45 protein-coding genes and 1 riboswitch (1 of these 46 only partly in view) are annotated in these 53,399 nt (G+C 70.5%); of the genes, 25 read left to right on the top strand and 20 right to left on the bottom strand.

Annotation, left to right across the window (positions count from 1 at the left end):
- Positions 1-162: 162 nt before the first annotated feature.
- Positions 163-1,419, bottom strand: coding sequence for an MFS transporter (locus tag E3T22_RS06025; protein ID WP_134480755.1), 1,257 nt, complete (start codon positions 1,417-1,419; stop codon positions 163-165).
- A gap of 204 nt (positions 1,420-1,623) precedes the next feature.
- On the opposite strand from E3T22_RS06025, the gene E3T22_RS06020 reads away from it, so the two are divergent.
- Entirely contained in the window at positions 1,624-2,004 is a 381-nt protein-coding gene (locus E3T22_RS06020; RefSeq protein WP_088457505.1) for a DUF1622 domain-containing protein, read from the top strand.
- Between the two features lie 38 nt (positions 2,005-2,042).
- On the opposite strand, the gene E3T22_RS06015 is transcribed toward E3T22_RS06020, so the two are convergent.
- The 4 genes from E3T22_RS06015 to E3T22_RS06000 form a co-directional block, all read right to left on the bottom strand.
- Positions 2,043-3,215: a class I SAM-dependent methyltransferase gene (locus E3T22_RS06015; protein WP_088457504.1), complete on the bottom strand. Its 1,173-nt coding sequence runs from the start codon at positions 3,213-3,215 to the stop codon at positions 2,043-2,045.
- Between the two features lie 157 nt (positions 3,216-3,372).
- The gene (locus E3T22_RS06010; RefSeq protein WP_134480756.1) at positions 3,373-4,365 is read right to left on the bottom strand and encodes an LLM class F420-dependent oxidoreductase; all 993 of its coding nucleotides are present in this window, start codon (positions 4,363-4,365) and stop codon (positions 3,373-3,375) included.
- 44 nt (positions 4,366-4,409) lie between these two features.
- Positions 4,410-4,814 carry a VOC family protein gene (locus E3T22_RS06005; RefSeq protein WP_088457502.1) on the bottom strand — a complete coding sequence of 135 codons (405 nt, stop codon included), beginning with the start codon at positions 4,812-4,814 and terminating at the stop codon, positions 4,410-4,412.
- A gap of 30 nt (positions 4,815-4,844) precedes the next feature.
- Positions 4,845-5,444 carry a signal peptidase II gene (locus E3T22_RS06000; RefSeq protein ID WP_240632286.1) on the bottom strand — a complete coding sequence of 200 codons (600 nt, stop codon included), beginning with the start codon at positions 5,442-5,444 and terminating at the stop codon, positions 4,845-4,847.
- 161 nt (positions 5,445-5,605) lie between these two features.
- On the opposite strand from E3T22_RS06000, the gene E3T22_RS05995 reads away from it, so the two are divergent.
- The 3 genes from E3T22_RS05995 to E3T22_RS05985 all read left to right on the top strand — a co-directional run bounded on the left by E3T22_RS05995 (position 5,606) and on the right by E3T22_RS05985 (position 8,223).
- A complete protein-coding gene (locus tag E3T22_RS05995) occupies positions 5,606-6,682 on the top strand; it encodes a diacylglycerol kinase family protein (protein ID WP_134480757.1) in 1,077 nt (358 codons plus the stop codon).
- Positions 6,683-6,745: 63 nt separating this feature from the next.
- On the top strand, positions 6,746-7,516 hold the full coding sequence (locus E3T22_RS05990) for an alpha/beta fold hydrolase (RefSeq protein ID WP_166789265.1): 771 nt from the start codon (positions 6,746-6,748) through the stop codon (positions 7,514-7,516).
- Positions 7,513-8,223, top strand: coding sequence for a triacylglycerol lipase (locus E3T22_RS05985; protein ID WP_088457499.1), 711 nt, complete (start codon positions 7,513-7,515; stop codon positions 8,221-8,223). Before E3T22_RS05990 ends, E3T22_RS05985 begins: the two co-directional genes overlap by 4 nt.
- A 44-nt stretch (positions 8,224-8,267) precedes the next feature.
- Here E3T22_RS05985 and acs read toward each other — a convergent pair whose 3' ends face one another.
- The 4 genes from acs to E3T22_RS05965 form a co-directional block, all read right to left on the bottom strand.
- Complete coding sequence (gene acs, locus E3T22_RS05980) at positions 8,268-10,427, bottom strand: acetate--CoA ligase (protein WP_103479875.1); 2,160 nt, start codon at positions 10,425-10,427, stop codon at positions 8,268-8,270.
- Between the two features lie 238 nt (positions 10,428-10,665).
- Complete coding sequence (locus E3T22_RS05975; protein ID WP_088457497.1) at positions 10,666-11,472, bottom strand: ABC transporter permease; 807 nt, start codon at positions 11,470-11,472, stop codon at positions 10,666-10,668.
- Positions 11,473-11,569: 97 nt separating this feature from the next.
- Complete coding sequence (locus E3T22_RS05970) at positions 11,570-12,619, bottom strand: aliphatic sulfonate ABC transporter substrate-binding protein (protein WP_103461232.1); 1,050 nt, start codon at positions 12,617-12,619, stop codon at positions 11,570-11,572.
- 85 nt (positions 12,620-12,704) lie between these two features.
- Positions 12,705-13,673 carry an ABC transporter ATP-binding protein gene (locus tag E3T22_RS05965; protein WP_134480759.1) on the bottom strand — a complete coding sequence of 323 codons (969 nt, stop codon included), beginning with the start codon at positions 13,671-13,673 and terminating at the stop codon, positions 12,705-12,707.
- A gap of 154 nt (positions 13,674-13,827) precedes the next feature.
- Here E3T22_RS05965 and E3T22_RS05960 point away from each other — a divergent pair, with 154 nt between their 5' ends.
- The 8 genes from E3T22_RS05960 to E3T22_RS05925 all read left to right on the top strand — a co-directional run bounded on the left by E3T22_RS05960 (position 13,828) and on the right by E3T22_RS05925 (position 21,619).
- On the top strand, positions 13,828-14,664 hold the full coding sequence (locus E3T22_RS05960; RefSeq protein ID WP_103479873.1) for an SDR family NAD(P)-dependent oxidoreductase: 837 nt from the start codon (positions 13,828-13,830) through the stop codon (positions 14,662-14,664).
- A 151-nt stretch (positions 14,665-14,815) separates the two neighbouring features.
- Entirely contained in the window at positions 14,816-15,853 is a 1,038-nt protein-coding gene (locus E3T22_RS05955) for a LacI family DNA-binding transcriptional regulator (protein WP_088458152.1), read from the top strand.
- Positions 15,850-17,355: a sugar ABC transporter ATP-binding protein gene (locus E3T22_RS05950; protein WP_103461228.1), complete on the top strand. Its 1,506-nt coding sequence runs from the start codon at positions 15,850-15,852 to the stop codon at positions 17,353-17,355. The genes E3T22_RS05955 and E3T22_RS05950 overlap by 4 nt, the downstream gene beginning before the upstream one ends.
- 19 nt (positions 17,356-17,374) lie before the next feature.
- Complete coding sequence (locus tag E3T22_RS05945) at positions 17,375-18,346, top strand: ABC transporter permease (RefSeq protein WP_088457492.1); 972 nt, start codon at positions 17,375-17,377, stop codon at positions 18,344-18,346.
- Positions 18,347-18,396: 50 nt separating this feature from the next.
- On the top strand, positions 18,397-19,341 hold the full coding sequence (locus tag E3T22_RS05940) for a substrate-binding domain-containing protein (RefSeq protein WP_134480760.1): 945 nt from the start codon (positions 18,397-18,399) through the stop codon (positions 19,339-19,341).
- On the top strand, positions 19,338-20,345 hold the full coding sequence (locus E3T22_RS05935; protein WP_241983604.1) for a ribokinase: 1,008 nt from the start codon (positions 19,338-19,340) through the stop codon (positions 20,343-20,345). The genes E3T22_RS05940 and E3T22_RS05935 overlap by 4 nt, the downstream gene beginning before the upstream one ends.
- Positions 20,342-20,725, top strand: coding sequence for a D-ribose pyranase (rbsD, locus tag E3T22_RS05930; RefSeq protein ID WP_088457490.1), 384 nt, complete (start codon positions 20,342-20,344; stop codon positions 20,723-20,725). Before E3T22_RS05935 ends, rbsD begins: the two co-directional genes overlap by 4 nt.
- 126 nt (positions 20,726-20,851) lie before the next feature.
- A complete protein-coding gene (locus E3T22_RS05925) occupies positions 20,852-21,619 on the top strand; it encodes a VIT1/CCC1 transporter family protein (RefSeq protein ID WP_088457489.1) in 768 nt (255 codons plus the stop codon).
- A 101-nt stretch (positions 21,620-21,720) separates the two neighbouring features.
- Here E3T22_RS05925 and E3T22_RS05920 read toward each other — a convergent pair whose 3' ends face one another.
- From E3T22_RS05920 to E3T22_RS05905, 4 genes are all read right to left on the bottom strand, one after another.
- Positions 21,721-22,428, bottom strand: coding sequence for a M50 family metallopeptidase (locus tag E3T22_RS05920; protein ID WP_088457488.1), 708 nt, complete (start codon positions 22,426-22,428; stop codon positions 21,721-21,723).
- 1 nt (position 22,429) lies between these two features.
- Entirely contained in the window at positions 22,430-23,008 is a 579-nt protein-coding gene (locus E3T22_RS05915; protein ID WP_088457487.1) for a GNAT family N-acetyltransferase, read from the bottom strand.
- Between the two features lie 91 nt (positions 23,009-23,099).
- Positions 23,100-24,608, bottom strand: a complete 1,509-nt coding sequence (locus E3T22_RS05910) for a multicopper oxidase family protein (protein ID WP_134480761.1) — start codon at positions 24,606-24,608, stop codon at positions 23,100-23,102.
- Positions 24,608-26,692, bottom strand: a complete 2,085-nt coding sequence (locus tag E3T22_RS05905) for a copper-translocating P-type ATPase (protein WP_370291524.1) — start codon at positions 26,690-26,692, stop codon at positions 24,608-24,610. Before E3T22_RS05905 ends, E3T22_RS05910 begins: the two co-directional genes overlap by 1 nt.
- Before the next feature lie 163 nt (positions 26,693-26,855).
- On the opposite strand from E3T22_RS05905, the gene E3T22_RS05900 reads away from it, so the two are divergent.
- Positions 26,856-27,092 carry an SHOCT domain-containing protein gene (locus tag E3T22_RS05900; RefSeq protein WP_134480763.1) on the top strand — a complete coding sequence of 79 codons (237 nt, stop codon included), beginning with the start codon at positions 26,856-26,858 and terminating at the stop codon, positions 27,090-27,092.
- Between the two features lie 125 nt (positions 27,093-27,217).
- Here the strand turns inward: E3T22_RS05900 and E3T22_RS19000 are convergent, their stop codons facing one another.
- Both E3T22_RS19000 and E3T22_RS05895 read right to left on the bottom strand, forming a co-directional pair.
- The gene (locus E3T22_RS19000) at positions 27,218-27,853 is read right to left on the bottom strand and encodes a GNAT family N-acetyltransferase (protein ID WP_166789264.1); all 636 of its coding nucleotides are present in this window, start codon (positions 27,851-27,853) and stop codon (positions 27,218-27,220) included.
- 107 nt (positions 27,854-27,960) lie between these two features.
- Positions 27,961-34,365, bottom strand: coding sequence for an SCO7613 C-terminal domain-containing membrane protein (locus E3T22_RS05895; RefSeq protein WP_134480764.1), 6,405 nt, complete (start codon positions 34,363-34,365; stop codon positions 27,961-27,963).
- A gap of 144 nt (positions 34,366-34,509) precedes the next feature.
- On the opposite strand from E3T22_RS05895, the gene E3T22_RS05890 reads away from it, so the two are divergent.
- Together E3T22_RS05890 and E3T22_RS05885 are read left to right on the top strand one after the other, a co-directional pair.
- On the top strand, positions 34,510-35,124 hold the full coding sequence (locus tag E3T22_RS05890; RefSeq protein WP_088457480.1) for a TetR/AcrR family transcriptional regulator: 615 nt from the start codon (positions 34,510-34,512) through the stop codon (positions 35,122-35,124).
- A 60-nt stretch (positions 35,125-35,184) separates the two neighbouring features.
- Entirely contained in the window at positions 35,185-36,156 is a 972-nt protein-coding gene (locus tag E3T22_RS05885) for a DUF5692 family protein (protein WP_088457479.1), read from the top strand.
- An 83-nt stretch (positions 36,157-36,239) separates the two neighbouring features.
- Here E3T22_RS05885 and E3T22_RS05880 read toward each other — a convergent pair whose 3' ends face one another.
- A complete protein-coding gene (locus E3T22_RS05880; protein WP_088457478.1) occupies positions 36,240-37,055 on the bottom strand; it encodes an alpha/beta fold hydrolase in 816 nt (271 codons plus the stop codon).
- Positions 37,056-37,147: 92 nt separating this feature from the next.
- Here E3T22_RS05880 and E3T22_RS05875 point away from each other — a divergent pair, with 92 nt between their 5' ends.
- The 3 genes from E3T22_RS05875 to E3T22_RS05865 all read left to right on the top strand — a co-directional run bounded on the left by E3T22_RS05875 (position 37,148) and on the right by E3T22_RS05865 (position 40,433).
- Positions 37,148-37,759, top strand: coding sequence for a TetR/AcrR family transcriptional regulator (locus E3T22_RS05875; protein WP_088458150.1), 612 nt, complete (start codon positions 37,148-37,150; stop codon positions 37,757-37,759).
- A 108-nt stretch (positions 37,760-37,867) separates the two neighbouring features.
- Complete coding sequence (locus tag E3T22_RS05870) at positions 37,868-39,436, top strand: MFS transporter (RefSeq protein WP_134480765.1); 1,569 nt, start codon at positions 37,868-37,870, stop codon at positions 39,434-39,436.
- A gap of 76 nt (positions 39,437-39,512) precedes the next feature.
- Positions 39,513-40,433, top strand: coding sequence for an AEC family transporter (locus E3T22_RS05865; RefSeq protein WP_088457476.1), 921 nt, complete (start codon positions 39,513-39,515; stop codon positions 40,431-40,433).
- A 12-nt stretch (positions 40,434-40,445) separates the two neighbouring features.
- On the opposite strand, the gene E3T22_RS05860 is transcribed toward E3T22_RS05865, so the two are convergent.
- On the bottom strand, positions 40,446-40,934 hold the full coding sequence (locus tag E3T22_RS05860) for an antibiotic biosynthesis monooxygenase (RefSeq protein WP_241983603.1): 489 nt from the start codon (positions 40,932-40,934) through the stop codon (positions 40,446-40,448).
- Between the two features lie 87 nt (positions 40,935-41,021).
- Entirely contained in the window at positions 41,022-41,858 is an 837-nt protein-coding gene (locus E3T22_RS05855; RefSeq protein WP_088457474.1) for an exodeoxyribonuclease III, read from the bottom strand.
- 69 nt (positions 41,859-41,927) lie between these two features.
- Between E3T22_RS05855 and E3T22_RS05850 the strand changes: the two genes are divergently transcribed.
- Genes E3T22_RS05850 through E3T22_RS05835 form a run of 4 tightly spaced genes read left to right on the top strand, consistent with a single transcriptional unit; the run spans position 41,928 to position 45,724 of the window.
- On the top strand, positions 41,928-42,929 hold the full coding sequence (locus E3T22_RS05850; RefSeq protein ID WP_088457473.1) for a TIGR03557 family F420-dependent LLM class oxidoreductase: 1,002 nt from the start codon (positions 41,928-41,930) through the stop codon (positions 42,927-42,929).
- A 2-nt stretch (positions 42,930-42,931) separates the two neighbouring features.
- Entirely contained in the window at positions 42,932-44,125 is a 1,194-nt protein-coding gene (gene cofE, locus E3T22_RS19640) for a coenzyme F420-0:L-glutamate ligase (protein WP_088457472.1), read from the top strand.
- Positions 44,126-44,136: 11 nt separating this feature from the next.
- Positions 44,137-44,820, top strand: coding sequence for a 2-phospho-L-lactate guanylyltransferase (gene cofC / locus E3T22_RS05840; RefSeq protein ID WP_240632284.1), 684 nt, complete (start codon positions 44,137-44,139; stop codon positions 44,818-44,820).
- A gap of 49 nt (positions 44,821-44,869) precedes the next feature.
- The gene (locus E3T22_RS05835; protein WP_134480766.1) at positions 44,870-45,724 is read left to right on the top strand and encodes a hypothetical protein; all 855 of its coding nucleotides are present in this window, start codon (positions 44,870-44,872) and stop codon (positions 45,722-45,724) included.
- Positions 45,725-45,878: 154 nt separating this feature from the next.
- On the opposite strand, the gene E3T22_RS05830 is transcribed toward E3T22_RS05835, so the two are convergent.
- Complete coding sequence (locus tag E3T22_RS05830) at positions 45,879-48,023, bottom strand: fructose-specific PTS transporter subunit EIIC (RefSeq protein ID WP_198415046.1); 2,145 nt, start codon at positions 48,021-48,023, stop codon at positions 45,879-45,881.
- A gap of 87 nt (positions 48,024-48,110) precedes the next feature.
- Positions 48,111-48,211: riboswitch (TPP riboswitch) on the top strand.
- On the opposite strand from E3T22_RS05830, the gene E3T22_RS05825 reads away from it, so the two are divergent.
- Complete coding sequence (locus E3T22_RS05825) at positions 48,202-48,924, top strand: hypothetical protein (RefSeq protein WP_134408643.1); 723 nt, start codon at positions 48,202-48,204, stop codon at positions 48,922-48,924. It overlaps the preceding riboswitch by 10 nt.
- A 136-nt stretch (positions 48,925-49,060) precedes the next feature.
- Here the strand turns inward: E3T22_RS05825 and E3T22_RS05820 are convergent, their stop codons facing one another.
- Positions 49,061-49,957, bottom strand: coding sequence for a formylglycine-generating enzyme family protein (locus tag E3T22_RS05820; RefSeq protein WP_174776260.1), 897 nt, complete (start codon positions 49,955-49,957; stop codon positions 49,061-49,063).
- Between the two features lie 264 nt (positions 49,958-50,221).
- Between E3T22_RS05820 and E3T22_RS05815 the strand changes: the two genes are divergently transcribed.
- Together E3T22_RS05815 and E3T22_RS05810 are read left to right on the top strand one after the other, a co-directional pair.
- Positions 50,222-50,884, top strand: coding sequence for a metalloregulator ArsR/SmtB family transcription factor (locus E3T22_RS05815; RefSeq protein WP_088457469.1), 663 nt, complete (start codon positions 50,222-50,224; stop codon positions 50,882-50,884).
- Between the two features lie 176 nt (positions 50,885-51,060).
- Positions 51,061-53,399, top strand: the 5' portion of a protein-coding gene (locus E3T22_RS05810) for a nitrate reductase subunit alpha (RefSeq protein WP_241983605.1). 1,378 nt of this gene lie beyond the right edge of the window; 2,339 of the gene's 3,717 nt are visible here — the first part of the coding sequence; its start codon is at positions 51,061-51,063; its stop codon lies off the right edge, out of view.

The raw sequence follows: 53,399 nt of genomic DNA, 5'->3' as shown, positions 1-53,399 counted from the left end.
ACGACCGCCCCCGCAAAACCCTCGACTGGAAAACCCCGAAAGAAGCCCTCAACGAGCTACTCTCGAAGCCACAACCGACCGGTGTTGCGCTGACCGGTTGAATCCGCCGGGCAAAGCATCCTATTAAACGAACTTTGTCCTAATAAGCGACCGTTGAGTGCCTCAACTGAGCGTGGGTGCCGGGCGACGCAGCAGCGACCAGGCCACCACCACCGCGACAAGGGCCATGGCGGCGACGCCGAGGCCCGAGTAGCCCACCAGCAGCAGGACAGGGCCGGCGAGGGCCCCGCCGAGGGCGCCGGCGGCGTTCATCGACAGGTCGGAGAAACCCTGTAGCGCCGACCTGTCGTGCACCCCCACGGCCTCCGTGATCAGCGCCGAGCCGGCCACGACGGATGCCGACCAGCCGAGCCCGAGCAGGATCAGCCCGACTGTCATGGCGGTGGCGTTCTCGCCGGCGAGCCAGAACAGCACGAGCGCGGCCAACAGCAGTGCCTGGCCGGCCAGGATCACCGGCACCCGGCCCAGCCGGTCGGCCAGGGCGCCGAACAGCGGCGACAGCGCGTACATACCGGCCACGTGCAGGCTGATGGTGAGGCCCACGATGGTGAGCGAGGCGCCGTGCTCGGAGAGATGCACCGGGGCCATCGACATCAGCGCCACCATGGTGGCGTGGCTGAGGGCGATGACCACCACGGCATAACGGGCCAGCGGGTTGGAGCGCACGATGGCCAGGCCGCCGTGCTGCCGGGTGCTTGTCGGCCGCGCCTCGCGCACCGACAGGGCGGTGAGCAGCGGGTCGGGGCGGAGCCCGATCGTGTAGACCAGGGCGGCACCGACCTGAGCGGCGAGGGAGAAGGCGAATGCCCCGGTCAGCGGCGGCAGGCCGAGCTGCGCGCCGACGACCTCGCCGGGACCGAACAGGTTGGGGCCGAGGACCGCGCCGATGGTGGTCGACCACACCACGATCGAGAGGTCGCGGGCGCGAGTGGTGGCGCCGGCCAGGTCGGTGGCGGCGAACCGGGACTGCAGGTTGGTGGCCGAGCCCGCGCCCAGCAGCATCAGGGCGAGCAGCAGCAGCGGGAAGGTGTCCAGCGCGACGGATGTGATGGCCAGGATGGCACCGACGCCGGCGATCCCGGCGCCGGTGGCGAGGGACCGGCGCCGGCCGCTGGCCTGGGCCAGTCGGGCAAGCGGCACGGCCACCAGGGCCGCGCCCAGCGTGCTCATCGTGGCGGCCATGCCCGACCAGGCGTTCGAGCCGGAGAGCTGGGCGGCGAGCAGGGCGCCGAGCGAGAGCGTGGCACCCATGCCGATGCCACCGAGGATCTGGCCGAGGATGAGCACCCGAACGACCTTCCGCTGCAGGCGGGGGTGCGCGCTCGCATCCGTTCCGGCGGGACGGCGGGGTGTGGTCATCGGGATCCCTGCTGGTTGACTGTGTGGTGCGCTGCGGTGTCGATCAGCCTACGGCCGGTGACGTAAAGGCGGAATTTTTCGCCGAAACGCCGGCCGAGCACCCCGCGCAGACGGCGTTTCGGGAATTTCTCCGCCTGTGCTGCTGCCGGTCGAGCCTGTTGAGGGAGTATCTTCGCGCCAACGGTGACGGCGGGAGATGCGCGGATGACGTTCGAGGCAGTGGTCGAGGCGGCCGTGCGAGTGGTCGAGGTGGTGGGTGCGGCCATCATGGTGTTCGGCGGGCTGGCGGCGCTGGTAGCCGGCATCCCGCGGATGCTGCGCGCGGACACCCGGGCGACGGCGTACCAGACCATGCGCCGGGAGCTTGGCCGGGCCATTCTGCTGGGCCTGGAGGTGCTGATCGTGGCCGACATCATCCGCACCATCGTGGTGGAACCCACGGTGGAGAGCGTGCTGGTGCTCGGGGCGATTGTGATCATCCGGGTGCTGCTGAGCTTCTCGCTCGAGGTGGAGATGGACGGCGTCTGGCCGTGGGCCAGGTGGCGGATGATGGGAAAAACTGAGACGTCGAGCCCGCCAGGCTAGGACGCGGTCGGGCCCGGCGGCCGGTGGGGTCGAGCGGATCAGGCCCGGCGCAACCGCCAGAGCGAGGTGACCTCGGCGGCCCTGGCCGCATGCAGGGGGTCGGTCGTGTCGGCGACCTTGTGATGGGTGGGGCGGGTGTCGAGGCGCGCGATCACCGTGAGGCCGGCGTCGTCGATGAGGTCGAGCAGCGCGCCGCGGGAGCGCAACCCGAGCAGCTCGGCCAGGTTGGAGAGGATCAGCCAGCCCTCGCCGCCATCGGTGAGGTGCCCGGCGAGCCCGGCCAGGAAACCGCGCAACATGCTGCTGTCGGGGTCGTAGACGGCGGCGTCGGTGCTCGTCGCGGCCGAGGCCGGCAGCCAGGGCGGGTTGCAGACCACAAGGTCGGCCCGACCCGCCGGGAACAGATCGGCGTCGAGAACGTCGACCCGGTCGCCCAGGCCCAGGCGTTTCAGGTTCTCTCCGGCGCAGGCCAGCGCGCGCGCCGACGTGTCGGTGGCCACCACTTTGTCGATGCCGCGGCGGGCCAGGATCGCGGCGATGACGCCGGAGCCGGTGCCGATGTCGAACGCCGACCCTGTCGCGGGCAGCGGAGCGGTGGCGACGAGGTCGAGGTATTCGCCGCGGACCGGCGAGAAGACGCCGTAGTGCGGGTGGATGCTCGCGCCGAGCGCCGCGACCGGCACACCCTTGACGCGCCACTCGTGCGCGCCGATCACGCCGAGCAGTTCGCGGAGCGAGGTGACCGACGCGGTGGTGCTGGGGCCGTACGCCTCATCGCAGGCCTGACGCACGTCGGGGGCGCGGCGGAGGCTCAGGGTGTGGTCGGCGTCGAGGGAGACGAGCACCAGGCCCAACAGCCGGGCGCGGCGCATGGCCTCGGTGCGGCCCACCTCGAACGCGGCCTTGAGCGAGTCGCTGGGAGTGCGTCGGTGCCGGTCAACGCGACGGGCCATCGCCGTGAGCAACTGCCGGGCGTTCTGGAAGTCGCCCTGCCAGAGCAGGCCGGTGCCGGACTTCGCCAGCCTGTACGCGGCATCCGCGGTGAGGGTGTCATCGACGACGACCACACGCTTGGGGGCCGGCCAGCCGCCCTCGGAGTGCCAGCGGGCGGTGTGCTCGGTGTCGCCGTCACGCCAGTGGATGTCTGCGGGGGTGTTGATGCTTCCCGATTCGGTGCTCTGGGCGCCGTCGGGGGTGTTCGTGCTGGACATGGTGTCCGATCTTGTGCCGCTGGGTTTCGTATCCGCCCGAGTCGTGCACGCGGGACTCTCGGTCGGAACCAGCCCTGGCAGGCTGTCGCGACCTGTTCGATTATCGCATCCGTCGCCACCCGACACCGAGAAGGGGCGGGCGGGCGACGGGCGAGCGCTACAGCAGGGCCGACATGACCTCGCGCTCGAACAGCTCCAGGCCGGACCTGTCGTAGGCCGCCTCGGGGAAGTAGTGGATCGCGTAGCCGAGGCCGCGCTGCTTCATGCCGTTCAGGCGCTCCACGATCTGCTCGGGCGTGCCCACGCCCTGCGCCTCGCCGCTGCGGTACTCGGCCATGAAGCTCGCCGCGCCCTCGACGCCGAGATACGGGGTGACCCGGGCCTCGATGGCATCCAGCCGTTCGGCGACCTCGGCCTCGTCGCGGCCGATCACGGTGTTGTAATTGGCCGAGCGCACGATGGCGTCGAAGTCGGTGCCGAGGGTGGCGCAGTGCTCGCGCAGCAGGTCGCTCTTGTGCGTGAAGCCCTCTGGGGTGCCGTCGAAGTTGGTGTAGTTCGCGTACTGCGCCGCGATGCGCAGGGTGACCTTCTCGCCGCCGCCGGCGATCCAGATCGGGATGCCGCCCTCCTGCAGCGGCAACGGCCGCACGATGGCGCCGTCCACCTGGTAGTGCTCGCCGTCGAGGGTGGCGGTGCCGGTGGTCCAGGCCTGCTGCATGATCTGCACACCCTCATCGAGACGGGAGAGGCGTTCGCCGGCACGCGGGAAGCCGTAACCGTACGCACGCCACTCGTGCTCGTACCAGCCGGCGCCGATGCCCATCTCGACGCGGCCGCCGGAGATGATGTCGATCGTGGAGGCCACCTTGGCCAGGTACGCGGGGTTGCGGTAGCTCATGCAGGTGCACATCTGGCCGAGCCGCACCCGACTGGTGGTGGCGGCGAAGGCGCTCATCAGGGTCCACGCCTCGTGGGTGGCCTCCTCGCTGGGCACCGGAACCGTGTGGAAGTGGTCGTACACCCAGATCGATTCCCAGGCGCCGGCATCCGCGTGCGCGGCGAGGCCGCTCATGGTGGCCCACTGCTGGGCGGGGTCGATGCCGACGAGGTCGTGACGCCAGCCTTGGGGAATGAAGAGTCCGAAGCGCATGGGCCCAGCCTAGGGGTGGCGGCGGCGCGGCCGCGGAAACGGCGTCAGGCTGGCAGCACCGCGAACAGTGAATGGATGTTGCCCTCGGGGTCGGCGAAGAAGCCGGTCAGGTGCCCCCAGTCGCGCTCCGCTGGTGCGGCGATGGCCACCGCTCCACGCTCGACGAGCTCGGCGAACCGGGTGCGCACCTGGTTCGGGGTGCCGCACTGGAAGTTCAGCTCCACGGCCTGGCCGCTTCGCGGCGCCACGAACGACGGATGGTCGTGGGTGTGCGCTCCCATGCCGGCGCGCCGGAAGATGGCGAGCCGCACCCCGATGGGGCCGCCGAGCGCCACGTAGTCCGGCTCTCGCACGGTCACCTCGAACCCGAGCGCATGCTCGTAGAAGTCGGCCATGCCGGCCACGTCGTCGGCCAGCAAGGTCACCCCTTCGAGCATCATCGTGTCCATGCCTCAGACGGTAGCATCGCCCGGGTCGACTTACAGCCTGGTGTCGGGGTCCTCCGGTGTGGAGGAACTGGTGGAGGCAGCGGCGCCGGCCTCGGCGGGCTCCGCATCCGGGCGGCGCAGGTGCACGCCCATCACGGTGAGGATCGCCAGCATGATTGCGCCGGCGAAGATCGCGATGTCGGCGACGTTGCCGATGAACAGGTTGCCGTAGCCGATGAAGTCCACCACGTGGCCGCGGGCGAAGCCGGGCTCGCGGAAGAGCCGGTCACCGAGGTGGGTGGTGGCACCGCCGAGCAGCAGGCCGAGGGCGACCATCCAGCCGCGGGACTCGACCCGCCAGGTGAGCATGGTGATCCACACCACGGCGCCGGCGGCGAGCACCGCGAACACCCAGGTGAAGTCGGAGCCGATCGAGAATGCGGCGCCGGGGTTGTAGACGAGCACAAAACGGATGATGTCCCCGATCACCGGAATGACCCTGCCATCGGCGAGTTCGGCCTCGGCCCACCACTTGGAGGCCTGGTCGATGAGGATCACCAGCAGGGCGATGCCGAAGGCGGGCCAGGCCAACCGGGAGGCCCGCCGCGAGCGGGTAGAGGCCGGCAGCGGAGTCTGGGAGGCAGCAGTCACCCCTCCATCATCCCAGCGATCGGGTGCCAGGCGCGGCGCGGCTCACAGAACCCTTCCCAAGCGAGGCGTGTAGCGTTGGTGCACCCGCACGCTGAGCCTGCCGGCTGCCGCGGGATTCACCCGAGCGGAATCATCCGCTCATCTGCCTGAGGAGAGCGCGCATGTCGACACCGTCCGACATCCCGACCGACATCCCGACCGACATTCCGACCGACATTCCGACCGACGACCCGATCGACGACAAGACCGCGACCGCGGATGCCGCGCCCGCCCGGGAGAGCGCAGCCGGACTGGCCGCCGTGGTTTACAACCCCATCAAGGTGAACCTCGACGACATCAAACGCGCCGTCGCCGCCGAAGAGGCCAAGGCCGGCTGGGGGGAGACCCTCTGGTTCGAAACCTCCAAGGAAGACCCGGGGCAGGGCGCAGCCCAGGCCGCGATCGATGCCGGCGCCACCATGGTGATCGCCGCCGGCGGCGACGGCACCGTGCGTGCGGTGGCCGAGGTCGTGCACGGCAGTGACGCGGCGTTGGCCCTGCTGCCGTCCGGCACCGGTAACCTCCTGGCCCGCAACCTCAACCTCACGCTCGACGACCTCGAACACTCGATCGGCACGGCCTTCAGCGGCAAGGACCGCAAGGTCGACATCGCCCGGATCGAGATCCGGCACGAGGACGACAGCGTCAGCAAGCACGCGTTCCTCGTGATGGCCGGCCTGGGCCTGGACGCCAAGATGCTCGCCAGCACCAACGACGAGCTCAAGGCCAAGATCGGCTGGCTCGCCTATGTGGGCGCGATCATCACGGCCCTGCGTGACCGCAACCAGTTGCGCCTGCGCTACAGCCTCGACGGCGGCCCCACCAAGTCGGTGCGCGCGCACACCGTGATCGTGGGCAACACCGGTACCCTCACCGCCAACGTGCTGCTGCTGCCGGAGGCCGTCATCGACGACGGGCAGTTCGAGATGCTGATGCTGCGCCCGGAGGGCTTCGTGCACTGGGTGCAGATCGTCGTCAAGGTCTTGTGGGAGAACGGCGTGCTGCGCCGCACGCCGCTCGGCCGGCGCATGATGACCAAGGAGGTCGAGGCCCTCAACTACGTCAAGGGCCGCCAGATCACCGTGAAGCTCAGCCACCCCGAGGAGATCGAACTCGACGGCGACGGTTTCGGCACCGCCACGGCGTTCAAGGCGCGGGTGCTGCCCGGCGGCCTGCGCGTGCGCGTTCCGCAGGAGTGACCGGTGTTCCCGATGACCCGCAGGTCCCCACGACGACCACGTCGAGCAAGCGGAGACGGTCGCGTGCGTGAGCTGCTGCTGCCGGAGAGCGGCGCATCCGTCACTGTGCGCTCGACACCGGGTCCGGAAGCGCCGGATGCGCCGGTGTTCGTCCTGGTGCACGGCATCGGCATGTCGCACCGTTACTTCGACCGGATGCACGCCGAGCTGGCCGCCACGGGCGCGGTGCACTCGGTGGACCTGCCGGGCTTCGGCCGCTCGCCCAAGCCCGCGGACGGGGTGTCGATCGAGCAGTACGCCGACTACCTCGGCGAGTTGCTGCCGATGCTGAGCGGGCGGCCCGTCGTACTGGTCGGGCATTCGATGGGCGCCCAGTTCGTGACCGAGACGGCCGTGCGCCACCCGACAGTGGTCGCCCACCTCGTCTTGATCGGTGGTGTCACCGACCCCACCCGATCTTCGGCGCTGCGCCAGGCTCTTGCCCTCGGCCGGGACACCCTGAAGGAACCTGTCAACGGCACCATGATCGTGGTGCGCGACTACCTTCTGTGCGGTCCGCGCTGGTACCTCGCCACCCTGCGGCCGATGCTCGCCTACCGCACCGACCTGCGGCTGCGGGAGGTGTACGCGCCGACCCTGGTGATCCGGGGAGAGGACGACCCGGTGTCACGCCACGACTGGGGCGTGCACCTCGCCGCGCAGGCTGCACGCGGGAAGCTGCTCGAGCTGCCCGGCCGCCACCTCGTGCACTTCAGCGCCGCGGTCGACACGGCGGCCGGCATCCGGGAGTACGCCCGCACGGCCGCTCCTGATGGTGAGCCAGTCACGCCATGACCCGCAAGCCTGGTCGGTCGGCGCGGGGCCTGCTCTGCGTCGGCCTGCGGAACGCCGGCTCCTGGCTGCTGGACTACCGGTACGCCGTTCTCGCCCAGGTGCGTGGTGCCCTCGCCCGCACGCACCCCGACGACTACGCCTCGGGCGAGGCGGCGCCGGTGCTGATCATCCCGGGGATCTACGAGAGCTGGCACTTCATGCGGCCGCTGATCCAGGCGCTGCATGACGCCGGGCATCCGGTGCACGTGGTGACGCCGCTGCACACCAACCGGCGGCCGGTGGTGCCGTCGGCCGAGATCGTGGCCGAGTACCTGCGTGATCGCGAGCTGAACCGCCTGGTCATCGTGGCGCACAGCAAGGGCGGCCTGATCGGCAAGTACCTGATGACGCAGCTTGACCCCGACGATCGTGTCGAGCGGATGGTGGCGGTGAGCACCCCGTTCTCCGGCTCGCGATACGCCAGGTACATGCCCACTCCCAGCCTGCGCGCGTTCGCCGGCACCGACCCGCAGCTCGCCGCCCTCGGCGCCGATGCCCGGCTGAACGACCGGATCGTGTCGGTGTTCGGGCGGTTCGATCCGCACATCCCGGATGGCAGCATCCTGACGGGCGCCGAGAATGTGCGAATCGACACCGGCGGGCACTTCCGCATCCTCAGCCACCCCGACACCGTTCGCCAGGTGCTCGCGGCGGCCGCCCGCCCCTGACCCGCGCGAGCGGTGCTGCCCGCGAGAGCGGCCGTGGTGCTGCCTCAGCGCGGGGTGGCAGCCACACGACCGCTTTCGCGGGGTGATGGCTCGGCGCGGGCGGCAGCCACGATCGACTGGATGCGGCCGGGCACGGTGTCGTCCTGCAGCGAGGTGACGTCGCCGAGCGGGCGGCCGTCGACGATGTCGCCGAGCAGCCGGCGCATGATCTTGCCGGAGCGGGTCTTGGGCAGGTCGGGCACCAGGAACACGTCCCGGGGCTTGGCCACCGCGCCGATCTCGTGGGTGATGTGCGCCCGCAACTGCGGGGCCAGCTCGGCCGCCAGCGCCAGCCAGGCGGCCGGGTCATCCGTTGCCGGGGCCACCGCGGGAATCACGAACGCGGCGATGCCCTCGCCGGTGGTGGCATCGGCTACGCCCACCACGCCGGACTCGCCGACCGCCGGGTGCGACACCAGTGCCGACTCGATCTCGATGGTGGACAGCCGGTGCCCGGACACGTTGATCACGTCGTCGACCCGGCCGAGCAGCCAGATGTCGCCGTCATCGTCGTACTTCGCGCCGTCGCCGGAGAAGAAGTAGCCCTGCTCGGCGAACCGTGCCCAGTAGGAGTCGCGGTAGCGCTCCGGGTTGCCCCACACCGTGCGGGCCATGCCCGGCCAGGTGCCGGCCAGCACCAGATAGCCGCCGGTGCCGTGCGGAACCGGCTGACCCGCGTCATCCACCACCAGGGCGCTCAGGCCCGGCAGGGCGCGCAGGGCCGAACCTGGCTTGAGCGTGCTCACTCCGGGCAGCGGCGCCATCACGGCGGCGCCGGTCTCTGACTGCCACCAGGTGTCCACGATCGGGGCGTGGCCGGCGCCGATGTTCTCCCGGAACCACACCCAGGCCTCGGGGTTGATCGCCTCGCCGACCGAGCCGAGCAGACGGATGCTGGACAGATCGTGTTCGCTCGGCAATCCAGTGGGGAACCAGGTCATGAACGTGCGGATCAGCGTGGGCGCCGTGTAATAGGTGGTGACGCCGTAGCGCTGGATGATCTCGAAGTGCCGGCCGGGGTGCGGAGTGTTCGGGGTGCCCTCGTAGATCACCGAGGTGGTGCCGTTGGAGAGCGGGCCGTAGTGCACGTAGCTGTGCGCGGTGACCCAGGCGAGGTCGGCGGTGCACCAGTGCACGTCGTCGTCCTTGGCGTCGAAGACGGCCCAGTGGCTCCAGGACGCGTGGGTGAGGTAACCGCCGCTGGTGTGCACCAGGCCCTTCGGCTTGCCGGTGGTGCCCGAGGTGTAGATGATGAACAGCGGCGTCTCGGCGTCGAAGAACTCCGGCTCATGGGTGGCGGACGCCGTGTCGACGGTGTCGTGCCACCACACGTCGCGACCGGTCGTCCAGGGGATGTCCGGGGTCAGGTCGCCGGTGCGGCGCACCACGAGCACGTGCTCGATCTGGTTTGTGCCCGACACGGCTTCGTCGGCGGCTTCCTTCACCGGCACGGCCTGGCCGCGGCGGAACTGGCCGTCGGTGGTGACGAGCAGCTTGGCGCCGGTGTCCTCCACCCGGAAGCGCAGTGCCTCGGCCGAAAAGCCGCCGAACACCAGGGAGTGGATGGCGCCGAGGCGGGCGACCGCGAGGGTGATGATGATCGTCTCGGGGATCACCGGAAGGTAGATGACGACCCTGTCGCCCTTTTCGATGCCGAGGGCGGTGAGCGCGTTCGCGGCGCGGGCGACCTCTCTTTCGAGGTCGGCGTAGGTGAGGGTGCGCCGGTCGCCGGGTTCGCCCTCGAAGTGGAACGCGACCTTGTCGCCGCGGCCGGCGGCCACGTGCCGGTCGACGCAGTTCACCGCCACGTTCAGTTTTCCGCCGGCGAACCACTCCGCTCGCGGCACGCTCAAGACGCCGTCGGCATCCGGGGCGGGCGGCTGCCAGGTGTGGTCGGTGTGCCAGGGCTCGGCCCAGTCCAGGCGCTTGGCCTGCTCGGTCCAGAAGGCGACCGGGTCGGCTGCGGCTTTTTCGTACCAGGAGGCGTCGACATTGGCCCGCGCGGCGAACGCGGCCGGCGCCGGGTAGCGGCGGTGCTCGGTGGAGAGGTTGCGGATGGTGGCGCTGGTGTCGGTCCAGTCCGCGGTGGCAGCGCGGGTGGCCGGGGGGTGGGTGTCCGTGTTGGCGTGAGTGCTGGTGCTGGTGCTGGTGTCGAGGTTCGGCATGGGCACACTCCGGCGGCTGGTTCTGATGGCGGACTATCGGGCGCTTTCGACGCTACGCAGCGCGGGCATCCATTGCAGGCAGCGGCGCAATGCGGCGTAACCTGCGCGGCCGGGCGGGTGGCCGCTCGCGGCAGGTCTTCGTCGCGGCGGCACAGGCTCTACCGCGTGCCGCGGCGCCTGATGCGTGCCGCGGCGCCTGCCGCGTGCCGCGGCGCCTGACGCGTGCCGCGGGCGCCGGTCAGGCCCACTTGGTGATGGCCCACTTTTCGAACACGCCCAGGATGGCGTCGGTGAGCTTGCCGAGCAGAGCGAGCAGGATGATGGCGAGCAGGATGCGGTCGATGCGGCCGTTCGTGCCCGAGATGGAGAGCAGATAGCCCAGCCCCATCGACGCGCCGAGCAACTCGGCGGCCACCAGGAACAGCCAGGCCTGGGCCAGCGCGAGCCGCAGCCCGGAGATCACCGACGGGATCACGGCGGGCAGCTGCACGGCGGTGAACAGCCGCACCCCGCGCAACCCGAAGGCGCGGCCGGCCTCAACGAGCTGGCGGTCCACGTGCCGCAGTGCCTGCGCGACCGTGGTGTAGACCGGGAAGAAGGCGCCGATGGCGACGAGAACGATCTTGGATTCCTCGCCGTACTTCAGCCAGATGATCAGCAGCGGCACCCAGGCCAGCGACGGCACGGCCCGGATGGCGCCGAGGGTGGGCGCGAAGAGCACATCGGCGGCGCGGGAGAGCCCCACCAGCGACCCGGCGGCCAGGCCCAGCGCGGCGCCGATGGCGAACCCGATGAGGACTCGCTGGGTGGAGATGGCCACGTAGAGGGTGAGTTCGCCGCGGTCGAAGAGGTCGACGGTGGCGATCCAGACCATGGCCGGAGATGGCAGTTGGGACACCGTGACCAGGCCGAGGGCGGTGCTGAGTTGCCACAGGATCAGGATCAGCACCGGCAGGAGCAGCCCGCCGAGGATGCGTGCGCTCCGCCGCGACGTCAACGGCCGGCGCACGACGGGCGCCGTGTCCGGGGCGAGGGTCTCGGTCATCGGTGGCCTTTCGTGCGGGATGGGTGTGGCGGTGAAACCGAGGCGGTGAGGCGGATGCCGCGGCGGCCTGCGTGCGGCCGGCGCGGCATCCACCGGGCTACTCGATGATCGTCGGGTCGGCCTTCGTGGCGAAGGTGTCGTTCACGATGCTGTCGAGGGCGTCGTCGACCTGGCTCTGCTCGAGCACGTCGCCGGTCTCGACGAAGATCGGGCCGATCGTGGTGAGGACGTCGATCTGGGCGTCGCCGGGGACGTTGTCGACGTCGAGGTTGGAGCGTTCGGTGATGACCTTCGTGGCGACCGCGAGGTCGAGTCCGGCGACGTCGGCGAGGATCTGTGCGGTCTCCTCCTCGTTCGCCAGCGCCCAGGCGCGGGCGTGCTCGTAGACGTCGACGACGGTCTGGGCCACATCCGGCTTCTCGGTGATGAAGGCCTCGGTGGCGTTGAGGAAGCCGTAGCTGTTGAAGTCGACGTTGCGGTAGATGAGCTCCGCACCGGCGGCTTCGGCACCGGCCATGATCGGGTCGAGTCCGGCCCAGGCGTCGACCGAGCCGTTCTGCAGGGCGGCCCAGCCGTCGGCGTGCTGCAGGTTCTGCACGGTGACGTCGTCCAGGCCGAGGCCGGCCTCTTCGAGCGCCTGCAGCAGGAAGAAGTACGGGTCGGTGCCCTGGGTGGCGGCGATCTGCTTGCCCTTGAGGTCTGCGACGGAGGTGATCTCGGAGCCGTCCGGGACGACGAGGGCGGCCCATTCGGGCTGCGAGTAGATGTCGATGACCTGGATGGGCGAGCCGTTCGAGCGGTGCAGCAGCGCGGCGGAGCCGGCCGTGGAGCCCACGTCGATGGCGTTGGCGCGGAGGGCCTCGTTGGCCTTGTTCGAACCGGCGGACTGCACCCAGTTGACGGTGATCTCCTGGTCGGCGAGGGCCTCTTCGAGCCAACCCTTCTCCTTGATCACCAGGCTGAGCGGGTTGTAGGTGGCGAAGTCGATGTTGAGCTCGCCGCCCTGGGTGACGATGCCGGCGTCGTCGTCGGTGCTGACGGCTGCCTCGGCGGCGGGCTGGTTCTCACCGGCGACGCAGCCGGTGAGCAGCAGGGCGGCGGCCGCGGCGGAGGCGATCAGGGCGGTGGCGGTGAAGCGTTTCTTCATGGCGAGTCTCTCGTTGGGTGCGGGCGGGGAACGGGCATCCATGCTGTGGATGTGGTGCGGTGGAACGTGGAGGGGGTCGGGCTGGTCAGTAGGGGAAGTGCGGGATGCCGGTGTTCGAGGCGACACCTCGGGCCTCGCCGTGCCGGTCGATGCCGAGGCCCGCGAGGAGGCGCCCGCGCAGCTCGGCGAGTTCCGCCGAGCCGCGGTCGCGGGGCCGGTTGCCGGGCACGGTGAGTTCCTGCACGATCGTGGCACCGGGTGTCGTGGCGCCGCCGACGGCCTGTGCGACACCCGTCGAGGCCGGCTCCTGGCCGAGCAGGATGATCCGGTCGGCCAGCTGCAGAGCCTCGTCGACATCGTGGGTGACGAGCAGCACCGTGGTGGGGGCGGCGGCGTGCACGTCGAGTAGGAGGTCCTGCATCTTGAGCCGGGTGAGGGCATCCAGTGCGCCGAAGGGTTCGTCGAGCAGCAGTACGCCGGGGTTGCGGGCCAGGGCGCGGGCCAGCGACGCGCGCTGCGCCATGCCGCCGGAGATCGCGGCGGGCCGGTGCCCGGCGAAGGCCGTGAGGCCCACGAGTTCGAGCAGCTCGGCGACGCGGGCGCGGCCGGCCTCGCGTGCGGTGCCGCGCGGCAGGCCGAGGGACACATTGGCCGCCACCGTGCGCCAGGGCAGCAGGCGCGGCTCCTGGAACCCCACCGCGCAGCGGGTGTCGAAGGCGGTGCTTGGCGTGCCGTCGATCTGCACCGAGCCGGTGCTGGGGGAGTCCAGCCCGCCCGCGATGCGCAGCAGGGTGGACTTGCCGCAGCCGCTGGTGCCGAGGATCGCGAGGACCTCGCCGGGACGCACGGTGAGCGACACGTCGCGCAGCACCGGGCGGGCGGCACCGGATGCCACGGTGCCGCTGCTCGGCGCGAAGGTGCGCCCCAGCCCGGCGAACTCCACGGCGAGGGCCGCCTTGGTGGTCGCCGGCCGGACGGTCCGGTCGCGCTCCGACACGCCGCCGAGCCCCGGGGCGCGGCGGGCGGCGGTGCTCGTGGCGGTGCTGGCAGACATGGGCGTCCGATCGGTTGGGAGGTCGACGTTTTCTCGACGCTATCCAGCCGGCCGGGCCGGCGCACGCCCCTCTGCAACGCAACGTAGTAATCGGGTGTCGGGCGCGCGGGCGAGGACGCCGGCCTTCACGCCCAGGAGTTGGGATGATTGACCCATGACTCGAACCGTTTCCGGAGCCCGCGTGCTGATCACCGGCGCCGCCGTGGGCATGGGCCGCCTCTACGCCGAGCGGGCCGTCGCCGAGGGCGCACGGGCCGTGATCCTGTGGGACCGGGACGCCGCCGCGCTCACGGCGACCGCCGCCATCCTCACCGAACGTGCCGGCGGCAGCACCCAGATCGCCCCATACGTCGTCGACATCGCCGACCTCGGCGCGATCGCGCAGACCGCCCAGCGGGTGCGCACCGAGGTGGGCAACCCCGACATCGTGATCAACAACGCCGGCATCGTGCGCGGGTCGTTCTTCTGGGAGCACGACAACGGCGACGACACCCGCGCCACGATGCAGGTGAACGCCCTGGCCCCGATGTACATCACCCGGGAGTTCCTGCCCGCCATGATGCGCAACCCGTACCGCGAATCGCGCATCGTCAACATCGCCTCCGCCGCCGGGATGCTCTCCAACCCGCGAATGAGCGTCTACGCGGCCTCCAAGGCCGCCGTGATCACCTGGAGCGATTCGCTGCGCCTCGAGCTCGCCCAGCAGGGCTTCGACCACGTGCGGGTGAGCACCATCGCGCCCAGCTACATCTCCACGGGCATGTTCGACGGCGCCCGCGGCCCGTTGTTGACCCCCGTGATGACCCCGGAGTACGTGGTCAACCGGGTCTGGCGGGCGATGCTCGCAGGCTCGCCCCAGCTGCTGATGCCGTGGACCGTCGGCTTCTCCAAGAAACTGCGCGGCGTGCTGCCGCTGGCGGCCTGGGATGTCGTGGCCGGCCGGGTCTTCGGCGTGTACAGCTCGATGGACACCTTCGTCGGGCGCCGCTGACCGGATCTGCGCAGTCCACCCGGGTCGGATCAGCCGGCCCGGTTGACACGTCTTGTTCCGCGACGTACGATGGAAACGATTCCATGGAAACGATTCCACGGGTCGCCGGAGTCATCAGCAATACCAAGCACGCACACACAAGGGAGTGGCTGTGGAAGCCGTAACGATCAAGGACGTCGCCGCCCTCGCTGGCGTCTCGGTGGGCACGGCCTCCAGGGTCCTGTCGGGCAACCCGGCCACCTCGGCCGACACCCGCGAACGCGTCGCCGCCGCGGCCGCCGAGTTGGACTACCAGCCCAACGCCCAGGCCCAGGCCCTACGGTCCACCCGGTCCAACTCCCTCGGCCTGCTGGTACCGGATGTGCGCAACCCCTTCTTCGCCGACCTCGCGCACGCCGCCGAACAGGCCGCCCTCTCGGCCGGCTACGTCACCCTGCTCGGCAACGCCAACGAGCGTAACGACCAGCAGGACCGCTACCTCGACACCCTCATCTCCCGTCGGGTCGACGGAGTGATCGTCGCCCCCGTCGGCGACGACGGCGGCCGGCTGCGCGCCCTGATCGAGCGCGAGATTCCCACGGTGCTCGTGGACCGTACCGTTCCCGGCCTCGACCTGCCCAGCGTCACCACCGACAGCGAGACCGGCATCCGCCAGGCCGTGCGGCACCTCGCTGAACAGGGCCACACCCGGATCGGCTACATCTCGGGCCCACAGGCCACCTCTACCGGCCGGGACCGCTTCGCGTCCTTCACCCGCGCCGTCGCCGAGGCCGGCCTCAGCCAGGACCCGGAGCTGGTCTACTTCGGCGACTACCAGGCCGCCAGCGGCTCGGCCGGCGTGCACACCCTGATGGACCTCACCAACCCGCCCACCGCTCTGCTCGCCGCCGACAGCCTGATGGCCGTCGGCGCCATCAGCATCCTGCACAGGCTCGGTCTGCGAATCGGCACCGACATCGCCCTCGTCGCCTTCGACGACATCGAGTGGTTCGCGCTGCTCAACCCGGCGCTGAGCGTCATCGCGCACAGCGTCGAAGACATGGGCCGGATCGCCGTTGACCTTTTGTTGCAGGTGATCGCCGGGCACACCCCGGAGTCGGTGGTGCTACCCAGCGAACTGATTGTGCGGGCCTCCTCGGCCACGCCCATCCGCCCCACGACACAGCCTGAGCAAAGGAGCCAGCAATGACCGTGAAACCCCTGATCACCTTACAGAACGTGACAAAGACCTTCGGCCAGGTCACCGTCATCCAGGACGTGACCGTGAGTGTCTACCCCGGCCAGGTGCAGGTGCTGCTCGGCGAGAACGGCGCCGGCAAGTCCACCCTGATCAAAATGGTCGCCGGCGTCTACCAGCCCGACGGCGGCCAGATCCTCGTCGACGGCGCCGTGACCAGCCTTCCCAGCACCCGCGCCGCCGAAGAACACGGCATCGCCACCATCCACCAGGAACTCAACCTCGTGGCCACCATGAGCGTGGCCGAGAACGTGATGCTCGGCCGGATGCCCACCAAGCTCGGCATGGTCGACCGCAAGGAACTCCGCCGGCAGGCCCGCGCGGCACTGGCGCTGATCGGCCTCGAGATCGACGTGGACACCCCGGTCGGTCAGCTCGGCATCGCCCGGCAGCAGCTGGTGGAGATCGCCAAGGCCCTGAGCATCAACGCACGTGTGCTGATCCTCGACGAACCCACCGCCGCGCTCACCCGGCACGAGACCCAGGCCCTGTTCGCCGTGATGGCCGACCTCCGCCAGCGGGGCGTCGGCATGCTCTTCATCAGCCACCACCTCGACGAGATCGCCGAGGTCGGTGACACCGTCACCGTCATCCGCGACGGCCACTTCATCGCCGAGGTTCCCGCCTCCACTCCCGAAGACGAGCTGGTCAAGCTCATGGTCGGCCGCAGCATCGAGGACCAGTTCCCGCGCCGCGCCGACGAGACTCCCGCGCTCACCGAGGTGCTCACGGTGACCAACCTCACCAGCGCCGGCCACTTCGACGACATCAGCTTCACCGTGCGCGCCGGCGAGGTGCTCGGCATCGCGGGGCTCGTCGGGGCCGGCCGCACCGAACTGATCCGCGCCATCGCCGGCGCCGACAAATACGACACCGGCTCCGTCACCGTACGCGGTGCGCAGCTGCCCAAGGGTGACATCCAGGCGGCCATCCGGGCCGGCATCGGCCACGTGCCCGAAGACCGCAAGGGCCAGGGCCTGGTGCTGGACGCCTCGGTCAACGACAACCTCGGCTACGCCACCCTGGCCTCCAGCGCCAAGCTCGGCCTGGCCGACTTCACCGGCCAGCGCCGCCGCGCCGAGGCCGTGGCCGAGAAGCTGCGCATCCGGATGCACACCATCGACCAGCCGATCCGCTCACTCTCCGGCGGCAACCAGCAGAAGGCTGTCTTCGGCCGGTGGATCATCGCCGCCTCGACGGTGCTGCTGCTGGACGAACCGACCCGCGGTGTGGACGTGGGCGCCAAGGTCGAAATCTACGAACTGATGAACTCGATCACCGCAGCCGGTGGAGCCATCGTCATGGTTTCCAGCGAACTGCCCGAGATCCTGGGCATGAGCGACCGCATCCTCGTCATGCGCGACGGCCGGCTGGCCGGCGAACTCAGCGCAGCGGATGCCACCCAAGACACCGTCATGACTCTTGCTGCCCGCGACGTCGCCGCGCAGCGCTGAAACCGAAGGAACTGAAACCATGTCCACGACCACGCTCGCGCCCACCCGACGCTCCTTCGACTACAAGACCTTCCTGGCCAACAACGGCGCCCTGGTCGGCCTGGTGGTGCTCTGCATCGCCCTGGTCATCGCCACGCCGGACTTCCTGACCGGCCAGAACCTGCTCAACATCGGCATCCAGGTGTCGACAGTGGCGGTGCTCGCCTTCGGCATGACCTTCGTCATCGTCGCCGGCGGCATCGACCTGTCTGTCGGCGCCGTCGCGGCCCTCTCGGCCATGGCCTCCGGCTGGTTCTTCGTCAGCGCCGGCCTGCCCGGCTGGATGGCGCTCGTCGGCGGTCTCGTCGTGGGCCTGCTCGCCGGCGTCATCAACGGCGCCGCGAACGCCTACGGCAAGCTGCCCTCCTTCATCGCCACCCTGGCCATGCTCAGCGTGGCCCGCGGCCTCACCCTGGTGATCTCCGACGGCCGGCCGATCAAAACCGCCCCTGAGGTGTCGTTCCTCGGCGGCAACATCGGCCCGGTGCCGATGCCCATCGTGATCCTGGTCCTGGCCGCGCTGGTGGCCTCCTTCATCCTCAACCGCACCGTGCTCGGGCGCTCCATGTACGCCGTCGGCGGCAACGCCGAGGCCGCCCGGCTCTCCGGCCTGCCGGTGAAGCGCATCATCGTCACGGTCTTCGCCCTCGCCGGCCTCTTCGCCGCGCTGGCCGGACTGCTCCTGGCCGGCCGGCTCGACTCCGCCCAGCCGCAGGCCGCCGCCGGCTACGAACTGGATGCCATCGCCGCCGTCGTCATCGGCGGAGCGTCGCTCTCCGGCGGGCTCGGCAAGATCTCCGGCACCTTCATCGGCGCCCTGGTGCTCGTCGTCATCCGCAACGGACTCAACCTGCTCAACGTGTCGTCGTTCTGGCAGCAGGTGGTCATCGGGCTGGTCATCGCCCTCGCGGTGGGCGCCGACGTGCTGCGCCGCAAGACCCGTAACAGCTGAGCCTTTTCCCTACTTACCTCACACCGACCCACCACAACAAAGGAAACACAATGAAGTCATCCTCCTTTCGCCGTATCGCCGCCGTCACCGCCACGGCAGCACTGATCCTCGCCGGCACCACCGCCTGCGGCCGCGGCGGCGGCGACGAGGCCAGCGGGCCGAAGATCGTGCTCGCGATCTCCACCCTGAACAACCCGTTCTTCGTCGAGCTGCGCGACGGCGCCCAGGCCGCCGCCGACGAGGCCGGCGTCGACCTCTACATCGTCGACGCCCAGAACGACTCCGCCACCCAGGCCAACCAGCTGGCCACGGCCACCGCCGGAAGCACCAAGGCCGTCATCGTCAACCCGGTCGACTCCGACGCCGCCAGCGCCTCGGTGAACGCGCTGATCGCCGCCGACATCCCGGTCATCGGCGTCGACCGCACGGTCAACGACGCCGACCTGACTTCCCTGGTCGCCAGTGACAACGTCGCCGGCGGCAAGCAGGCCGCCGACGAGCTCGCCGCGGCCATGGGGGAGAAGGGCACCGTCATCTCCCTGCAGGGCGTATCGGGCACCTCCGCCAGCCGCGACCGCGGCGCCGGCTTCGACGAGGGCATCGCCGCCTACCCCGACATCACCGTCGTCGCCGAGCAGACCGCGAACTTCGACCGGGCCTCCGCACTCGACGTCACCACCAACCTGCTGCAGGCCAACCCCGGTGTCACCGGCATCTTCGCCGAAAACGACGAGATGGCCCTCGGCGCCATCCAGGCTCTCGGCGCTCGCGCCGGCTCCGAGGTGTCCGTTGTGGGCTTCGACGGCACCGCGGATGGCCTGACCGCCATCTCGGACGGCTCGCTCTACGCCACCGTCGCCCAGCAGCCCGCCGAACTCGGCAAGCTCGCCATCGAACTGGCCGTCAAGGCCATCAACGGTGAGGATATCGAAGCGACAGTCCCCGTCGACGTCGTTGCCGTCACGAAGACGAACGTGGGCGACTTCTCCAAGTGACCCCGCCAACCCCGCACCCAGACTCCGCGGCGACCCTGACCGGGGTTGTCGTGGTCGGCTCGATCAACGCCGACCAGGTCACCACCGTCGCGCGTCATCCGCTGCCGGGCGAGACTCTGATCGGCACCTCGATCACCGTTCTGCCCGGCGGTAAGGGCGCCAACCAGGCCGTCGCCGCGGCCCAGCTCGGCGCCCGGGTGAGCATGGTCGGCGCGGTCGGCCTGGACGCCCTGGCCTCCTCGGCCACGGCCATCCTCGAATCCGCGCAGGTCGACCTGTCCAGCGTGCGGGCCGTGGACGGGCCCACCGGCCTGGCCCTGATCACGGTGGCCGCCGACGGTGAGAACACCATCGTCGTCATCCCCGGGGCCAACGCCGCGGTGGATGCCGGTGTCGTCGGCCAGAGCGCCGGCCTCATCGCCGGGGCCGCCGTGGTGGTGCTGCAGGGCGAGATCCCCGCAGCAGGAAGCGCCGCCGCCGCCCGGCTGACCCGCGGGCGCCTGGTGCTCAACCTGGCCCCGGTGATCGAGCTCGACCCCGCCACGGTCGCGGCCGCCGACCCCCTGATCGTGAACGAACACGAGGCCGCGCTGCTCCTGGCGCAGCTCACGCCCGGCACAGCGCCGCCCGCGACGGACGCCGCGGCGGTGGCCCGGCTGCGCGAGTGGGGGGTGGCCTCTGTTGTGCTCACCCGCGGTGCGCTCGGCGCGATCGTCTCCGACGCCGAGGGCACCGAAACGGTGGCGTCCCCCGTCGTGGAGGCGGTCGACAGCTCCGGCGCTGGCGACGCCTTCGTGGGCGCTGTGAGCGCCCGGCTCGCCGCCGGCGACACCCTGCGCGAGGCGGCCCGGCTGGCCGTGCGGGTGGGGGCGTTCGCAGTGCAGTCCCGGGGAACGCAGCCGTCCTATCCGCACGAGGGCGACAGCCTTCCCGAGGTCCGTCCCGATGCAGCCGCCGATTCGGCGGTCGACTCCGCCACCGAGAAGAACGAGGCACACCCGTGAAACGCGCCGGCATCCTGAACGCCGACCTGAACGCGGCCCTCAGCCGCCTGGGTCACGGTGACATCGTCCTCGTCGCGGACTGCGGCATGCCCGCACCCGCCGGCGTGCCGGTGATCGACCTTGCCCTGGTGCACGGCGTGCCGCGCTTCGAGCAGGTTCTCGACGCGCTGCTGGGCGAACTCGTCGTCGAGCGTTGCGTGGCCGCGTCGGAGGCACAGGGCACGGAGGCCGGGGACTGGCTGAGCGGGCGCTTCACCGACATCGAGTACATCGGACACGGTGACCTCAAGGTGCTCTCGGCGTCTGCGCGGGTGTTCGTGCGCACCGGGGAAGCCACCGCGTTCGCCAATGCCGCGCTCGTGTGCGGGGTGCCGTTCTAGGCGGCAGCCGCAGACCACAGCTGGGCACTGCCGCCGATTAGGTTAGCCTTTCCATCCTCTGATCAGGGGGATTAGGCAAGGCTTTCCAGGCTGGCGGAGTCGGCGGGGGGTGCCTATGGTGACTCTATGGCCATCCTCTCGCCCCCGCTGTTCAGGCCCTTTCACGCCGCCCCGGATGCCGCACCGCGCGCCCAAACAGAGGGCGCTTCGCTGGGCGGCAGCCTGGCCACCCGGCTCAACTGGCTGCGCGCCGGCGTGCTCGGCGCCAACGACGGCATCGTGTCCGTGGCCGCGATCGTGGTCGGCGTCGCCGGTGCCGGCGCCTCCACGCCGGCCATCGTGGCGGCCGGCGCGGCAGGGCTCGTCGGCGGGGCCATCTCGATGGCGCTGGGCGAATACGTCTCGGTGAGCAGCCAGAGTGACAGCCAGCGCGCCATGATCGAGAAGCAGAAGCGCGAGCTGCGCGACGACCCGGCCGGCGAACTCGACGTGCTCACCACCCTTTACGAGGAGCGCGGGCTGGCCCCGGCCACCGCCCGCCAGGTGGCGCTCGAGCTCACCGAGAAGGATGCCCTCAAGGCGCACCTCTCGCTCGAACTCAACATCGTCGAAGAGGATGTGGCCAGCGCCTGGCACGCCGCCGCCGCCTCGGCCCTGGCCTTCACGCTCGGAGCGATCCTGCCGTTGCTGGCGATCCTGCTGCCGCCGGAGAACGTCCGGGTCCCGGTGACGTTCCTCGCCGTGCTGGTGGCCCTGGCCCTCACCGGCGCGCTCGGCGCCCGACTCGGCGGCAGTCGCCTCGCCCGCGCCACCGTGCGCGTGGTCACCGGCGGTGCCGCGGCACTCTTCGTCACCTGGCTGGTCGGCACCCTGCTCGGCACCAGCGTCTTCTAGGGGCGCACGCGCGCGGCCGGGAGTGCCCGTTCGTGAGTTGCCGCACAGTGCCCCCTCCGGGCGTCTGAGGGGGCGTTTTGCGGCAAGTCGAGACGTTGCGGCTAGACCAGGCCGAGCAGTCTCGCCGCACCGACGAGGCAGGCGCCGGCCACGGCGAAGAACACCAGCACCCAGAACAGGCCGGGCAGGTGGCTGAGCCGGGCCAGCTGGTCGGCGTCCGAGGCGGTGCCGCCGCGGCGCGACCGGGTGACCTGCAGCTCGACGACGGTGCGCAGGGCGCCGAGCAGCAGGAACGCGGTGACCAGCACGGCGAAGATGCTCTGCACGGTGGGCGAGCCGAACCAGGTGACCGCGAAGACCACCGCCGCGGTGACCGCCACCGACCACAGCCCGAACCAGTTGCGGATCTGCACCAGCAGCAGCGCCAGCGCCGCAAGCAGCGCCCAGAGCAGGCCGATGTCATGGCTGCGGCTGAGCATCCACGCCGCCCCGAGCCCGAGCAGGGCCGGCGCCGTGTACCCGGCGAGCAGGGTGAAGACCATGCCGGGCCCGCGCGGCTTGCCGCGGCTCACGGTGAGGCCGGAGGTGTCGGAGTGCAGCCGGATGCCCTGCAGCCGGCGGCCGCCGAGAGCCGCGACGAGCCCGTGGCCGCCCTCGTGCACGATCGTGATGCCGTGCCGGGTCAGTTTCCAGGCCGGCGGCACCAGCACGAGCAGGGCGGCCGCGGCGATGGTCACCCACACCGTCAAAGCCGGCAGGGGAGCGTTCGTGGCCGAGACGCGGGTCCAGAATTCGAGGAGCAGGTCCATCTCAGCCCTGCGCGGCCAGGACCATTTCCAGGTGCCGCTCCGAGGTGCGGTGCGGGTCCGTGATGTAGTCGCCGGTGGGGCGGGCGCCGTTCTTCTCGTAGAAGCGGATGGCGCGGTGATTGCTCTCGTGAACGTGCAGGTAGATCCGGTCGAGGTGCTGCTCGTCGGCGACCCAGGTGCGGACGGCGCCGAGCAGTCGCGTGGCCACTCCGGTGCGGCCGCGATAGGAGGGGTCGACCCAGACGCCCACCAGGTTGGCGCGAACCGGGCCGCCGATCGGCGGCTCGCCCGGCCGGTAGCTCGGCGGACCGGAGGACACAAAGGCGGCCATCGTGCCGACCCACTGTTCGCCGGGGGTGCGTGCGACAACCTGGAAGCTGGTGGGTTCGGTGTTCCGGGCGCCGCGCTGACGCCAGTCAGTTTCGGTGAGCGCGAGGACGGCGGCGAATGATTCGAAGAAGCCCAACGGGAAGTTCGCGATGGACCGGAGACGGATATCGCGCAGGCCTGCCCAGTCGTCAGCGGTGGGACAGTAGAGCTCCACAGCGCGGGGCGCGGCGGGTGTTCGTGTTTCGGCCATCCATGGAGGCTAGTCGTGTTCTCTGACCAACGGGTCAATCGTTCCGACAGCGCCCGAATCGTCGGCGAGGGTTCGCGCCTGATGGACCCGCTTACCGCACCAGGATCGTCCCCATCATCCCGGCGTCCTCGTGGTCGAGGATGTGGCAGTGGTAGACGGTGCGTCCGGCGAAGTCGGCGAAACTGATGCGCACTGTGGTCTGCCCGCGGGCCGGCACGTTCACCACATCGCGCCACACGACTGCAGCCTCGGCGGTGCCGCCCCGATCGACGATCTGCATCGGCCACACGTGCAGGTGCACCGGATGGTCCATCTCGCTCGTGTTGCGCAGCGTCCACTCCTCCACGCTGCCGGCCAGCACTGTCGTGTCGAGGCGCTCCGGGTCGAACTCCTGCCCGTTGATGGTGAAAGTCATCATCGAGCCGCCGCCCATACCCATTCCCATGTCGAAGCTGAGTTCGCGCCGAGCCGTCACGGTCGCACCGCGCAGGTCGAGCGGTGCCGGCTGGCGTGGCACGGCCCCCGGCGCCGCCACCGGGTCCCCGGTCACCGTGACAGTCGCGAGGGCGACCTCGGTGCCCGTCGCGGCCTGACCGGAGCCGCCCATCATGCCGCCGGAGGTCGCGGTGCCCCGGTCGTAGGCCAGGGTGCGCAACTCGGTTCCGCCCTGCACCGCGGTGACGAGGACATCGGCCCGATTGCCCGGCGCGAGCAGGATCTCGTCCACCTCCGCCGGTCTTTCGAGGCGACCGGAGTCGATGCCGAGCAGCTGCAACCGTTGACCGTCGAGGCGCAGTCGGAGGTATCTGGAGACGCAGGCGTTCACGATCCGCCACCTCTCGCGCTCGCCGGTTCGAAGCGCCAGGACAGGCGCCAATTGACCGTTGACCAGCACAAGCTCGCCCTCCCGGCCCTGCATCCGGTCCGCGGCGGATGCGTCCGCGACCGCACCGACGCCGTCGAGCGTGACGTCCGAGATCACCAGGACCCGTTCCCGGCTGCTCCCGATGGGCACCGGGTCGTCGATGACGATGGTGCCGTACAGGCCGCCGAAGACCTGGTCGGCGACGGTGCCATGGTGGTGCGGGTGGTACCAGTACACGCCGGGCGGGTGGTCGGCCGGCAGCCGGTACTCGTAGTGGAAGGACTCACCGGTCTTGACCATGACGGCCATGTTGTCGCCGTTTCCCTCCGGCGACACGTGCAGGCCGTGCACGTGCAGGTTGGTCGGGCCGGCCAGGCCGTTGACCAGCGTGACCCGCAGCCGGTCGCCGGGAACGAGCCGCAGCGTGGGGCCGGGCAGGCCGCCGTTGTAACCGAGCACCCTCGCGCTGCGCCCGCCGATCACGGTCGTGGCCGGTGTGGCGGAGAGGGTGACATCGAGCAGCCCGCCGCTGCTCGTCAGCTCGTCGGGCTGGTGCAGGTCGTCACCGCCGACGAACCCGGCTGTGCCCGACGGCCAGGTCGCCCAGAGCGCGGCCGCTCCGCCCGCCACGGCAATGACGCCCAGCCCGCCCAGGGCCAGAACGGTGCGCCGGCTGACGGGGCGGGCCAGGGCTGGCGGTTCCTGATTCCGGGGTGCTGCCGGAGGCGCCCGCATCAGGACACCGGTCTCGGCGTGGCGTCGGGGTGGCGGGCGCCGAGCACCCGGGCTGTGCTCACCTCGGGCCGCAGGTCGAGGCGGCGAAGCAGCTGCGCGTTCACGGCCACCACCACCGTCGAGGCCGACATCAGCAGCGCACCCACTTCCATCGGCAGCACAAAGCCGATCGGGGCGAGGACTCCGGCGGCCAGCGGCACCGCGAGCAGGTTGTAGCCGGCGGCCCACCACAGGTTCTGCGTCATCTTGCGGTAGCTGGCGCGGGAGAGCTCGATCACCGAGAGCACCGATCGGGGGTCGTCGCTGGCCAGGATGACGCCGGCGGAGGCGATCGCGACATCCGTGCCGGCGCCGATGGCGATGCCCACGTCGGCCTGAGCCAGAGCCGGGGCGTCGTTGACCCCGTCGCCCACCATGGCCACCCGGTGACCTTCCTGTTGCAGCTGCACCACGGCGGCGGCCTTTCGGTCGGGGTGCACGCCGGCGAAGACCCTGTCGATGCCGAGCTGGGCGGCCACATTGTGCGCCACGGCCTCGGCGTCGCCGGTGATCATCACCACCGCGATGCCCAGGGCGTGCAGGGCGGCGACGGCCTCCGTCGATTCCGGCCGCACCTCGTCGGCGAGGCCGATGGCGCCGATCACGCGGCCGTCTTGCAGCACGTGCAGCACGATGGCGCCCTCGGCGGCCCAGGCGTCGGTGTGCTCGAGCGGCTCGGCGTGATGGCGGCTGAGCAGGCTCGGCCCACCCACCGCCACCTCGTGGCCGGCGACCGTGGCGCTCACCCCCACGGCGGTGGCCGCCCGGAACCCGGTGGCCGCTGGAACGGATCGGCCGCGGGCCGCGGCGACGATGGCCGTGGCCAGCGGATGCTCGCTGTCGGCCTCCACGGCGGCCGCCAGGGCGAGCACGTCCTCCTCGGTGTGACCGGCGGCGGCGTGCACGTGACTGACCACGGGTTCGCCCCGGGTGAGAGTGCCGGTTTTGTCGAACAGCACGGTGTCGACGGTACGCATGCTCTCCAGGGCGAGCCGGTCGGTCACGAGCACCCCGCCGCGGGCGGCCCGCTCGGTCGCGATCGACACCACCAACGGAATCGCCAGGCCCAACGCGTGCGGGCAGGCGATTACCAGAACGGTGATGGTGCGCATCACGGCATCCTCCGGGCTGCCGAGCAGGGTCCACGCGATCGCGGTGAGCAGACCGACACCGAGCGCGAACCAGAACAGCCAGCCGGCCGCCCGATCGGCCAGGCGCTGCGCCCGCGACGACGAGGCTTGCGCCTCGGCGACGAGCCGGCGGATGCCCGCGAGCGCGGTGTCGTCGCCGACCGCGGTCACCCGCAGCCGCAGGGCCGTGTCGGTGGCGACGGTGCCGGCCACGACCGCGGCGCCGGGGCCGCGGCGCACCGGACGGGATTCGCCCGTGATCATCGACTCGTCCACATCGGCGGTGCCCTCGGTGATCTGTCCGTCGGCGGGGATCCGGGCGCCCGGTCGCACGATGACCAGGTCGCCCACCTCGAGGTCGGCGGGAGCGACAAGAGTGACGGTGCCGTCATCCACCCGCTCGGCCTCGTCGGGCAGCAGCGCCGCCAGCGATTCGAGCGCGGACGAGGACTGCGCCAGCGAGCGCATCTCGATCCAGTGGCCGAGCAGCATGATCACGATCAGCAGCGCGAGTTCCCACCAGAAATCGAGCTCCATGGCCAGGATGCCCAGGCTCGCGCCCCAGGAGGAGAGGAACGCCACGGTGATCGCCAGTGCGATGAGCAGCATCATGCCGGGAGAGCGTTGCCTGAGCTCGGCCACCGCGCCGGTGAGGAACGGGCGGCCGCCCCAGACGTACATCACCGTGCCCAGCAGCGGCGAGACCCAGGCGACCCAGGCGGCGTGGGGCAACTCATAGCCCAGGAGCATGGAAAACATGCCGCTGAAGACCACGACGGGAACGGCAAGCACCAGCATCAGCCAGAACAGTTGGCGGAATCGGGCGACGTGATCGCCGTGCCCGGCATGTCCCATGGCCCCATGGTCCATCGAGGTGTGGTCCATCGATTCGTGGTCCGTGTCGGCGTGATTCATCGCGGCCTGATCCGCCGGAGAGGCGCCGTCGGTGGGCTGGTCGATGTGGTGATCCGGGTGGGAAGGCATACCCTTACGCTATACCCCCTAGGGGTACCAGGCAAGGGCAATGAGACTACCGTGGGGGGCACGATCACTTGTGCTCGTCAGGAAAGGAACCTGGATGATGTGGGGATACGGAATGAACCCGGCCTGGCTCTGGCTCTACGGGTTGCTATCGCTGGGCGCGGTCGTGTTGCTCATTGTGTGGACCGTGCGGGTGTTCCGCGACGACTCGCCCGGCCCGATGGGCCCGCGTAGGAGCAATGCCCGACGGATCCTCGACGAGCGCTACGCACGCGGCGAGCTCACGGCCGAGCAGTACCGCCAACAGGTCACCGAGCTCGGCGAACAGCCCTGAGCGGGTTCCGGCGCGGCCGAGCGACTACCTAAAGGCGGAGAATTTCGGGACTCGCCGGGCCGGCGGCCACGACACGCCGACACGGCCGGAAGATCTCCGCCTGTACCGCAGGCGCGGACGGCAGGTCAGCCGAGATTGATGATCGCGGCCAGCAGATCGGGCTTGAGGGGCCGGTCCGCGAAGACGAGCCGTTCGAGCGCCGCGGTGGCGGGCTGGTCGGACGCCGTGCCGGCCACCCCCTGCCCGCGCCACACCAGGGTGAGCCCGATGCGCTCGAGCACCCGCACCGAGGCGGGGTTCCCGGCCAGAACGCGGGCGGTCACCGGATACGCCGAGGCCTGCGCCGCGGCGAGGGCCACCGTGGCGGCCTCGGTGGCCAGTCCGATTCCCCAGCTTGCCGGGGTCAGCCGGTAGCCGAAGTTGTGCGCCCCGCAGTCCATCAGCGTTGCCGAGGCCACCCCGATGAGCATTCCCGCCGCCAGGGTGGTGCCGGGCAGTGCTGTGCCGGACCGTGCAGTGCCGGGCAGGTCGTGCCGCAACCGAATCGCCCAGCGCCCCAAACCGGATGCGGCCCAGCTCTGCTCGCTCTCGTCGACCATCCGCTCGGCCTGTGCGAGGGCCGTGTGGCGGCCGGTCGGCAGGTGCAGCCAGGTTCCCGGGTCGGCGTAGATGGCGTGCACCTCGGCCACATCGGCCGCGGCGAGAGGTGCCAGTCGCAGGCGGGTCGTGCTGAGGAACTCGGGGGCGCTGGATTCGGGCACCTCCCCATGCTTCCACGATGCGCGGCGCCGGTCATCCCGCAGGAGTTGTGCACCCCGCGCCCCGCACCCGTTGTGACGGGCTGGGCGCGGGGCGCTGTGGGGAGCGGTTAGCGCAGCGCGGAGATCTTCAGCGCCGCCGTCTTGAAGTTCTGGATGCGCTGCTCGTACCGCGCGGCGAGCACGATCAGCAACACGCCGCCGATACCGAGCCAGAGCCACCACTGCACCGAGACGTAGAGCAGGGCGATCCACGGCCAGAGCTGGGCGAGCGCGTGCAGCAACAGCACCGTGGCGCCGAGCACGAACGGAGCCTGCAACCGCCGCGCGGTGCCGAGCAGCAGCACCGCGATGGCGACCACGCCGAGGCCCACCACGCGCCAGACCGGGCTGACGCTCAGGTCGAGCAGCAGCGACGGCACCAGCAGGAGGAGCAGGCCGGGGGCGAGCGCGGGCCAACTGCCCGCAGCGGGCACCCGCCGCAGGTGCACCAGCCCGGCCGCCACGAGCGCCAGCGCCAGCGGCACGGTGACGATCTCGACGGGGTCCGGCACGTCGTGGAACAGGCCGGCCACGAGCATCCCGGCGGCACCCGCGAGGGCCGCCCCGGCGATGAGCCGGCCCAGCGGGCTACGGTCGCCCCAGAACGCGGCCAGGAACACCGCCGCGAAGACCCAGACCACCAACGCCACCCGCACCGTTGCCAGCGGTGGGTAGCCCAGGGCGACCACTTCGGCGAGCACGGTGCCGAGCATGGCCGCGACGACGAGGCCATACCCACTGCGAAGCGGCAGGCTGGTGGCGTCGGCGGAATCGGTGCTGCGGGCAACCCAGACCAGGCAGGTTCCGGTGGCCATCAGGAGGGCGGCGGCCGGCAGCAGCCAGGCCTCCAGCTCGCCGCTCGGTCCGGCCGGGGCTCCGGGCAGGGTGAGGATCCGCAGGCCGGCGGCGGTCAGGACGGTGAGGGTGCCCACCAGGCAGGCCGGCCAGGCGAGCAGGGTCCAGCGTGGATGGGTTGTCTGCAGGGCGCCCAGGACGGCCAGGGCACCGCCGATCGCCAGGCTGAGCACCGCACGCACCGGGGTGCCTTCAGCGCCGAGGAGAGCGCTGGGCAGCACTAGCGCCGCCAGGCCCACGACGAGACCGGACTGCACCAGACGGGCCGAGGGGACCGGGAACGCGGTACCCCGCGCCCGGCCGATGACCCGCGCCGAGATCAGCTGACCGACGACCAGGGCGATCCCCAGCGGCACGGTGCCCACCTCGACGGGGTCGAGCAGGTCCCGGCCGAGACCGGCGACCAGCACCAGGAAGCCGGCGGCCACGAGCAGCCAGGCCAGCAGGACGCCCGCGCGGCTGCGGTCGAACCAGCGCACGGCGACCTGCAGCACGGCGAACAGCGCGATCAGGGCGATCACCCGGCCCGCGGCGAAGGCCGTATAGGGCAACGCGGCGGTTTCGGTCCCGAGGATGCCGGTGAGGGCGACGATGACGAGGCCGTAGCCGAGCAGACGGCGCGGACCGGCCGGGTCCACGGTCACCGTGACAGCGGCATCCATCGCGGCAGCATCCGCGTGAACCGGCCGTACCAGCGCCGGGGATCTGGCGATGATGACGTAGCCCGCGCCGATCAGCAGCAGGGCGGCCGGCAGGAGCCAGGCCTCGAGCCGCCCGTCCGGGCCGGCCGGCGAGCCGAGCAGCGGCCGGATGCGTCCCGACGCGGCGACGGCGACGGCCACGGCACCGACCAGGACGCCGGGCCAGGCCACAACCCGCCAGCGCGGCCGGCTGATCAGCAAGGCTCCGCCGACCGTGAGGATGCCGCCGACGGTGAGCACCAGTACCGGTCGCAGCAGGGCGCCCTGGGCACCCTCGACCGCACTGGGCAGCAGTACCAGACCCAGCCCCACGGCCAGCCAGGCCTGCAGAACCGGGCCGGCGGCAGACTCCCGCAGGGACGCCGGGTTCCGCGCCGGACCGAGAAGCCCGGCGGCCAGGAGCTGCCCGAGAATCAGGGAGAGCCCCAGCGGACCGGTGGTGAGTTCGAGCGGGGCGGGCAGGCCGAACCCGAGGCCGGCCAGGAGCGCGACCAGGCCTGCGGCCCAGCTGAACCAGGCGAGCACGGTGCCCGCGGGGCTGCGATCGAACCAGTGAAGGGCCACGTGCAGCACGGCGAACAGAGCGACCAAGGCGATCACGCGTCCCTCGGCGCACGGACCGAACGGCAGTGCCGCAGTTTCCGCGCCGAGGATGCCGAGCAGTGCCAGGCCGACGAGGCCGTAGCCGAAGCTCCGGCGCACGGTGCGGGTATGGGTCGCCGTCGGAGCCGTCGCAACGGAGACGATGAACGGCGTGTGCCGGATGATGATGCCGCCGGTGACCACCAGCAGCAGCGCCGCGGGCAGCAGCCACGCCTCGAGGCGCCAGTCGGCGCCGGCCGCCGGCACCGTCACCAGCGCCAGGATGCGCCCGGTCGCCGTGACCACGACGGCCGCGGTTCCCACGAGCAGGCCGGGCCAGGCGAGCAGGCTCCACCGGGGGCGGCCCAGTAGTACGGCGCCCGCGATGGCGAGCAGGCCGCCGAGGGTCAGGGTGACCAGTTGGCGCACGGCGTCGTCGGTGAGGCCGGCGGTACCGAGGGTCGTGGCGCCGGGTGTGGCCGCCACGACGGCGCTGGGCAGCAGCGCCAGCGCTAGTCCGGCGCCGGTCCAGGCCCACGCTCCGGTGGGCCGGGCGCCATCCGTGGCCCGGAGGCGGGCCGTAACGAGCTGACCGGCCACCAGAGCGAGTCCGACGGGCACCGTCACGAGCTCGAATGGCTCCACAGTGCCGGCGACGAGCGCGGCGCCGGCAGCGAAGCCGGCCAGGGCGGCACAGGTCCACGCCGCGATGGTGCCCAGTGGCACCTGCGGCCGCCAGAGCGCCAGCACATGCCCGACGGCCAGAACGCCCACGAGGGCGATCGCGCGGCCGGCCGCCAGAGCCGAGGTGTCGAACGAGGCCGTTTCCAGCACGGTGAGGGCGCCGAGGGCCACGACCAGGAGCACGACGGAGGCGCGGTCCCTGGCCAGGCGGGTGCGGGCATCCGGGTGGCGCACCAGCAGGAACGCCGCGGTGGCCGTGATGACCACGGTGGGCAGCAGCCACGCCTCGAGCAGCGGTCCCGTGGCGCCCGCGGTGTCGAGCAGGCGCAACGAGCGGGCGATGCCGGTGCTGAGCAGCCCGAGAGCACCGGCCAGCGCGGTCGCGGCCAGGTAGGCCGAGCGCGGCGGCGCCCAGCGCACGAGCGTGGCGCCGATGAGCAGCACCGCGGATGCCGCGCCGACGATGACCGGACGCACCGGCGACCCGGTCTGCATGCTGAGGGCCAGGGGCAGCAGGGCCACCGAGAGCCCGGCCAGGGTGAGCAGCGCGGCGCCCCGGCTGGCGGTGACGGCGCGGTCGATGCGACCGTAACGCCAGAGCAACGCGGCCAGCAGCAACAGCAGTCCGGCCAGGGGGAGCACGTAGGCCTCCACCGGGGTGGTGCCGGCGCGGGCCAGGCCCCACCAGAGCCCGGCGGTGGCCGCGACGAGCGAGAGCCAGCCGACATGGCGGCGCCAGGAGGCAGAGGCGAAGAGACCGTCGGCGTCGATCGCGGTGAGCAGCAGGACCACCGCGGTGAGCAGCAGCACCAGCCAGCCCAGCTCGGCGAGTCCGGGCCGCAGGAAGACGGAGGTGAGCACCACGGCGGCGCCGATCTCCAGGCCGGCCGACGAACGCGCCCGGCTGCCGGTGGTGCCGCCGATGGTGCGTGCGAGAGTGCGGAGGACCAGGGCCAGTGCCACCGTGAGCAGAGCGGCGATCGGCGCGGCGAGCACCGACACCGTGCCGGGCGCCTCGGTGAGGGAGATGAGGTTCACCGTGAGTGCGAGCACGGCGGGGGCCACGAGCAGCGCGGCGGTGAACCGCTCCCAGCGCAGGCCGCCGCCGCGGGTCAGGGTCCAGAGCAGCATCGCGGCCGCGATCAGCGCGGCGGCCAGGATGCCGGCGACAGGGACGGCAGGCGGCATCGTCGCCCGGTCGGCACCGCTCAGGCCGTCGATGATGCGCCCGGTGGGCAGTAGGACGCCCAACAGAGTCGGGGCGAACAGGGTCCAGAATCCTGCTCGGCGTTCTACGGCGGTGAATCCGCCGATCCGGCCCTGGGCCAGGAACAGCTGGAGCAGACCGGTGGCCGACGCCACGGCGAGGGCCACCAGCAGCCAGAGCACGGCCGGAGTGGGCGGCGCGGCCAGGGTGAGCGCTTCCGGAGCGGCGGCGGCGCCGACGAGGGTGAGCGCGATCGCTCCGGACAGCAGAGCACCGCGGCCGCCGGCCTGAGACTCGCGGTTCAACAGCAGCCGGGCGACGAACACTGTCAGCACCGCCGACAGCGTGCCGAGCCACCAACTGGCGCTACTGGCCCAGCTCACGGTGTAACCGAGCGCCTCGCTGGCGATGAAGAGTGTCACGACAATCGGCCGGTAGCCGCCCAGTGTCAGACGCCCGGCGCGGGCGAGCAGGAGCACGGTGAGGGCGGCGGCGCCCAGCAGCAGATACAGCGGAAGCACCAGCCAGAGCGCCTCGGTGAACGGCACGGCCAGCAATACCATGACCAAACCGAACCAGGCGAGTATCCGCAGGCGTGGGGCGAGCACCGCACCGGCCCGCCAGAACCCGGCCATCAGCACGGCGACGCCGGTCAGCGTGGCCAGCGCCCAGACGCTCATCTCGTTCACCGAGACGAGCGGATCGCCCGACGTCGTGAACGTCGAGAGCAGGGTGGAGGCCAGCGGCGCGGCGGCTGTGGCCAACGCAACCGCACCGATCGCGGCCACGAACGACGCGGCGGTGAGCGCGGCGGTGAGCAGGGCGATGCGGGCGGGGCCGGTCGCCCGGCGCCGCCAGGCGAGTTCGAGGCCCAGAGCGAGAGTGGCGATGGCCGGCAACGGCAGGGTCACGAGCAGGGTGTTGTCGTCGGTGCGCCAGACGAACACCTCGATGCCGAACACCACCGCCAGCGTGGCCAGGCTGGCGGATGCGTAGGCGAAAGACCGGTAGAGGGCACCCGGTGTGCGCCCGGTCAACGCGACGACGGCGTGAGCGAGAGCGCCCGCGGCGACGGCGCCGAAGGTGAGCAGGGGAATCACCGTCTCGGCGGGAGCCACGAATCCGGCGGTCAGCGTGGCGGTGGCCAGGGCGAGGGCGGCCAGCGCGAGCAGGGCGATCCTCTCGGCCGTGCGGTCCACGGCGGGCCAGAACGAGGCCGTTCCCGGCCGGGTGAACCGGTGCAGGAGCGCGCCGGCTGCGACGCCCAGCGCGGCCAGGAACACCCGGGTGACCGGCTCGGCATCCGCGGCCAACCCGGCCGCGAGAAGACCCACAGCCGGTGCGGCCGCGGCGAAACCGGCCACGCTGGCCACCCGCAACGACGACACCGCGTGCCAGAGCAGGAACAGCGCGGTGCACACCGTCAGCGTCACGCCCCAATAGAGGAGGCCGTCGACGGTGCCGAAGCCGAACAGGTCGTTCTCCCGCAACGCCCAGGCGTCCAGGAGCACCAGCACCACGGCGAGGGCGCCGATGCCCTCTGCCGTGCTGACCAGACCCTTGCGCCGCAGCAGCCCCGCCGTGATCAGCATGGCCACGGTGAAGAGCCCCACGATGGCCGAGCGTACGGCCAGGCCGGCGACGACGAAGGCCACGGTGAGGAAGACGATCGCCGCGACCGACACGAGGGTGACACCCACGAGCAGCAGCACGACCTGCACGCTCGAGCGCTTGTGCGGGGTCGGCCCCGTCGGCATCGCCGGTGCGGGGGTGCTCGGCGGGGTCGGCGGCGTGTGGGCGGCCGGGCGAGCCGCCGGAGAAACACCGGGCAGGGCGAACGGGGGAACGGGCTGGGCGGACGGGGCGGGTTCTGCGGGCGCGGCGACGGTGGGCGAGGCCGGGGCCGCGGCGGCGACGCTGACCGGGGTCTGCGCGCCGGCCTGGGTGGCGGCGGATGCCTGTGCGAGGGCCGGCGCGGCGGCCTGTGCGGCACGCGCAGCCTCGGCGGCGCGCTGGGCTTGTGCCTGCGCCTGCGCCTGAGCCTGAGCCTGTGCCTGTGCCTGGGCCTGTGCCTGTGCCTGCGCCTGCGCCTGTGCCTGGGCCTGGCGCTCGGCCTCGTCGGCCCGTGCGGCCACCAGCTGCACCGCCAACAGCTGCTCTGCCGCAACGGCCCTGGCCGCCTCCGCCTCAGCAACTTCGAAGCGGATCTGACCGATCAGCTGCACCCGCCTGTCGAGGGCGGTGGCGGCATCCGTCGACGCAGTGAGCAGCTCACGGGCGGCCGGATGACGCAGGTCGAGCCCGCAGGACGGGCAGACCGGCGCCGGCAGCGTGGCCGCGCAGGCCGGGCAGCGGGTGGTGTCGGTGAGTTCGGCCGCGCTGAGCGGCCAGCGGAATCGCCCGACGTACTGCGCGAAGTCGCGAATGGCGCTGCTCGATGACATCAATCCCCCTGATGAATGGTGCGGCTTCCACAGGCTAGTGGTTCGACGGCGGGACGGAGAGTCCCCTAGCGGCGCACTCCCCAGTTCGGGGCGATTGACGCGGTGTCATTGACGCTGTGTCAACGGCGGGAGTAGCGTTCAAGCATGAGCACCCCGACGGCCTCCCCTCGCCAGAGCAAGCAGCCCGACGAGCGCCATGACGAGATCGTCGCCGCGACCCGGCAGCTCTTCGCCGAACGGGGCGTTGCCAAGGTCTCCGTCACCGAGATCGCCAAGCGCGTCGGCGTCACGCGGGGCCTGATCTACCACTACTTTCCCGACCGGGACGCTCTGATCGACCTGATCTTCGAGGACCACATCACTGAGTTCGTCGACGCCGTCTCCCGCTGGGACGCCGACCGGGAGCCCGGCAATGTGGCCAAGGCGCTGCTGGACTGCGTGGTCTTGTTCCGCCACCACCTGCACGCCAAGGACATGTTCCGTGAAGACCTCGGCCACCCCGAGAACGCCGGACTGTACAACCGGTTTGTGGACCGCGCCGTGCGCGCCATCGTCGAGCGCCTGCGGGTGACCACCGTCGAGGCCTACGCGCGGGCGCACCACATTGACATCGAACACGTCGGCGAGGTCTTCTACGTCCTGGTCTACGGACTGATCGGCCTCGTGCGCTCGTCGCCCGACGTCGACGACCAGGTGCTCGTCGCCATCGTGCGACAGACACTGCACCTGGACATGGGCACCACGAACACCACCCCGTGAAGACGCACCACCCGTAAGACGCACCACCCCACAAAGAAAACCGAATAAGGAGAAACGAAGATGTTCCTGTACGAGTCAATCCCCTGGTACTCCACGCTGATGTGGGTTGCGGTGGTGGCGGGCCTCATGCTTGCCAACGAGATCGCCCGGGCCAGCAAGTGGGCCGCCCTCGTGTTGTTCATCGGGCTACCGGTGGTGCTCACCATCTTCGTCTGGCCCCACACCGCGGGCGCCGACTCCAGCACCGGCACCTGGTTCCACTGGGTCAAGGTCTATTCCGCGCTGGCCGGCTGCCTGGGCTTCATGGCCATCCGCTTCATCCCGAAGCTGGCGAAGAACAAGTACTGGCTGATGTTCCCGGCGGCGATCCTCGCGCTGAACATCTTCGAAGCGGTCATCCGTGACTTCCAGGTCTACGGCATGCAGGGCATGGTCGACGGCGTCTTCATGGTCGGCGGCCCGTGGAACATCATGAACGGCATCGCCGGGCTGCTCAACCTCGTCACCATCTGCGGTTGGGCGGGCATCATCATCAGCCGCGGCAAGAAGAAGGACATGATCTGGCCCGACATGCTCTGGTTCTGGATCATCGCGTACGACCTGTGGAACTTCGCCTACGTCTACAACGCCGTCGGTGACCACTCCTTCTACGCCGGCGCCGCCCTACTGATCTCCTGCACCATCCCCGCGTTCTTCATCAAGCGCGGCGCCTGGCTGCAGCACCGGGCGCAGACCCTGGCGTTCTGGATGATGTTCACGATGGCCGTGCCCACCTTCGTGACCAGTTCGAAGTTCGCCGTCGAGTCCTCGCACAACCCCACCGCCCTGTTCATCGTCAGTGCGATCTCGCTGGCCGCCAACATCGCCGTGGTCGTCTACCAGGTGCGCGTCATCGTGCGCACCAAGCGCAACCCGCTGAAGGACGAGCTGTTCGTGGAGCTGCCCGCCTACCAGAAGGTGCTGGCCGACAACCGGCCGCTGGATGCCGCCCCCGCCGTCACTGGCTCGCCCCGAGCCGCCGCGAGCGTCTAGTTCCGCACCGCACCATCCCGCGAAAGCGGTCGTGTGGTTGCCTCGAGCCTCTCGAAGCAACCACGTGGCCGCTTTCGCGGCCGTTAAAGGGCGTTTTCGGTGAGCCAGTCGAGCAGCACCCGCTGCACATCGGCCGCTTGTTCCACGTTCGGCAGGTGCGCGGTGTCGCGGAACACGCATCCACTGGCCTGGGGCAGCGTCGTCACCAGGTACTCGTACGCCGCGAGCACCTCGGACATGTCGTACTCGCCCACCGTCACCAGGGCGGGCACCTCGATGTCGACGACCCTGTCGAACGCGGGAGGTTCGAGCGGCAGCGACACCGGGCGCTCCTCCGCGTGGATGACGTTCACCCGGTTGAGCGCGTAGGCGGTGGAGACGAATTCGGGGTCGAGGTCCTCCTCGCGGCGCAACGGGCCGAAATCCCAGATCGCGGCCTCGAGGCGAGCCAGCCGGTGCCAATCCTGGGCGGCGAAGGCCTGGTCGATCTCGTCGAACCGGGCATCCTCCACCTCGGTCAGCTCGGTGTCGGGGAACCCGCTCGGGCCCGCCCCGATCACGATCAGCCCGGCCACCCGGTCAGGGCTCTCCACCGCAAGATCGATGGCGATGGTGCCGCCGCGGGAGCACCCGATCAGCGTCGCGCGGGCCACGCCGAGGTGGTCGAGCACGGCCAGGGCATCCGCCCGGTTGGAGAACTCGACGTCCTCGGTACTGGTCTGGCCGAAGCCGCGGGTGTCGAAGCGGATGACGAAGTGCTCTGCGGCCAGCGCGTCGATCTGCGGGTCCCACATGCGCAGGTTCGCGATCCCCGCGTGGATCAGCAGCAGCGCCGGTTTGGAGGCGTGTCCGTCGCTTTCGTAGTAGAGGCGTGCGCCCGGAACATCGAGGTTAGGCATGAGTCGAGCGTAGGGGAGCGCATCCGCCGGCGAAAGAGCCGGGCTTACGAACCGGCACAAGTGTACGTTAGAGTACACATGTGGTCGGGGAGATGAGTAGGCGCAGTGCCGAGCGGGCGGATGCCGTTCTGCAGGCCACGACCGACCTCCTCGCCGAGGTCGGGTTCTCGGCGATGACGATCGATGCCGTCGCGGCGCGGGCGCACTCCTCCAAGGCCACCATCTACAAGCGCTGGCCCACCAAGACCGCCCTGGTCGTGGCCGTCGCGGCCAAACTCGGCCCCATCGACATTCCGGTCCTCGACGCCTCACACACCCTTGCCGAAGCGCTGACGGCGATCACCGCCGCTGTGCGGAGCATCACCGTGGGGCGCTTCGGTCAGCTCGTGCTCGCTCTGGATGCCGCCGGCCGGTCCGACCCCGCTGTCATGACGGCGGTGGCCGAGCACCTCGCGGAACCGCTGCACCTGGCCGTCAGCGCAGCCCTCGACCTGCTCAAGCAGACCGGCCGGATCGACGACCAGGCTGACACCTTTCTCGCCGCCCGCATGATCCTCTCCGCGATCGTGGATCGAGCACTCGCCCGCAATGATGTGGTCTCGGCAGACGAACTGGCGAGCATCGTCCGTGAGTGGCTGCTTCCGGTGCTGTCTCCGCAGCGCCGCGGCACTCGCACCCCCGGCCCGACCGCCGGTCCCGGCTAGCCGCCGCCGGTCCCACCCCGCACGCTTCGGCATCCCGCGTCGGAGCGTTGTCCGTCGTGCGCGCACGCACACCATCCCACCTCCCGCACCACCGTTTGGAGTACCACCATGTCCACATCCACCCCCACTCGGCCGGCCACCGGCCGCCGATCACTCCGGGGCAACCCGGGCCTGTCCCTGGCCGCGGTCTGCTTCGGCCTGTTCATGGTCGGGCTGGACGGCACCGTCGTCTCGGTCGCGAACCCCGCCATCTCCGACGCCCTTGGCACCTCGTTCACCGAACTGCAGTGGATCACCAACTCCTACCTGTTGGCCCTGGCGGTCTTCCTCATCCTCGGCGGCAAGCTCGGCGACAGGTTCGGGCGCAAGAAGATGTACCTCATCGGCGTCGCGGCCTTCGCGGTCACCTCGGTGGCGATCGGCCTGGCCGGCACGACCGAGGGCGTCATCGCCTTCCGGGCACTGCAGGGGCTGAGTGCCGCACTGCTGATGCCGCAAACCCTTGCCCTGCTGCGAGCCACCTTCCCGCGGGAGAAGTTCGGCATGGCCATCGGCATCTGGGGTGGCGCGTCATCCGTTGCCATCGCCGCCGGGCCCATCGTGGGCGGCGCGCTGGTGGGCACCCTCGGCTGGGAATCGGTGTTCTACATCAACGCCCCCATCGCCGTGATCGGCTTGATCCTGGGTGGCCTGGTGCTCAAGGAAAGTTCCGCGACCAGCCGCGCACGGTTCGACATCGCGGGCGTCGTTCTGCTTGCCCTGGGGCTGTTCGGCATTGTGCTGGCCGTCGTCCAATCCGAGTCCTGGGGCTGGACCAGCCCGCTCACCCTCGGCGTTCTGGCCGGCGGACTGGTGCTCGTCGCGGTCTTCGTGGTCGTGGAAAACCGCGTGGCGGCGCCGCTGCTGCCGATGGGCCTGTTCAGGAACCCCACCATCACCGTGGGCGCCCTGGCCGTAGCCGCGAACTTTTTCGCCCTCTTCGGGGTGACCTTCTTTCTGGCGCTGTTCCTGCTCAACTTCCGCGGTGAGGAGGGCATCGCGGCCGGCCTGATGTTGCTGCCGCTGAGCGCAGTGTCTATCATCGCCTCGCCCATCGGCGCCGCCCTGGTGAGCAAATTCGGCATCCGTCTCACCATGTCGCTGGGTCTGGTCCTTGTGGGCGGCGCATTGTTCGGGCTCACCCCGATCAGTATCGACTCGCCGTACGTGGCCATGGCGGTGCCGTTCGTCGTTCTCGCGCTCGGGGTGGGCCTGGTGATGACCTCGGGTGCCGAGGCCATCGTCGGCAGCGCACCCGTGCAGCTCGCCGGCGTCGCCGGGGGACTGCAGGCCACCTCCCTGCAGCTCGGCGGCGCGCTGGGTACCGCGGTGCTCGCCGCCGTGGTCTCAGCCGGAACGGCCGCGGGACTCGGCTCCACCACCTTCGCCGGTGCGGAGGCCGTGGCCCAGGGAATCATCCCCACCGGTCTGGACGCCGCGACAACGATACTGGCCAGGGACGCCTTCACCGGCGGCCTGTCGAGCGCGTTCGTCGTGGCCGGATGTGTGGCCATAGTGATCGCCATTGCCGCTGCGGTCTTCGTGCGGAACCCGAAGGCGCACCACACTGTGGAAGAGGTCTTGCTTGAGACCGAGTCCGGAACCTCGGGATCCTCGGCGGACGCGCTGCTGCGCTAACCGGCCCGGTTCCGGTCAGGGCCACCGCCGCAGCCGCGTGCGAACCCGGCACCGGCGGTGGCCCTAGGGTCGAAGAGTGGGCGGTGTACTGGTCGGGTTCTCGATCATCGGGTTTGTGATCCTGGTGGGCTACGTCGTCGAGCGCACCGGCGTGGCCGGCGAGGACGCCGGCCGGGTGCTCAACCGCATCGCGTTCTTCGTGGCCACCCCGGCGCTGCTGTTCACCGTGCTCGCGCAGGCGGACGTGCGGGTGCTGTTCTCCGCGTTCCTTGCCACGGTGCTGTGCAGCGTGATCGTCGGCATGCTGCTGTATGTCGTGCTGGCCAGGATTTTCTTTCGAAACCCGCTGCCGGAGACGGTGCTCGGCGCCACCAGCGCCACCTACGTCAACGCCAACAACATCGGTCTGCCGGTGGCCATCTACGTGCTCGGCAGCGCCCAGTATGTGGCGCCGGTGTTGCTGCTGCAGCTGCTCGTGCTCGCGCCGATCACCCTGAGCATCCTCGACGCGTCCACCCGCGGACGGGTGTCGGTGCGCAGCATCCTCACCCAGCCGCTGCGGAACCCGATGATCATCGCCTCGGTTCTCGGCGTGCTCGTCGCCGCCTTCGGCGTCCCGGTACCCGACGCCGTGATCGCGCCCCTGGACATCATCGGCGGTGCCGCGATCCCGCTGGTGTTGATGTCGTTCGGCATGTCGCTGCACGGCCAGCGACTGCTGCAGGCCGGCACCGGCCGCAAGCAGGTGGTCGCGGCGTCGGTGATCAAGGTGGCGCTGATGCCCGTGATCGCATACCTGTTCGGCAGGTTCGTGTTCGCTCTCGAGGGCCCCGAGCTGTTCGCCGTGGTGACCGTGAGCGCGTTGCCGACCGCGCAGAACATCTTCAACTTCGCCTCCCGCTACGACCGGGGCGTGGTCGTGGCCCGGGACACCGTGCTGGTCACCACGATCGGCGCGATCCCGGCGCTGGTGATCGTCGCGGCGCTGCTCGCCTGAGCGTCGGGCCGATCAGGCCTTCTTTTTGGGCGCTTTCTGCAGCCATGGCCGCAGCCGGCGGGTGATGAACGGCATCACCACGTAGGTCATCATGGGCGCCATCACGAACGTGGTCAGCAGGATCCGGAGCACGGTCGGGATGTCGTTCCAGTGCGGATCCACCCCGGTGACGAGGTAGGTGAAGATCACGTTCAGCGGAAAGAAGCCCAGCCCGATGGCCACGGCCTGCTTCCAGCGCGGCGGCTGGACCGGCGCGGACGGACCGGCGTTGACCTGGGAGTCGTCGAACCAGCCCTCGATGCCGGTGCGCCGCACCACGTGGGACTCGAGCACCAGGCCCTCACCCTCGAGCAGCCAGCTGGTGCGGGCGATCGAGTGCTCCCAGGCCTCCAGCGAGGCCGCATCCTTGAATTTGTAGAGCATGTGCCAGTGCGCGGAACCGGCGTGCGCGCGCACCCAGCCGGAGCCGAGGAAGCCCGGGTATTCGTTGGCGAGGTCCATCCCGGTCTGCACCCAGTGGGTGGCCTCGTCGAACCGGGCGGGGTCGACCTTACGGCGGATGGAGACGGTGAGCTCAACCAGCGGGGCCTAGAAGATCATCGGGCGGTCGTCGTCCTCGTCCTCGGTCTCGATGTCCACCAGCACCGGAACGTGGTCGCTCGGGGCGTCGCCCTTGCGCTCGTTGCGGTGGATGCTCGCATCCGTCACGAGCTCACCGAAGGCCGGTGAGCCGAGGATGAAGTCGATGCGCAGGCCCTCGTTGCGCGGGAAGCGCAGCTGCTTGTAGTCCCAGTAGGTGAAGCCCTCCGGCACGATCGGGCGCACCACGTCGGTGAAACCGGCCGCCTCGAACGCTTCGAACGCGCTGCGCTCTGCCGGCGAGATGTGGGTGGACACGCCGGGTACCAGGGTGGGGTCACCCACATCGGAGTCCAGCGGGGCCACGTTCCAGTCGCCCATCAGTGCCATCGCCAGCCGGGGGTTCTTGGCCAGCTCGTCGGCGGCGTGGGTCTTCAGCCGGGTCAGCCAGTCCAGCTTGTAGACGTAGTGCGGGTCATCCAGCGAGCGGCCGTTGGGCACGTACAGGCTCCACAGGCGCATCTCGTTCACGGTCACGCCCAGCGCGCGGGCTTCCAGCGGCAGGCCGGGACCCTCTTCACCCTTGAGGAAGCCGGGCATCTCGGGGAAGGCGGTGACCACATCCGTCATCTCGTGGCGGCTGGCGAACGCGACGCCGTTCCACTGGCTGAGGCCGTGGATGGCCAGTTCGTAGCCGGCGTCCTCGAAGGCCTGCGCGGGGAACTGCTCGGGCTTGCACTTGATCTCCTGCATGGCGAGCACGTCGATGTCCTCTCGCACCATCCAGTCGACCACTCGGTCGACGCGGGCACGGATGGAGTTGACGTTCCAGGTGGCGATGCGCATGGCTCTAAGCCTATTTGGCGCGGGCGCTCCAGAAACCTCGCCGACACACGCGAGTGGCAGGATGGCAGTATGTCGGAATTGCAGATCGGTTACGCGGCCATGTTGGAGCAGTTCGCCCCCGCCGAGGCGGTGGCGCTCTCGGCCTATGCGGAGGAGCACGGCTTCTCCGGGGTGATGGCGGCCGATCACTTCCAACCGTGGGTGCCAGCCCAGGGCGAATCCTCCTTCGTGTGGAGCGTTCTCGCCGCGATCGGTGAGCGCACCAAGGGCGACATGGGTCCCGGCGTCACCGCGCCAACCTTCCGCTGGCACCCGGCCATGGTGGCGCAGGCCTCCGCCACACTCGCCTCGATGTACCCCGGCCGGCACTGGCTGGGCCTGGGTTCCGGTGAGGCGCTCAACGAGCACATCGTCGGCGGCTACTGGCCCGAGGCGCCCGAGCGCATCAACCGTATGTTCGAGGCCATCGAGATCATCTCGAAGCTGTTCACCGCCAGCATCGCCGGCAAGGACGTCAAGCACTCTGGCCAGTTCTTCAAGCTCGAGTCCACCCGGCTATGGACCATGCCTGAGGTCGCGCCCGAGATCCTCGTCGCCACCGCCGGCCCGGTCACCGCCAAGCGCGCCGGCCGGCACGCCGACGGCCTCATCACCGTCGGCGCCCCGCTCGAGAAGATCTCGATGCTGTTCGGCAAGTTCGACGACGGCGCCCGCGAGGCCGGCAAGGACCCGTCGACCATGCCCAAGGTGCTGCAGCTGCACATGAGCTGGGCCGAGACCGACGAGGAGGCCATGGCCAACGCGTTGCACGAGTGGCCCAACGGCGGCATGAAGTTCCCCAAGGGCGACATCCGTTCGCCGTTCGAATTCGAGCAGATGGCAAAACTGGTGCGTCCGGAGGACTTCGAGGGCCGGATGATCATCTCCGCCGACCCCGACGACCACCGTGCCTACATCCAGAAGTTCGTCGACCTCGGCTTCGACAAGATCTACCTGCACAACGTGGGGCGCAACCAGCGCCAGTGGATCGACGTCTTCGGCCGCGACGTGCTGCCGAAGCTCGCCCGGTAGCGATGCATTCCGCGGCCGACGGTGCGCGCCACCGGCTCGAGGTGTTCGTGCTGCCCGGAATCGGCGAGGTCCGGGCCGGCGACGACCTGGCCGCGACCATCCTGGCCGTCGCTGGTCCCGCCGCGTCCCGTCTGGCCGACGGTGACATCCTGGCCGTGACCAGCAAGATCGTGTCCAAGGCCGAGGGCAGGCAGGTGGCCGCGACCGACCGGGAGCAGGCCATCGCCGACGAGACCGTACGGGTCGTCGCGACCCGTGCGCATCCGGGCGGGGTCACCCGCATCGTCGAAAACCGGCAGGGCCTGGTGATGGCCGCCGCCGGTGTCGACGCCAGCAACGTCGAGCACGGCACTGTATTGCTACTGCCCGTCGACCCGGATGCCTCCGCGCGCGGCCTCTGCGCAGCCCTCCGCGCCGCCACCGGGCTGCATCTCGGGGTGCTGATCACCGACACCGTTGGCCGCCCGTGGCGGGACGGCCAGACCGACATCGCCATCGGCGCTGCCGGCGTGGCCGTGCTCGACGACCTACGTGGCAGCATGGATGCGCACGGTCGCCGCCTCGACGTCACCGTCGCCGCCGTCGCGGACGAGATCGCCGGCGCCGCCGACCTGATCAAGGGCAAGACCAGCGGCAACCCCGTCGCCGTGCTCCGCGGCCTCGGCCACTTGGTGGGCGCGATCGACGCGGGGGATCGCGGCGCGCGCCGGCTGTTGCGCGACACTGCGAACGACATGTTCCGCGTCGGCAGCGCCGAGGCGTACGCGGAGGGTTATGCGGCCGGGCTGGCGGCTGCCGAGGCGGACCGTGGGACGGATAGCGCACCCACGAACGCTGATGAGGCGGGGACGGCCAGGGCTGCTGATGACAGGACCGCGGCCGCCGACTTGCCGGAAGATGCCCCGACAGCGCCTCTAAGGGGGCACATTGCGGCAACTCGTGAGATTCCTGATGCCGACTTGCCGCAAAAGTCCCCTATCGGGCCCGCGAGGGGGCACTTTGCGGCAACTCGTGAGATTCCGGATGCTGCCGCCGACGACCACCTTGGTGAGTTGCCGGTTGAGGCCCCCACCGCGCACGGCACAGGGCCTCAAGTGGCAACTCGAGAGGATTTGGCTGGTGAGTTTCCGGTTGAGGCCCCCTCGGAGCGCAGCAGTGGGCCTCAAGTGGCTTCTCGCGGAACCGCATCCGCGTGAGATGGGTGTGCGTGGTGCCCGTCAAGGGCAGTGCGAGCGCCAAGAGCCGCCTGAGCGCGCTGCCGGAAACCTTCCCGGCCCGCGGGGAGCTCGCCGAAGCATTCGCGCTGGACACCGTGGCCGCACTGCTGGCCGCCGGGATGGTGCAGGAGGTGTTCGTGGTGACCGCCGACCCCGCCGCCGCCGCGCCGCTCAAGGCGCTGGGCGCCCAGATCGTTCCCGAGGTGCCGCACACATCCGCTTCGGATGCCGGGACGGGCGCTTGTGTGGCAACTCGGGACCCGCTCAACGCGGCCATCGCCGAGGGCATCCGGGTGGCGCATGAGCAGTACCCGCTCTGCAGCGTCGCTGTGCTCACCGGAGACCTGCCCGCGCTCACCGTCGCTGACGTCGAGTCGACCCTCACCGCCGCAACCGCCCATGACCTGGCCATGGTTGCCGACGAGGAGGGCACCGGCACCACCACGTTGCTCGCCCGCGCCGGCATCACGCTCACTCCCCGGTTCGGGCCCGGCTCCCGTGCTGCGCACGAGACTGCCGGCCACGTGCCGCTCGACCTGCCCGCCACGGCGTCGATCCGCCGCGACGTCGATACCGTCGACAACCTTGCCGAGGTGCTGCGCCGCGGTGTCGGTGCGCACACCAGCGCCCTCATCGCCCGTTCGCAGCAGGTGCCAGGCCCAGAGGGGCGCTGATAGACACCAGCCAGTGAGCCAGCGCCGGCCACTGCGCTAGCGTGCAGTCATGGGGAACACCGACGCCCGGATGCACCTGGGTCATGCCGCGCGCTTTGCCGGCACCGTGATGCTCACGGCGGTCATCGGCGCTACCGTCGCCACCCTGATCTTCATGTTCAGCCGAGACGCGACGGTGGCTCAGGCCTGGGACCTGATCGTCGGTGGCCTTTCGCTGCTGGCAGCGGTCGCCGCCCTCGCCGGCACCGCCACACTCACCCTGCTTCTGGTGTTCTCGCCGCCGACCGGTCGCTGGGGCCTCGGCGGGCGCAGCGTGCTCGCCGGGTATGCAGGAGTGATCTTCGCGGCGCTGTCATTGCTCCTTGCGGCCGAGTGGATTCCCGGTGAACCGGGCGCTGCCGGCGGTCCCGCGGTCCTCGCAGCCGCGGTCCTCGGCTTCACCCTGGCCGGTGGCCCGCTCTGGATCGGCCTCATCGCGGTGCTCCTCGGGCGCACGGTGCTCCTCCCTCGGGGCATCGGGACGCAGCGGCTGTCCGCCTCCGAGCGTTCACGATTCGGTGCCGTCCTCATCGCGGCCGGCCTCTGTCTTGCCGCTATCGCCACCTCCGGCGCGTACCTCGTTGCGGTGCACGGCGGCCTGGACTACGCCTGCGCCGTGGAGGGGCCGTTCTCTCCCCTCGCCGAGCTGTCGGAGCGCGCCGGCGTCGTCAGCGGCAGCTTCTCCTGGTGGCCGCTCGGCCGTAGCTGCACCTGGGCCGCAGCCAGCGGAGGCACGGTCCTCGCCACCTCGGGCTGGAGTCACACGGCACTCGTCCTGGCTTCGCTCGGCCTCGCCGCGGCGGGCATCGCCCTGCGAACAACCAGGGCGGGTCAGAGGGATGCGCCGGCCGGCAGCGCGCGGTAGCGCCGCATTCACTCGGGCGGCGGCGGCCGACCGGGCCGACTCGGCCGAACTCGGTACGTAAAGGCGGAGGAATTCGAGAAACGCCGCGTTGCGCAGGCGCGCGCGGCGGTGTTTCCCGAAAAAGTCCGCCCCGACGTGCGGTCCAGGACGGGGGTCAGTGCGCGGCGGGAGTCGCCGGCCGCACCGAGGACGCCAGTGCCGCGAGCACGTCGGCCGGGGTGGCCGCCATCTCGATCGAGGCGCGGAACGAGGGCTTCATCAGGCTGCGGGACAGCTGGGCGAGCACCTTGAGGTGCTCGGTGCCGGCGGCGGCCTCCGGCACGGCGATCATGAAGATCAGGTGCGCAGGGGCCTCGTCCAGCGAGTTCCAGTCAACGCCGTCTCGGCTGCGCGCGAACGCGAGCACCGGGGAGGTGGCGCCGTCGGACTTGGCGTGCGGAATCGCGATGCCCTCGCCGATGCCGGTCGTGCTGATCAGTTCACGGTCCATGGCCGCCTGCACGACGGCGTCGACGTCGAGTACCCGCCCGGTGGTCTGCATCAGACCGGCCAGACGACGGATGACGGCGTCCCGGTCGGTCTCGTCGATGTCGAGCACGATGGTGCGTTCGTCGATGTAGTCGAGCACGGTCTTCGGGGCGGGGGCCACCGGCTCGGCGGCAGCAGGCGCGGCAAGAACCGGCGCCGCAGCCACGGGCGACACGGCACTCGCCGCAGCACCCGGCGCGGCAACCGGCACAGCGGCATCCGCAGCGGCACCGGCGACCGCAACCGCGGCAGCATCCGCCGGCACGACCTTGCGCACCGAGATGCCGATCAACAGCACCGACACCAGAGCGGTGACGGCCACACCGGAGAGAATCGCGACGAAGTACATCGGCACGCCGCTCACGGCACCGAAGACGGCCACGATCGGGCCGCCGTGCGGCACGGCGTTGGTGACCCCGGCGATCGCGGCGATGGCACCGGCGACGGCGCCACCGAGCACGTTCGCGGGGATGACCTGCAGCGGGCGGGCCGCCGCGAGCGGGATGGCGCCCTCGGTGATGCCGAAGAAGCCCATGAACAGCGCGGCGATGCCGGCCTCGCGTTCCACCGGGGTGAAGAACCGGCGACGGATGACCGTGGCCAGCCCCATGCCCAGCGGCGGCACGGCGATGGCCGCGGCGACCATGCCCATCGGGCCTGGGTTGCCGGAGGCGATCAGCGCGGAACCGAACAGGAACGCCGTCTTGTTGATCGGGCCGCCCATGTCGAACGCGACCATCGCGCCCAGGATCAGGCCGAGCACGACGACGCTGCCGCCGTCGAGGCTGGAGAGGAAGTCGGTCATCGAGGAGAACACCCAGGCGATCGGCTGGCCGAGGGCGAGCACGAACAGGCCGCCGACGACGAGGGTGGTGATCACGGGGATGACCAGGATCGGCATGATCGGCTTGATGAAGCGGTGCACGGTGATCTTCTTGATGCCCAGCGCCACGAAGCCCACCAGGAAACCGGTGACGATGCCGCCGATGAAGCCGGCACCCGATTCGGAGTTGTAGAAGGAGCCGGTCGTGGCGATCCAACCGCAGATCATGCCCGGTGCGAGCCCGGGCCGGTCGGCGATCGCGTAGGCGATGAAGCCGGAGAGGATCGGCACCATCAGGGTGAAGCCGAGCACGCCGATCTGGTTGATGGTGAACCAGAAGCTGTCCTCGGGGATCACGAGTCCCTGCGGGGTGGCCTCGCCGCCGATCGACAGCGAGATCGCGATGAGCAGCCCGCCGACGACGACGAACGGGATCATGTACGACACGCCGTTCATCAGCGCGCGGTAGATGAAACCGCCGATGTCGCGTTTCCCGGCGCTCGCCGGGGCATCCGTGGTCACGGCGGCGCGGCCGGTGGGGGCGGCGGCCAGCGCCTCGGCGATCAGCGCGGCCGGGCGGTGGATGCCGTCGGAGACGCGGGTGGAGACGATGCGCTTGCCCCCGAAGCGGGACAGGTCGATCTGGGTGTCGGCGGCGACGACGACAGCGTCGGCGCGGTCGATGTCGGCCTGACTGAAGGTGCCTTCGACTCCGACGGACCCGTGCGTCTCGACCCGGATCTCGTAGCCGAGTTCGGTGGCGGCCGCGTCGAGTTTCTCGGCAGCCATGTAGGTGTGGGCGATGCCCGTTGGGCAGGCCGTGATCGCCAGGATCAACACCGTGGGCGGCGCGATGGTGGTGTCGGTCGGGGTGTCAGGCATGGTGCGGTGTCCTTCCAGGACGACGCCGACGACCGGTGGCCCGTCGGCCATGGAGCGCGTGCTCACCCGGTGAAGAATGCAGCAGCCTGTCCAGCGTACAGTTCGGCGCCCGGTGCATTCGAGAGTCTTTCGGCCCTGCCGGCCGCTAGGGTGGGACGCGACACGGGGTGCCTCCGCCGGATGCGGACGCTGAGATCCAAACCCGTCGAACCTGACTAGTTAGCACTAGCGAAGGGATGTCGCCATGAACGTTCACGCCGCCGAATCACGCGGGGATGCCGACCCGGATCTGCGGCCGGAGCCGGGCCGCACCGAACCGTTCAGCAGGCTGCTCTGGGCCGACATCGCCGAAACCCGCACCGCCATCGATGCGTTGCCCTTCATCGCGGAACTCGGCGACGGCAGCCTGTCCGCCGGCCACTTCGCCTACTACCTGGCCCAGGATGCCCTCTACCTCGCCGCGTACTCCCGGGTGCTGGCGCAGGCGAGCGTCCTGGCGCCCACCCCCGCCGAACGGGAATTCTGGGCTACCGGCGCCGCCAACTGCATCGAGGTGGAACTCGAGCTGCACCGCACCTGGCTGACCGGCCATGACACGCGCCCGGCGCCCGGCCCGGTGACCCGGTCCTACGTCGACCACCTGGTCGCGGTCAGCGCGGCAGGCAACTATGCGGTGCTGCTGGCCGCGGTCCTGCCCTGCTACTGGCTCTACGCGGATGTCGGCGAGCGCCTGCACGCCGGCTTCACGGCGAGCCGGCGCGACGCGGCGCATCCGTACGCCGACTGGCTGGAGACCTACGCCGACGAGGGGTTCGCGGCCGCGACCCGGCAGGCAATCCTGCTCACCGACACCGCGGCGGCCACCGCGACGGCCGTCGACCGGGCGCTCATGCGCGCCGTGTTCGCGCGGTCGGCGGCCCTCGAGTTGCTCTTCTTCGACGCGCCCCGGCTGCACGCGCCGGGGTAGCAGACCACAACCATCCGCACCCGCGGATGCATGACTCCTGCGATTCCCAGCCGCCGACCGGCGATCGCCCCGGAATGACGAGGCGGTCGGCCACGCCGGCGGAATCGAGCACGAGTTGTGCTTCGGCGGCGCCGGATCAGGTCAGCGCCACGGTGCGGAAGCCCACGTTGCCGGCCGCGGAATCCGCGGTGTTGGAGGCCCGAGCGGAGTTGCGATACCGGTTGCAATAGGAGTCGTGGCAGAGGTACGAGCCGCCGCGCATCGAACGCTGCTCGCCCGTCGCCGGGCCGGCCGGATTCTCGGCGGGGGAGTGCGCGTAATAGCCCTCCGCCCACCAGTCGGCGCACCACTCCCAGACGTTGCCCACGCTCTGCCAGAGGCCGTAGCCGTTCGGCGCGAACTCCCGCACCGGGGCGGTGCTGAGCCAGCCATCGGCCAGGGTGTTCACCGCGGGAAACCGGCCCTGCCAGATGTTGCAGCGCTGCCCTTCCTCCCACTCGTCGCCCCACGGGTAGCGCCGGCCGGCCAGCCCGCCGCGCGACGCGCACTCCCACTCGGCCTCGGTCGGCAGCCGTCGCCCCGCCCAGGCGCAGTAGGCCAGCGCGTCGTTCCAGCTCACCTGCACCACCGGATGCTCGGCCAGCCCGTCGAGCGACGAACGGGGGCCGGCCGGATGCGCCCAGTCCGCGCCGCGCACCCCCAGCCACCAGGGTGTCTGCGGGGGCTGGCCGACCACGTCATCGATGTCGGCCTGCAACGCGAGGTGGAACACCGCGGAGTAGCCGAACAGCTCCGACTCGGTGCGATACCCGGTATCGGCCACGAACCGGGCGAAGGCGGCGTTGGTGACCGTCGTCGTGTCGATGGAGAAGGCATCCAGCCGCACTTCGTGCACGGGGGTCTCGCCGTCGCCGGGATTGCCCGCGCCGTCGGCGTCGCCCATGGCGAAGACCTGCGCCGGCACCAGCGCCTGGTCGAGGTGATGCCGGACGAGTGAGCCGGGAGCGGCCGGTGCCGGGGGGAGCTGGGACATGGCTGTGCCCGGGGGTGCCTCCGCATCGTCTACGCCCACGGCCAGCCGGGCCTGGCGTATCACCTCGTGTGCGGGCGCGCAGCACCCGTGCTCATCCGTCGTCACGCGCAGACCCTAGCGCTCCTCCGTCGCCGCGACCACCCTGCCGGCGGGACCAGGCTCGCCCCTCCTGATGGCGACTCACGGCATCTGGCGAGTAGAAGCTGGCGCCCGATCAGGGGCAGGGGGTACCGCCAGATTGGACGGTGGCCCATACTGGGCTCCATGGTTCCCCGCTCCGCCCCGAGTTATCGCACGCTCGCCTCGATCAGCAGGATCACTTTGCTCCTGCACCTGCAGCGTCGCGGAACCATGACCGTCGGCGACCTCGCCGAGGCGGCCGGGCTGCATCCCAACACCGCCAGAGAACATCTGCAGCGCCTGGTCGACGATGGTTTCATCACCTGCCAGCCGGAGACCCGCGAGACCAAGGGTCGCCCCCGCATGCTCTACAGCGCGGCGGCCGGTTCCGCCGAGCCCGGTTCGGTGCGCGCGGCCAAGGCCGAAGCCGCACAGCGCCGCGGTGACCTCGTGCGGAGGCTCCTGCCCCTCGAAACCGTCGACACCTCCCCGCGCCAGTGCCAGATGGACGCGCTCGACGACCACCTCGACGCCAGCGGCTTCGATTCCGACCACGACTCTGACGGCACCCACGTGCACCTGCACGATTGTCCGTACAGCGAGATGGTGAAGCTGCACCCCGAGGTGTGCACTGTGCACTTCGGCCTGATCAAGACGCTGCTCGAACAGACGGATGGCCCGCTGCGGGCCGACCGGCTGCATCCGTTGGTCGGGCCGGACATCTGCACCCTCGACCTGCTCGAGCGGGTCCTGGAGCCGGCCGCGGCGGTGCCGCCCGTGGTCATTTACGCTCCCGCTGATTATTAACGGCGTTTCCCGGTTGTAGCGGTTTTCCGCACTCGGGAGACTTGCGCAGAGGGCATCGCTGACCGTGGCGACGCCGGCAGCGCTAGGAGATCTTCGTGAAATCAGTCAAGAATTCTGTCTTTTCACGAAATGGCCGAGCCGGGGCCACATCCGCCAAACCCGGCAGCGACGGTCCCATCACCGACTCAATCCTCAACCTCGGCCGGTTCCTGCGCCGCGGTGAAACCTCCCCAGACCTGCGTTCGTTGTTCCTCGAGGGCGGCCGCGACGCCGACTCGTTCTACCGTGACCGCTGGACCCACGACAAGGAGGTGCGGTCCACCCACGGCGTGAACTGCACAGGCTCCTGTTCCTGGAAGGTGTACGTCAAAGACGGCATCATCACCTGGGAGACCCAGCAGACCGACTACCCCTCCGTGGGTCCGGACTCGCCAGAGTACGAGCCCCGCGGCTGCCCCCGCGGCGCCGCGTTCAGCTGGTACACCTACTCGCCCAACCGGGTGCGCTACCCCTACGTGCGCGGTGTGCTGCTCGAGCTGTACCGCGCGGCCAAGGCCCGCACCGGCGACCCGGTGCTCGCCTGGGCCGAGGTCACCGGCAACCCGGAGAGCGCCAAGGCGTACAAGAGTGCCCGCGGGCAGGGTGGCCTGGTGCGCGCCAGCTGGGACGAGGCCGCCGAGATCGTCGCCGCCGCCCAGGTGCACACCATCAAGAACTACGGACCCGACCGGATCGCCGGCTTCTCGCCGATCCCCGCCATGTCGATCGTCTCCCATGGAGTGGGCAACCGGTTCATCACCCTGCTCGGCGGCACCATGCTCTCGTTCTACGACTGGTACGCCGACCTGCCCGTCGCCTCCCCGCAGGTGTTCGGCGACCAGACGGATGTGCCCGAATCCGCCGACTGGTGGAACTCCAGCTATCTGATCATGTGGGGCTCGAACGTCCCGGTGACCCGCACCCCCGACGCGCACTTCATGGTCGAAGCCCGCTACCGCGGTCAGAAAGTTATCACCGTCTCGCCTGACTACGCCGACAACTCCAAGTTCGCCGACGAGTGGCTGGCCGTGCACCCCGGCACCGACGGCGCCCTGGCCCTGGCCATGGGCCACGTCGTGCTCAAGGAATTCCTCGTCGACCGGCGCACCCCGCAGTTCGTGGACTACATGAAGAAGTTCAGCGACTCCGCCTACCTGATCACCCTCACTCCGCGCGGCGACGCCTACGTGCCCGGTAAGTTCCTCACCGCGGATGCCCTGCCCGACACGGCCTCCACCGTCGCCAGCGCCACCTTCAAGCCCGTGCTGCTCGACCAGGTCGGCCACGCGGTCGTGCCCAACGGCTCACTCGGCCACCGGTTCAGCGAAACCGACGCCGGCAAGTGGAACCTCGACCTGGAGGGCGTCGACCCGCTGCTCTCCATCGCCGACAGCCCCGACCACGACGGCCGGAGCGCCGCCATCGACATGCCCCGCTTCGACGTCTCCGCCCTCACCGGCGAAGAGGGCGAGGAGCACACCGGCGGCGCCGGCGTCATCCGCCGCGGCGTGCCCGTGCGAATGGTGGCCGGCCAGCTGGTCACCACGGTCTTCGACCTGCTGCTGGCCCAGTACGGCGTCAGCCGCGACGAACTGAACCTGCCCGGCGTCTGGCCCACCGGCTACGACGACGCCTCCTCGCCCGGCACCCCCGCCTGGCAGGAGGAGATCACCTCCGTGCCGGCGCAGGCCGCGGCCCGGATCGGCCGGGAGTTCGCGCAGAACGCCGAAGACTCCGGCGGCCGCTCGATGATCCTGATGGGCGCAGGCACCAACCACTGGTTCCACTCCGACACCATTTACCGCGCCTTCCTCGCGCTGACCACCATGACCGGCTGCCAGGGCGTGAACGGTGGCGGGTGGGCGCACTATGTGGGTCAGGAGAAGGTGCGCCCGGTCACCGGCCAGGCGCAGTACGCCTTCGGCCTGGACTGGGTACGCCCGCCGCGCGCCATGATCGGCACCGCATTCTGGTATCTCGCCACCGACCAGTGGCGTTACGACGGCCTCAGCGCCGACACCCTCGCCAGCCCGTTGGCCACCGGCACCTTCACCGGACGCACCACGGCGGACTGCCTGGTCGAATCGGCCAAACGCGGCTGGATGCCCAGCTACCCCACCTTCAACCGCAACTCGCTCGACATCGTCGACGACGCCGATGCGGCCGGGGTCGCCCCGGCCCAGTACGTGGTCGATTCACTCAAGGACGGCAGCCTCGGCTACGCCTGCGAAGACCCGGATGCGCCGGAGAACTTCCCCCGGGTGCTCGTCGTCTGGCGGGCCAACATCCTCGGCTCCTCCGGCAAGGGCAACGAGTACTTCCTCAAGCACCTGCTCGGCGCCCAGAGCGCGGTGCGCGCCCCAGAATCCCCGGAGGAGAAGCGCCCGCACACCATGAAGTGGCATGAGTCGGCCCCGGAGGGCAAGCTCGACCTGATGGTCACCAGCGACTTCCGGATGACGTCCACAACCATCTA

This window comes from Cryobacterium sp. TMB3-10 (genome assembly GCF_004402305.1).
Taxonomy (GTDB): Bacteria; Actinomycetota; Actinomycetes; order Actinomycetales; family Microbacteriaceae; genus Cryobacterium; species Cryobacterium zongtaii.
This window is presented reverse-complemented; position numbering and strand designations above follow the sequence as displayed.

Excerpts from the sequence above, each read along its gene's own strand:
- E3T22_RS06025 (WP_134480755.1), bottom strand. The coding sequence starts at position 1,419 with ATGACCACACCCCGCCGTCCCGCCGGAACGGATGCGAGCGCGCACCCC.
- E3T22_RS06020 (WP_088457505.1), top strand. The coding sequence starts at position 1,624 with ATGACGTTCGAGGCAGTGGTCGAGGCGGCCGTGCGAGTGGTCGAGGTG.
- E3T22_RS06015 (WP_088457504.1), bottom strand. The coding sequence starts at position 3,215 with ATGTCCAGCACGAACACCCCCGACGGCGCCCAGAGCACCGAATCGGGA.
- E3T22_RS06010 (WP_134480756.1), bottom strand. The coding sequence starts at position 4,365 with ATGCGCTTCGGACTCTTCATTCCCCAAGGCTGGCGTCACGACCTCGTC.
- E3T22_RS06005 (WP_088457502.1), bottom strand. The coding sequence starts at position 4,814 with ATGGACACGATGATGCTCGAAGGGGTGACCTTGCTGGCCGACGACGTG.
- E3T22_RS05995 (WP_134480757.1), top strand. The coding sequence starts at position 5,606 with ATGTCGACACCGTCCGACATCCCGACCGACATCCCGACCGACATTCCG.
- E3T22_RS05985 (WP_088457499.1), top strand. The coding sequence starts at position 7,513 with ATGACCCGCAAGCCTGGTCGGTCGGCGCGGGGCCTGCTCTGCGTCGGC.
- acs (WP_103479875.1), bottom strand. The coding sequence starts at position 10,427 with ATGCCGAACCTCGACACCAGCACCAGCACCAGCACTCACGCCAACACG.
- E3T22_RS05975 (WP_088457497.1), bottom strand. The coding sequence starts at position 11,472 with ATGACCGAGACCCTCGCCCCGGACACGGCGCCCGTCGTGCGCCGGCCG.
- E3T22_RS05970 (WP_103461232.1), bottom strand. The coding sequence starts at position 12,619 with ATGAAGAAACGCTTCACCGCCACCGCCCTGATCGCCTCCGCCGCGGCC.
- E3T22_RS05965 (WP_134480759.1), bottom strand. The coding sequence starts at position 13,673 with ATGTCTGCCAGCACCGCCACGAGCACCGCCGCCCGCCGCGCCCCGGGG.
- E3T22_RS05960 (WP_103479873.1), top strand. The coding sequence starts at position 13,828 with ATGACTCGAACCGTTTCCGGAGCCCGCGTGCTGATCACCGGCGCCGCC.
- E3T22_RS05950 (WP_103461228.1), top strand. The coding sequence starts at position 15,850 with ATGACCGTGAAACCCCTGATCACCTTACAGAACGTGACAAAGACCTTC.
- E3T22_RS05945 (WP_088457492.1), top strand. The coding sequence starts at position 17,375 with ATGTCCACGACCACGCTCGCGCCCACCCGACGCTCCTTCGACTACAAG.
- E3T22_RS05940 (WP_134480760.1), top strand. The coding sequence starts at position 18,397 with ATGAAGTCATCCTCCTTTCGCCGTATCGCCGCCGTCACCGCCACGGCA.
- E3T22_RS05925 (WP_088457489.1), top strand. The coding sequence starts at position 20,852 with ATGGCCATCCTCTCGCCCCCGCTGTTCAGGCCCTTTCACGCCGCCCCG.
- E3T22_RS05920 (WP_088457488.1), bottom strand. The coding sequence starts at position 22,428 with ATGGACCTGCTCCTCGAATTCTGGACCCGCGTCTCGGCCACGAACGCT.
- E3T22_RS05915 (WP_088457487.1), bottom strand. The coding sequence starts at position 23,008 with ATGGCCGAAACACGAACACCCGCCGCGCCCCGCGCTGTGGAGCTCTAC.
- E3T22_RS05910 (WP_134480761.1), bottom strand. The coding sequence starts at position 24,608 with ATGCGGGCGCCTCCGGCAGCACCCCGGAATCAGGAACCGCCAGCCCTG.
- E3T22_RS05905 (WP_370291524.1), bottom strand. The coding sequence starts at position 26,692 with ATGAATCACGCCGACACGGACCACGAATCGATGGACCACACCTCGATG.
- E3T22_RS05900 (WP_134480763.1), top strand. The coding sequence starts at position 26,856 with ATGATGTGGGGATACGGAATGAACCCGGCCTGGCTCTGGCTCTACGGG.
- E3T22_RS05895 (WP_134480764.1), bottom strand. The coding sequence starts at position 34,365 with ATGTCATCGAGCAGCGCCATTCGCGACTTCGCGCAGTACGTCGGGCGA.
- E3T22_RS05890 (WP_088457480.1), top strand. The coding sequence starts at position 34,510 with ATGAGCACCCCGACGGCCTCCCCTCGCCAGAGCAAGCAGCCCGACGAG.
- E3T22_RS05885 (WP_088457479.1), top strand. The coding sequence starts at position 35,185 with ATGTTCCTGTACGAGTCAATCCCCTGGTACTCCACGCTGATGTGGGTT.
- E3T22_RS05880 (WP_088457478.1), bottom strand. The coding sequence starts at position 37,055 with ATGCCTAACCTCGATGTTCCGGGCGCACGCCTCTACTACGAAAGCGAC.
- E3T22_RS05875 (WP_088458150.1), top strand. The coding sequence starts at position 37,148 with ATGAGTAGGCGCAGTGCCGAGCGGGCGGATGCCGTTCTGCAGGCCACG.
- E3T22_RS05870 (WP_134480765.1), top strand. The coding sequence starts at position 37,868 with ATGTCCACATCCACCCCCACTCGGCCGGCCACCGGCCGCCGATCACTC.
- E3T22_RS05860 (WP_241983603.1), bottom strand. The coding sequence starts at position 40,934 with ATGGACCTCGCCAACGAATACCCGGGCTTCCTCGGCTCCGGCTGGGTG.
- E3T22_RS05855 (WP_088457474.1), bottom strand. The coding sequence starts at position 41,858 with ATGCGCATCGCCACCTGGAACGTCAACTCCATCCGTGCCCGCGTCGAC.
- E3T22_RS05850 (WP_088457473.1), top strand. The coding sequence starts at position 41,928 with ATGTCGGAATTGCAGATCGGTTACGCGGCCATGTTGGAGCAGTTCGCC.
- cofE (WP_088457472.1), top strand. The coding sequence starts at position 42,932 with ATGCATTCCGCGGCCGACGGTGCGCGCCACCGGCTCGAGGTGTTCGTG.
- E3T22_RS05835 (WP_134480766.1), top strand. The coding sequence starts at position 44,870 with ATGGGGAACACCGACGCCCGGATGCACCTGGGTCATGCCGCGCGCTTT.
- E3T22_RS05825 (WP_134408643.1), top strand. The coding sequence starts at position 48,202 with ATGAACGTTCACGCCGCCGAATCACGCGGGGATGCCGACCCGGATCTG.
- E3T22_RS05820 (WP_174776260.1), bottom strand. The coding sequence starts at position 49,957 with ATGTCCCAGCTCCCCCCGGCACCGGCCGCTCCCGGCTCACTCGTCCGG.
- E3T22_RS05815 (WP_088457469.1), top strand. The coding sequence starts at position 50,222 with ATGGTTCCCCGCTCCGCCCCGAGTTATCGCACGCTCGCCTCGATCAGC.